Source organism: Candidatus Tumulicola sp. (assembly GCA_036490475.1).
Lineage (GTDB): Bacteria > Vulcanimicrobiota > Vulcanimicrobiia > Vulcanimicrobiales > Vulcanimicrobiaceae > Tumulicola.
In genome coordinates, this window is record DASXDT010000001.1 from 230,687 (window position 1) to 287,739 (window position 57,053).

Sequence of the window (57,053 nt, forward strand, 5' to 3'; positions counted from 1 at the left end):
GGTCTCGGCGACCTGGAAAAGCAGATGCAAAGCCAAAAGACGCAAATCGCAAGCCAGCGCGCGCAAAACGGCACGCAAGTAAAATTTGGTCATCTCACTAGCCTGCGCTTTCCGGGAGGCTTCTAATAGCGCCAAATGCTCAATAAGAATCGTTACGCCATCCTCGTCGCGGTCGTGTTGGCCGCTATGTTCATCGCGCCAGCCGCTAACGCAACGGCGGTGGCACCGAGCGCCGTCACTGCGATCGATATCGGACTTCAACCCGACGCAACGATGATTCAACACGCAAGAGCCGCGAACGCCCGCCTCTTGCAGAGCTTTCCTAAGGGGTTCACGCTGGATGCAAGCCACCTGCCGCATTTGACACTGCTGCAGCGTTACGTGTACGCGGCCCACCTCAGCGATGTCTACGCCGCCGCCGACAAGGTCTTTGCAGCCGATAATGCCGACACCATGCAGCTTACGGCGGTGAAATACGCCGGTGAAGCGTGGGGTAAAACTGGCCTGTACGCTACGGTGATCGAGGTCAAGCCCACGCCTAATCTGCTGAAACTTCAGCGCGACCTTTTGGCCGCCGTCGCACCGTACACCGCCTCGAGCGGAACATCTGCTGCATTCTATACGACACAGGCCGAACCAGATATCAACCAGCCGACGCTGGACTACGTCGCAGCGTACGTTCCGAAAGCGAGCGGCGCGAATTTCTTCCCGCATGTCACTGTCGGCGTAACGACCGCGACGTACTTCCACAAGATGGTCGCGGAGCCGTTTACCAGCTTTGCCTTCCAGGCTTCAGCTGCATCGGTGTATCAACTGGGTAACAACGGGACGGCGCGCAAAGAACTCAAGAAATGGTCATTCGCTATAGAGGGTCTACCGTAGGGGCTCCCTAGGTGGGCTCCGGCAGTCCCGCGAAGGCGCCGCCCGCTATGGATAATACAATTGAGTTCGGCGCCAACAATGCATTAACGGACGAAACTGCGACCGAAATTGGCAAGCGGCTCTACGAGCGGGATGCAAAGGCAGAGTGTCCTAGGTGCGCAGGGTCACTATCCGTCGTCGTCAATGGTCTCGTGGCACTTCCTATTTTTAGCGGGGATGATGAGGCTCCGCCACAGCGACTGAACTGCGCTTGTATCCGATGCAAGAAATGCGGGTTCGTCGCTCTGCATAGCCTCGATTCACTGAATCTCAGTCTCTAACGGGTGCATCGAGCGATATATTTGCCTACGTAAACGGCCGGTGGCATGCGGTGTACTCACAGCACACCGCCGTCAAGCCGTGACCAGTTATAGAGATCGGTCCGCGATCGTAGCGGTTGTATTGGGGGCGATCGCGACGCTGCGATAGCCGAGGACGCTCATCAGTCTGCTCTGCGGAACCATGAGCGGGCCGGGCTTCGGAGCCGTGCCGGGTGCGGGTTGCGGATAGGCCGTCGAGGCGGCGGTTGCGAATTTGATGTTGCCGTCGGTGTGCTGGACGATTTGGTGGATGTGCCCGTTGAGGACCGTTACGGCGTCGAACTTGCGCAGCGCGGCCATGACGCGCGCTCCATCTTCGGTCGTCCAACCCCACGGCGGATAGAGCGCATACAACGGAACGTGTGCGAACACCACGATGGGCGTCGACTTCTTCTGCGCGGCGAGGTCGTTTTCGACAAAAGCGAGTTGTTTTTCGCCGAGCTTCCCGTCGATTTCGAAGTTGAACACGTTCACTAATGCGAGAAAATGCGTGCCGCCTTGATCCCACGAGAACCAGCCGTCGGGAGCACCGGCGTGCGCGAAGGCGGCCATGAAGGCGACCGGCGAGCCGATGACGTCGTGTTCGCCAGGAAGCGTTATCAGCGGAGCCTTGAGCGTTCCGAGGATTTGCTTTGCGGTATCGAATTGCGTGGGCTTGGCGAGATGGGTAACGTCGCCGGTGTGGACGACGAACGCGGGCTGCACCGGCATGGCGTTGATCGCGGCGACCGTGCGCTGCAGCGTTCCGGCTACGTCAGTGTTTTCGGGGCGCGCGAAACCGATGTGGCTATCGCTGATTTGCACGAACGAGATGCCGTCGCTTTGCGCCAGCGCAGGCGTTGCATTAAAGACGCCGGTTGCCGAGAGCGTCCAGGCGATGCCGGTTCCGGTCCAGGCTACGTGTTTGAGAAAGTCGTCGCGCTTCATAGAACGGTGACCGCGCCTTTCATATACGGATGCATCTGGCAGAAGTATGTATAGGTTCCGGGTTTTGCGAACACGTGTTGCCATTTGTCGTTGGTGTCCATACCGGCGGAATCGAACGATTTGTCGGTAGCCGTAACGGTGTGCGCTTCGTCGTCGTCGTTGACGAATGTGACGCGCTCGCCGGCGTGTACGGTAAGGTTGGGCGGAACGTATGCGAAGTTCTTGATATGGACCGTCGCGGTTGCAATGTGCGGAGCCGGGCTTGCGACGCCGAGCGCACCGATCAGGAGTGCGGCGACCACGGCGAGTTGGATCGTCTTCATATGCTGGATATGCCGCCGCCGGGGCGCCTGGATGACTGGGGCGGTTTCAATCGCTCTTGCGCGGAAGCAGTCGATACCATGACGGTGCGATCGGTGACGCGCGAACCATCCGGGGTCGATGCAGTACGGGCCGCTTTCGAATACCGCATTGCGATCATTCAAGCTGTCGCCGGAGCGGGGAAAACCACCGCCGTTCGCGCCGCGCTCGGCGGCCTTCAACATGTTTGGCACGACCCGAAAACGCAGGGGATCGACGAACTGGTCGCCGCGGTCTCGTCCGGATCGCCACTCATCGTAGTAGACGACCTGCACGTGATCGCCGCCGGCGATATCGACAGGATCGCATCGTTCGTCGGCGGGTTTCCCGCAACTCGATGGATCTTCGTTTCCCGTGAATCCGTGGGACTACCGATGGCTGCCTGGGTGGCCGTAGGCCAAGCGGGCGCGCCGGTCGGACAACGCGATTTATCGTTGTCGTTACACGAGATCCGTCGAGCTGCAAAGACGCTCGGTATGCGCGTCGACGATTCGGCGATGCAGTTCGTTACCGATGCGACGGGCGGATGGCCAGTCGCGGTTCGATTCGCACTCGCCGCTCTGCAGCGATCGACGTTGGACCTTTCGCGGGCCGCAGCAACAGCGGAGCGGCTTTTATTCTCGTACTTCTCCACCGAGATACTCAGTCGGCTCGACGACGATCGACGCTACCTCGTCTCGGAGCTGGCATTGCTCGGCGCGTTCGATGAAACGATGCTCGCAGCAGCCGGCCGCGAGGATGCGCCGGCAGATCTGCGCTGGCTCAGCGACGCCCCGGTTCCATCGCATGAAGAGGCCGATCGGGTCGTGCTACATCCGGCGTTCGCGCGCTACGCCATCGCGCAGATTCCCGCATCGCAACGTCGAGCGCGCGCACTTCGCGTAGCCGCTGTTTTGCGTGTGTCGGGTTTTGCCGGGCGCGCATTCGACCTGGTGCGGCGTTACGCGCCCGACTGCGTGCTCGCCGAGCTGCACGCCGGCGGCTTAGCCTTGTTCGACGCAGGATGTGCGCGAGGCGTCGGAGATGCGCTGCGAGCGCTGCCGCAATCGGTGCGTCGAGACGATCCGATCGTCGTGTGTCTACGCGCCGAGATCGAAGCGCAAGCCGGCGCACTCGGCCGAGCCAACGCCCTATACGAGCGGGCGAATCAGATCGAGACGACGCGCGAGATTCACGCTCGCGTCTGCCGGCTTCGAGCCGTTCATTACCTCAACCAGGGCAGCACCGAGGCGCTGGCCGCAATCGTGCCGGCCTTCGACGTGGGAACGGAGGTCGACCGTGCCGATGCGCGGGGCATCTACGCAATGGCGCTGGCGTTGGCGGGCCGCCTCGACGAGGCACACCTCGAAGCGGCGCGGGCAGTACGCGCCGCGACCGACCTCGACGACGAGGCGCTGCTGGCACGCTCGTTGCAGCGTTTGTCGTACGTACAATACCAATCCGGCAATGCTGCGGCTGCAGAGGGCAACGCAACCGAAGCAGCGCGCCTTGCGCATCGAGCCGGCGCTTGGTTTCACTTCATTTGCGCACAAAGTATTTTGTATGGGACGGCCGTCGGAACGCGCGACGATCACGCCGCGGCATTATGGCACGCACAACAGATGGCGTCGGCCGCGGAACGTACCGGCGACCGGCGTCATCGTCTTTACGCACTGAGCGCGCAATATTGCCTTGAGGTGGAGCGCGGCCACGACGATCGCGCGCTGGCGATCGAATCTGAAATGCAGTTGCATTCGGGTTTTCGCGACGAACTCGACTGTTGCATCGCCATGGCTACTCGTTTGAGTTGGAATGGCGAGTTCTCGGTGGGCTACAGAGTTCTCGCCAAGCTGGACGATCGCGTGGTCGATCCGGCCGAACGCCGGCTTTGGAATGCGTCGCTTGCGATGTTCGCTGCGTTTGGCGGCGACGAAAAGAACGCGTTGCTTCGTCTGCGCGCATGCGGCCGGATTGCGGCACCCGCAGCGCGGGAAAACGCGATCGGAAACGTGCAGGCCGACTGCTTCGCAGCGATCGCGCAAATCACGTTAGGCAACACCGAAGCCGCGATGCGCAGATTGCCGCATCACGCACCCACCGCACAGACGCGCGCGCTCGTCACGTTCGTGCGCGACCTCGCCGCGCTTGGCTCGTCCCTCAACGGCGAATCGGCGTCGAGGGCGCTCAAACGATTGCGTTCGGCGCATCAAGAAGGCATTGCCGAAGCGATCGCCGTCGCACTTGCTTCACTCCATCGTGAGGACGTGCCCACGTTACTTACCGATGCGGAGACTCGCGTCTTGGTTGAATTGGCGGACGGTCGAACCGCAAAGGCCATCGCACAACAACATGCGCGTAGCATTCACACCGTTCGCAATCAGATCAAGGCCGTTACACGGAAGCTCGGCGCTTCCGGAATCATCGAGGCGGTCGCGCGCGCACGCGACAAGGGACTGCTGCACTAAGCGTAGCCCAAATTGGTCATGGCTCTGCCCGCGCTCTTCGGGCAGACTTGTTCGCATACAGTCGAGCCAATAGCTTGACATCCCCACGACACGGTATCGCCTGCGCGTGCACTCTGTTTGCATAGCAACGCAATAAGCGTTGTTGCCGCCTTCGCGAGACCGCATTCAGAAAGGCTCTCGAATTGTTCATGTCTCAATTGCGCCACGGCTTGGTCGCTGCGGCTACTCTTGCGCTGCTTGCAGGTTGCTCCGGCGCCTCGCAGCTCGCGCCATCTGCTACGGGCGCGCAGTCCGCCGGCAAACAGTCAGCTCTCCCCCAAGGGATGAAGCGGCCGTTGGGTGCTTTCGCGCTCAGTGCCGAGAAGCTCGCAATGTTGCGCAGCAGCCACATCAACGTGCCGCACGTCGTCGTGCCCAACACGTCACGCTCGAAATGGGGCCGCACGCTGTTCGTTTCCGATTATCTCGGTAACGTCGTGCAACAGTTCGAGCCGAAAAAGGGCGGCGTCGTCACGGCAACGATCACCGATGTCTCGGGACCGCAGGGCATGGCTTCAGACCGTCAGGGGAATCTGTACGTAACGAGCCAGGGCACTTCCGCCGTTAACGTCTACGCGCCGGGCAATTATACGGCGACGAAGATTCTCAACGAGGGGAACCAGCAGGCTCCGGCCTATGTGGCGGTTTGTCCGAACGGCACGGTCTACGTGTCGAATACGTACGCCGACAATGGCTACACGAACGGCAGCATCCAAATCTTCGCACCGGGTGCGACGGCACCGACGGGCTCGATCCCGGAGTCGAACATCTTCTTCTCGTTCGGCGTCGCTTGCGATAAAGCCAATAACGTGTGGTACAACTACCTCGATACCAACTTCGCAACCGCGTTTGCCGAGTACGTGCCCTCAACCGGTACCATCACCGAGTTCGGCGGTCTGGGAATCGCTTTCCCCGGCGGCATCCGCTCGTTCGGCAAGGGCATGCTCATGATCAACGATCAAAGCTCGAGCCAGTTTAATGGAACCGTCAACATCTTTGACAGCTCTAACATGGCTGCCGGTCCGGTTTCGACCATCTCCGGGTTCGCCGATCCGGTCTCGGGCTCGTTGATAGCGTCGCACACGGCAACGTGGCAAGCCGATATCTCGAATCAGCGCGTCGAGTACGCGCAAATCGGCGGAAATCAGAGGATTAAGTTCTCCATCGGCGCGGGTGAGCTGTACGGACCGGAAGATGCCGTCGTCTTCCCCTCGGGTAACAGATAACCTCAACCAGTCCTTCACCGCCGGAGTCGTCGCGCTGCTTGCACGATTCCGGCGGTGCCTCGACGCTAACTTCCGCTGATGGCGAAGATCTTGTTGTTAGCGTCCAGACCCATCTCCCACATTAATACGTGGCCGCCGGGATAGGTGACTTTATACTTGTAGACCGTTTTCGTGCCGGAGCGCTCGATTCCGACGAATTCGATCTTTTGTATTGCGCCGTAGCTCGAGAGCAGCACGGAAGTCTGTTTTAGAACGTCCGGCGTTAACGCGGCATTCGCTTCATCGGTATATTGCGAGCGATCGACCGAGCCTTTCGTGAACGACGTCAAAGCGGTGCGGAATCGCGCGGTCATGGCTTTATCTTCCGGAGTTGTCACGGTTGCCACGATCGGGAACTGCTGGGGCCACAGTGCGTTCAGAACGATTTTGTCGGCGCTCGAAGTTTTGAAATCGAATGCATTGCCGAGCACGACCCAGGCCACACCTTGCGACGGAATCATCTGGTTATTGGCCTCGAAGCCGGGGAGGCCACCGTGATGCCCGACCGACTGCATTCCGGCCCGATCGTTCATCACCGGGCCGAGGCCTTGCAGAAATCCATCGCCTTTGAAGACGGTCGTTTGCATTTGCGTGAACGTCTCGGGCGTTACGAGTTTTCCGTTCATTAGCGCGATATCGAAGCGTAGCAGGTCGGCGGCGGTCGAGACGATGTCGCCGCATGCGAAGGTCCACGACGGGTCGTACGGCGGAGCCGGCGTGCCGCTTGCCTCTAAGTAGCCTTTTGCCATCGCTACATCCGCAGGCGGATTACCGACGGTGGTTTGCGTCATGCCTGCGGGCTGCAAGATATGCTGCGCGTCGTAGCCGGCCAGCGACATGCCCGACACATGCTCGACGATCAACCCCAACGCGACGTAGCCGGTATTGCTATAGGCCCATGTGGTTCCGGGCAACGACGTCAGCGGATGACCGGCGGCCAACTCAAGGATCGCGCCCGGCGTGGTCGGCTTTGCTGCCGCGCCGCTGTTGAATGCATAGTCGCCATAGTTCCACAATCCCGATGTGTGTTGCAGAAGCTCGGTCACCGTGATCCTTGCGGCATACTTCGCATCCGGAAGATAGGTGGTTACATAGGCATTGAGATCGACGCGCTTTTCTTGAACTAATTGCATGATTGCGATTGCAGTGAATAGTTTGGTAATCGAACCGACCGCGAAGCGCGTATCGGCTGAGGCCGTCCCGAAGCCCTGGTTGTAAACGATCTGTCCGTCTTGCGCGATGGCGACTTGCATGGCCGGCGCGTGGTCGGGTTGATTGCCGGCGAGCGATGAGAGCCCTGTATTCAGACGGGCTTGAACTGCGGTTGACGATGCGACAAGTGCGGGCGCTGCGGCCGGCGGCGTTGGAGAAGCCGCGGCCTGCGAGGTGGCCGCAACGGCGGCGAGGACGATCGATGCGAACATATGCTCCCTCTACTCCGCAGACAAGCGTCCGGTTTCGAGGGCGTGCAGAAAACTTTCGTAGTCCTCCAACACTTGTTCTGCATAATTCTGCGCGAACTCGGCGATGGCAGCGTCGAAGGTTGAAGACGAGCCCAAGTAGCCCGCGATGGTATGTGCGCTTCCGGATCGGGCGTGCGCGACCCCTAACACTTGGCCGCACAGCGCAGCGTAAGACTGCAGCTCGGGAGCGCTCATCACGCTCACGTTAGCCGACCACTTCATGTCCGACAGTTGGCGGATGTAGAACTGATGGTCATCGTCGCTATCGCTCCAACCTAAGAAAATATCGCTCGCCGATTGCATCAGCAACTGCCCCGCCACGACGCGCCGCCCGTTGTTCTCGTATCGACTCGCGCCGGCATAGGGCGCGAGAATCGACGGGCGGGCCTCTTTGATCTGCAAGATCAGCGCATCCTCGTCGTTTGCCATCATCAACGCGACCGCGCAGCGCGTGCCGACGCTGCCCAGCCCGACCACTTTGATCGCGAGATCTTTCAGCTCGTAGGCACCAAAGAGCACCTGTAAGTCGTCGCGTAGCGACCGCTTATAGCGCTCGAAGACTTCGCGTGCGTCGCCGATCACCTCACCATCCGGCGGCGGGTGGAACAGCTTCGGAGGCTTGTCCGCAATTTTCGTTCCGACGCCTTTGCCTTCGGTATACTGCTCGGCGATCAGTTCGTGGCTATCGTCCGGTGCGGCGCGCGGCAGTCCGGCTCGCCGAAGTTCCCAAATGCCGGTCTGTTTCAAAAAGTCCGATGCGTCGATCCTCGAATACCAACATTGCAGCCGCGTCATCTGCGCGCACTCGAGCATCTTGTGTCGATATTCGGACACCGCACCGAGCACGGCCTTAGACGTTTGCTTCTCGGAAAATCCGTTGACGCGTGCGGCAATTTCGATGCTGGCGGCCAGGCGCTCCACGTCCCATTCCCACGGAGCCGGGGTCGTTTCGTCGAAATCGTTGATATCGAAGACCACGTTACGTTCGGGCGTTGCGTAGATTCCGAAGTTTTCCAAATGACAATCGCCGCACGACTGTACGATAATTCCGGTCGCCGGACGTCCGGTTCCCACATCGTAGGCCATCATGCTCGGAAAGCCGCGAAAGAACGTAAACGCCGATTTTTTCATGCGTGCAAAGCGGACCGGAATGAGATTCTGTAGCCGCCCTACGTTCGATTCTTCCAGAACCGCGAGCGGATCCGGCCGTCCGGGCTGCGGCGCCCATCGACCGTACGACGACCGTGGAATTTGCTTACGAAGCGCCTTGCCTGCAGCTGGTTGGGTCGCTCCTTTGCGCATACAGGCCGCTTCCCGTCGATGGAGCGCTTCTCATCCGGGGTGGTCGGCGGCGGCGTTTCCAGGCTATGAAAGGTTCGGAACCGTATTCGGAGGCCGAATGGACGGGCTGGTCGATGGATTCGTCGCGCGCGAGCCACGGGCGCTCGAGGAAGTCTATGCGCTTTGGGCACGGGTATTCGTGAGCGTCGCTCGCCACGTGACGGGCGACAACGCCCTGGCCGAAGACTGCGTGCACGATGCGCTCGTGCGCGTGTGGCGCAGCCCGAATCGCTTTTCCGGCAGCCGGGAGATGTTGAAAGCCTACCTGGTGGCGTGCGTTCGAAACGAATCGTTGGCGGCGCTACGCAGCGACACGCGTCGCGGTTTGCGCGAAGAAAAGGCGGCACGATGGGAACCGGTGACGACGATCGATCCACCGGTCGTGGATCCGGTTGAGTCGGAGCGATTGCGTTTGGCGTTGGAGCGTTTACCCGAGGAGCAGCGCACCGCGTTGACGCTGGCCTATTATGGAAATAAGACGCACGTGGAGGTAGCCGAGGCATTGAACGTTCCGCTCGGGACGATCAAGAGCCGCATCGCGATGGGTATGCGCAAACTGCAAGCGGAGTTGCGCGCCGGTTCGGAGGCGCGCGCATGACGCAGCACATCGGCGACGACGCCGAACTTTACGCGCTTGGGGCGCTCGATGCGTTTGAGTCGGCAGCGGTAGACCGCCATATTGCTGCCTGCGCCGAGTGCGCGGCGCGAGTCATCGATGCGCAAAGCGTTGCGGCGTCGCTGGCGTCGGCGCTGCCGGGAGTGACGCCGTCTGCGTCGTTGGACCGACGCATTCACGATGTGGCTTCACCTGCGACGCCGTCTCGTTCTCGCTCTTCTTCACTTTGGCAGTACGCGATTGCGGCGGTATTTGCGCTAGCGTTCTTGGGCACCGGTTTCCAAGCGTTACGGCTGCACGGCCAGTTGGCCGACGAAGACGTTGCGTTAGCGACTGTGGTGCACAGCCATTTCAATCACGTGTCGATGTCGCCCATATCGGGGTCACAGGTCGCTGCGAAAGTGTTGTACGCGCGCGACGGTTCGTGGGTGTACGTGATCGCCGACCATCCGGGCGGTGAGCTGCACGTCGTTAGCATCGGCGCTGGTGGACAGACCGATTTAGGTGCGCTGCATTCGACCGGGCAAACAGCCTCGCTGTTGATTCGGCCGACCGCGCGCATCCAATCGATCGTGTTACAACGCGATGGCGTCCCCGTCGCGGCGGCAACGTTGAAATAGGTCAGGAGCGCGGCACGAAGATCACGCCGGCTCGCGAGAAGTCGAACACGATTTTTTCGAATCGGTCGAGAAAATCCAGACCGATTACGGCTTGCCCGTCTTCCAAACCGATATAGATACAAGCCGTCGGGCGAGTGTAACTGATCGGGCCGAGCGTCACAACCTCAAGCTGCCAGCATCTCCCCCCGGTCGTTACCTCGAGCGCGCCATTTTCGTCCGCCCAGGCGTGGGGGAGCACTATCGCGTCGGCCGCCTGATTATCATTGTAGAGCTTTAAGCCGTCGTGATCTGCCATGCCATACGGAAGTAGGACGGCCGCAGGGACGCCGGTTTCGAGAACGGCGGGGACACCGACGTCTTGGATCTTGGCCGGAACGATCGCCTTTCCGCGGCCGAGATCGGCCAGCATATGGACTCCCTGCACTGCGTCGGGGTTGACGAGCGCCGGGTCTTGGATTTGCATCGTGTTCTTTACGAAATCGATCGTGACCACGGTGTGCGCGAAGATGTCGTAGCCGAGCACACCATCGGGAATGAGGTCGTCCGCATCTTGCGCCCCGAAATAGATGTGCGCGTTGCGCAAGACGCTTCCGCCTATTTCGATCGTGTCGACCGTTCCCGACTGAACGTGGTTTGGCAGCTCTTGATATATTTGCGGCGCATATCCGTCGGCTTTGAGTCCGGCGCGGTGCGCGAACTGCCCGCCGATCAACGTACCGGTCGAGCCCGACCCGAGAACGAACAGGCCTTGCACGCCGTTGATCTTGGCTTCCACGGCGATGTGCCGGTGGATGATTTTGATCGGGAACACCGTCCCCGAGATTGAGTCCCAGCTCGCGACCTGCGGCGGCGGCGACAGATCCGGATCGCTGATGATCGCGTTAACGGCAATATCGCTTAACGTGTGCGTCGTGTCGTCGAGCTCGGAATGCCACTGCGACACGATTTGCATTCCACTGACGGGAGTGTATTGGAGTATGTCGATCGTCACGCGATGACTACCGTCGGGATCGATCACGGCGCGACGGTATTGACCGGTCGTGTCGTCGACGTATAGATCGATCGTATAGCCCGGATCTTTAGCGATCCGGTAGACGCCGACGGAATGTCCATCGACCGAGGACGGGCCTTGCGGCGTCCAAGGGATCGACGCTATGGCATCGGTGAGATAGGTCTTCGGCCAGCAGGCGCTTCGCGGAATCGCCGATGACCGGAACGGTGAAGCCGTTGGCATTGGAAAACCAGAATTTTTCGCCATTGAATCCGGTCGAAGTAGAGAAACGCGAGCGCGCGTCGACGATGTCGCGGCGGTAAACAAGCCCGACCCTGCGGATGCTGCCTTTTTGAAACGGTTGATTTTTCTGGCCATAGGTGACCGTGTCGGTCACGATTGACGACCGCAGTTGACCGGCGTCGTACGTGAAGCCGGCAAACGTTTTGTGCAACGCTTCAAGGTCTGCTGCCTGCGCCGGGACGGCCGGCGCAAACGCCAAAAAGAGTGCCACAGAAAGCACGATGCTCGCTAAGCGCATGGGTCGTCCTTCGGCGCGCGGGCGAGTGCTCCCGCGGCGCTTACTTAAAGTCGCTGGCCGAAGTAGAGCGTGTGGCCTTGATCGTCTTTTATAACGAGCTCTCGAGTTCCCCAGTCGGTATCGTGCACGTCTCGCACGAGCGCAACGCCGTTGCGTTTCAGCATCGCGGCCGTCGCTGTTGCGTCGTCGGTTTCGAAGTACAGATGGAAGTGATCGCCTTCATCGACGATCTCGATCGTCGGGTCTTTGCAGTCGACGAGCTTGAGGTGAAAGAGTTGATCGCCGGCACGAATACCCGCATAGAAATCTTCGAACTGAAAGTCGAGAACCAAGCCGACTTTGTCGGTGTAGAATCGGATCGATTCTGCAAGGTTCGTGGTTCGCAACTGCGAGATGGCGCCGGTGATAGGCATCGTTCCTCCGAGCGGAGCGAGTCCGCCCTACGTGGCGAAATTCGACAGGCGACCTCGCAAGCCCGGCCGGCCGAACGCAGTCGACATCGAAGGATTGGGCGAGGTTGGACTATTGTAAGGTCGAACGAGCATAAATGCTGTTTAGTCGTAAGGATCGCACCGACAATACGCACGGCTCCTCGTTGACCAGGACCCGCGATATCGTTGAAATCGCCGCGATCGTTGCGGCCGGTATCTGGGCCTTCTACATCTTCGCATACGAAAACCGGATTAAGCCGTCGTTCGCGCAACCGGAGGTGAATATCACCGCGTCGCTTCAGCGGTTGAGCCAGCAGCACGGGCTGATCGCCGTCGGACTGCACATCGATCTGCGCAATGTGGGCACGGTAAACGCGCACTTTCTCGGTCTCGCGGTCAACGTCTTCGGTAAGCGAGTGATGTCGGCGTCGCCGGCGGTGCCGCCAACGCGCGAACCACTCAGCTACGAATATCAGGGATACTACGCGGTCGGACGAAGCGTGCCGGTGTACAGCTGGTCGTACGTAACGCACCTCGGCAACCCGCGAACCGGAGTCGACACAGAGCTCGACCCAGGAACAAGCATCGAGAACTATCGCGTGTTCTACGTTCCGAAGGGCAAGTTCGATCTGCTGACGGTGGGTATCGACGCGCCGTATACGAAGCTCGAGAGCACGCAACCGACGCATCTATCAATCGGCTCAGACGGAGCGGTGCGAGTCGTCACACCCTTGACGGCGGACACCCAGCAATACGACATCGAGCCGGTAACGTCACTGGACGTCCGCTGAGGCGATGGCGTACGCGGATTGCGCCCCCTCGTTGATCTTAGGTGGCCTGTTCTTTACCGTGTTCGGCGTATGTTTTGCATACGCAGGCTTCTATGCGCTATTTAAGCCCGACTCGAAGAAGGCTCAGGACCTTTGGGTGAATCAGTACTATCCTGAAGCCGAAGCGGATCGTTTTTCGCTCTTCATGGGATTTACCCGCGAACATGCGGGTCTTAATAACCTAGCATTAGGAAGATTCTTAGGGCCTTTAATCGGTACGCTTTTTACGCTAGCCGGTCTCTGGATGACCGTTTCATGGATTCATTGTGGGTCGCATCTCCCGTACGTACGGGCACTTTTCGGGCCGCTTGCGTGGCACGCGCTCGACGGGACATACGTGGTCTTAGTGATTTTTGGCGTCGGAATCGGTGTATGGAACGGACATAGAATGCGACCTGTATTGCGTGAAGTGTACGTTTCGCTGTTGCTCTTTTCTAGCGTCGCCGCCGCGCAGGCTGCAGCATTCCACGTCGGTCCGCAGGCGCCCAGATGGTTTGCCCTGGCGGTTCTCTCGGGAGCGTTGTTAGCAGGCGTCTTTTCGCTGAATGGCCGGCTTGCGAAGGCGAAGGAACTCTCGCCGTAAAGAGCACGTTGCAAACCTCGGCGGCCAGGGTGTTGCTCGACGGTCAACGGCTGTATCAGCTAATTGGCCAAACCAGACGCGTGCGCGATCTGACCTTTTCGATCGAGTTTCTCGACCCGGGAGTGCAGGCGTTCTCGTTCACCTTCGGATAAACGGCAGGCGTGGACGAGCAGAGAGCGGCGTTTCTTCGGGACGCGCAAGACAAAGCGGCCTTACTATTCGAGCGGGTCGAAGCCGACGGGCTGATTCGCGCCGGCGCGACCGAACGATCGGTCAGCGATGCGATTTATGCGTTGGCCGAAGAGCTGTTCGGCGTTGAGAAGCATTGGCACAAGCGCATCGTGCGCGCCGGCAAGAACACGTTAGCCCCGTACGATCTGAATCCACCGAACCGTACGATTCAAAGCGACGACATCGTGTTTCTCGATTTCGGCCCGGTGTTCGAGAAATGGGAGGCCGATTTTGGCCGCACGTTCGTGGTTGGGTCGGATCCGCGCAAGTGCAAACTGCGCGACGACGTAGCCAGCGCTTTTTTTGAGGGTAAGGCCTACTTCGAGACGCAGCCGGATATTACGGCTAGCGAGCTGTTTGCCTACGCGGTAACCCTCGCGGAGAACTATGGTTGGGAGTTCGGTGGTGAAATCGCCGGGCATCTCGTCGGCCGATTTCCACACGAGCGAATCGCCGGGGATAAGATCTCGCTGTACGTTCATCCCGACAATCATCTGCCGATTCGTTCGCTCGACAAGCAAGGACGGCAGCGCCAGTGGATTCTCGAGATTCATTTTGTCGATCGAGCCTGCGAGATCGGCGGCTTCTTCGAGCAACTCCTTACGCTGTAACGGCTCTGGCTTGTGCCCGTACTATGTATGCGTACAACAGCCACGGCTCCAGGACGAGATTGATCGCGAAGTGGGCGACGACACAGGGGAACACGACGCGACCAGCCATGACGAAGACGACCGCAAGCGCGAGCCCCAATAGCGTTGTCGACCGTACGGCTCCAATAACAGCGGCAATACCACCGCGGATACCCCAAAACGAATGTACGATTCCAAACGCTGCGCCTGAAGCCAGAATTTGCACTGTGACGTTCTGGTGATGATGCGCAAGCAGATTCATCAAGCTCTCGCGAAAGAACACTTCTTCGACGATCGACGCCGGAATCGCAATCACGAGAGCAAGTAACTTGAATGACGAGATTCTTCCGAGCAGCGAGGCGACCGTTGGAAGCCCTCGCACGCTATAGAAAATGTAACTAGCGGTAACAACAGCTGCAGCGATCCATGCGCCAACATGTACGTTGGCATAATTTCTGAAGGTCGCCGAAAGCCACGCATCGGGATAAGCAACGATGAAAGCGCCTTCGATACCGGCCAACACGCAAAGGACGATTGCTGCTCGTACCGCGGCCGGCTTATTAAGTGGCGTCATTCGAGCGGGCCATTCTGTTTTGTGAAACGCACGCCTGCCGTTTAGACAGGATGGCGGCGCTGCGCGATCGAGCAATGACGGTCGTTAGGCCGTCACACTTCGCCACGCAGAAGCTGCGCGGCGGACACTTTAAATGGGCCAGCGCACTCGGCAACCGTGCCGGTTGCGTCGGTTCGAGCTCGTTCGTCGATATATGCTTCGATTTCCCTGAGGGTTTCGTCAGGCCGGCCATCAATTAGGGAATCCGTGCGAATTCTTCCTATTCGAACTAATACATCTGCCCAAACAGCGTTTAACACATCTTCTTTGGCTCGATCCGTCCCGATCGGAGGATACGCCTTGAAGGCGATGTCGGCGGGCGTTTTTTCGATGAGCCGGGCTATTTCGCCGGCCGCTTCGAGCGCGGAAGCTTCGGCCATATTCCCAGCCCAGGCTGGACCATCCGTACGGCCTTCTGCATCCAGGAGCCACACGACCGCTTCCTCGTCATCGTCCATTACGAGTAGTCCGAGCTTACCGATCTTCAGGGTCCACCAACCAGTATCGGCGTTCGACTTGCCGTCGATGCCGGTTCTCGCCAGTTTCGCGAGCGATCGGCAGAAGCGATCGTTCCATTCTTTTAGCTGCAAATTACTAATGTGACCCGGCGTTCGTCACCTCGACGATTTGGCTCGGCTCGCCACTGAAGATCGCGGTGAACCACGGATGTCCGGCTGCGTCTACCGTGAGCGATAACGGGTTGTACGGTACCGGGAACGCCTGTTGATTGCTCTTGCCGGCGAACTCCCAGAGCGCTCCATTGTTCTGGAACGGATTACCGCCGCTCGCCCAAACGGTGTTGCTGCTCGCGCCGGTCGACGCGATGCCGCTCGGATAGGCTGAGGTGCTTAGACCTTTATGCGTTAGGCGCAGCAATTGGAAAGCGTTTCCATTGACGGTTCCCAGATAGAAAGCAGTCGTGCCTTGCTTCAGATAGTTGGTGGTGGTGAACCACGGCGCGCCGCTCGGCCCGATCGTCATCTGCGTCGCGGACTGGTTGGGGCAGCACGGCAGAAACTGTTTGACCATGTGCATCGGCAAATGCACGAGCTTGCCGGTGCTGGCGACCCGCTCGAACAATTCTGCGTGCAGCGTTTTATTGACGCCGGTAAACCACAGGTTGCCGCTCGCGTCAGCAGCGAGCGTCGGATCGGGCGTGAAATCGGCAGCTAACTTTTGCACCGTGATTTTCCCCGAGCTGGTGAGGTGGGCGAGAAGCGACGGGATACCGGAGCCGACGACCCACGGCAGTCCGTCGGAGCCGAATGCGATGGCTTTGGAGTTCGTGTCGGTGAACTTTGGTAGAGTGTATTCGGTGATCGTGCCGTTGGATGTTATTTGGCCGATGGCGACGCCGCGGAAGTCGGAGAAATACATGTTGCCGTCAGGACCGGCCGCGATCGCGTCGGGCTCCGCATTTACCGGCAATCCGGACGTGAACTCGGTAACGGTGCCATCGGACGTGATGCGTCCGATCGCGGGCGTTCCGCCGTCGGTGAACCACATCGTTTGATTGGGACCGGGAGCGATATCGATCGCGCCCGCGGTGGATGGGAATCCCGGCGTCTGTCCGGCGGTGAACACCTGGAACTGCAGCGCGCCCGCTTTCTTTATCGTTGAAGCGGGTTGATTGAGTGCTGGGTTCGGGCCACTGCTCGATCCGGCGCCGGTACCGGCGCACGCCGCGAGCAGCGTCGCGACAAACGCGCACGCCGAAAGTCTAGCGAAATTCATTGCTCCCTCTTCCTCCGAGTTGTGGTCCTTAGGATAACGATTCGGCTACGCGAGCGTGACGGCCTAATGCGGCTTGGGCGTCGGCATCATTTTCTGCGCGACTTGCTTGAGTTTGCCGCTGTGGATGGCGTACGTCTGCACGATGAGTTTCGACGGACAGCAGTTGGCGTCTTTCGCTCCGTAATACGGAAGCGTCGCGACGATTGCATTACTCTTGATTTCGACCCTGAGGTGGCCGCCCGAACCGATGTAGCCGATATACGTGTATTTAGCGGCGCCGAGTCGCGCGAAGAGTATCTGCGTGAACACGCCACCGCTTCCGTCGCTCTCTAAAGGAACCGCGATCGCTTGGTAACCGCCTGCGACGGCGCCGTAATTGGCTTCGTCGGCCGAGAGATAGCCGCCGACGGCTTGGCCTTCGGGTACGCCGAGCACGTTGATATACGGATGGTTCTGGGCGTCGAAGACCGACGTCGCCGGAACCGTGCGATCGATTTTGAGTTGCGGCGACGCTTTGACGATCGCGAGAATCTGCGCCGTGTGCGCTGCTTTTTCTACCGCTGCTGCGGCCGCGGCCTTGGTTAGCGGCGCCGGGGTTTGGGCGACTGGCGATAGGATAGCGGCAGCGGCAAGAATGGACAGCAGCGATTGCATGATGGACTTAGGCATTCACTCTTCTCGTTCACTCATTATTGGAAGGCTCAGCGCGACCGACGGATGGATCGACTTCGGTGGATATCTTATGTGCATTGAATTCTGACTTAGAATGGAAGACGACGCCCGTCCAAGTTCTGCGCCGTTCGGCCGCGTGGTTCTCGGATTCGTCCATCCCAAACTGCTTTCCACGGTCGACGCAAGGGCCCCGCCCTCTGTGGTATACTGCGGCTGCGGGAACGCGCCAGATGACCGCGCCCACTTGTGGGTGAGGAAAGTCCGGGCTTCATTGGGCAGGGTGCAGGATAACGTCCTGTCGGGGAAACTCGAAGGAAAGTGCCACAGAAACATACCGCTCGCATTCGTGCGAGCAAGGGTGAAATCGTGAGGTAAGAGCTCACGGAGCACCGCGGTGACGCGGGCTCGGGTAAACCCCACTCGAAGCAAGATCGCTCGCATCCTCGAAAGAGGCGGACGGCCCGTCCGTAGAGCTACATCGCACCGAGGCCGGCGGCGACGTCGACCCCAGATAGATGGTCATCCGGGAACGAGCAATCGTTCTTGACAGAATCCGGCTTACCGGCGCGCTCCCCGCATCTTCACGCGCTGACCTGGTCCACCACGCTTTCGAGACTGTAGAGAAATTGGACTAGACGTAGTCCACTCGTTCATACAGTGGCAATGGCAAATATCAGGGTTTGGAAATACGTCGGCAACATTTTTTCAAGGTCCTAATTTTTTGTGACCGGCGGGTTGCGAAATTGTTATTTTTACGTCCGCAATCGGTGGATTCGGGCAAATTTGCATGTTAACGAGTGGACTTAGTCTAGTCCGAATTCCCTACAGTGCGAAACGAGCCGTATCTCGCCTTTTGGAGCGCCGGGCTTCGTTCGGCGTCGTTAGGCGCCGCCGGCGGCGGCGGAGCGCCGATACGCGCTGGCAGGTTTCACCAGCGTTGCACGCTCCGCCACGACGCGATCCACAAGCGCGACAACCGTCGCGGCCAAACGATCTGCATCGTGACGAACCGTCACGGTTTCGCTGATAACAGCCGCGCCAACCGGCTCCACGCCCAACTCGGCAACCCGATCGAAATCTGGAACCACCGGAACTTGCCCTTCCAACGCATAGGCCGCCAGCAAACGCGAGGGTGCTTCGTTGTTGACCACCACAAAATCGCAGACTTGTTCGCCGGAGTTGTCTAACAGCACGCGCACGTGATCGGCAGCGGTCATGCCGTCGGTTTCGCCGGGCTGCGTCATGACGTTACACACGTACAGCTTCACGGCGTGCGACTCCGCGATCTCGGAGGCCACGCGGCGCACCAGCAGGTTCGGCAAGATCGACGTAAACAACGAACCGGGCCCTAGCACGATCGCGTCGGCTTCACGAATCGCGGCGATCACTTCATCGAGCGGATCGACGGCCGGTGGATCCAAGAACACGCGGCGAATCGGACGCGACGTCCGCGAAATCGACGACTCACCTTCGACGATCGTTCCGTCGTTGAGTTCGGCGCACAGTTTGGCCACGCCGAGGGTCGCCGGCAGCACCCGACCGACGATATTTAAAACGCGGCTCGATTCTTTAATCGCGCGATCGAAATTGCCGGTGACGCCCGACATCGCCGCCAAAAACAAATTGCCGAACGAGTGGCCGCTCAGGCCCTCGCCTTCTTTAAATCGAAAGCGAAATAAATCGGTGACGAGGGCTTCGTCGTCGGCCAGCGCCACCAAACAGTTGCGAATGTCGCCCGGAGGCAACACCCCCAACTCTTTTTGCAGCCGGCCGGACGAGCCGCCATCGTCGCTCACCGTCACCACGGCGGTTAAGTTGCTGGTGCGCCGCTTTAGGCCGCGCAGCATCGTTGACAACCCGGTGCCGCCGCCGATAGCGACGATTTTGTAACCCTGTTGCAGGCGCATGCCGGTCAGCGCGGAGCGCACGCCGTCGCGTCCGCGATTGCGCGCCACGCGCACGGTCGCGCGCAGCCACAGCCACACGCCCGAGAACGTCAATCCCAGTCCGACGATTGCGAGAATCCACGTTAAATACGCGGGCGGAAAATAGTCGTCGACGATATCGTCGAGCAGCTCGTTGATGTGGATGCCGGTGCCTTCGGCGATCAGCCAGCGGACGATCGCGTCGACCAGCAACAGCACACCCAGCAGTGCGACGAACGCCCAGCGCTTGACGCCCAGTCCGGGGAGTAGCCATTGGAATAGGCCCATCACGCGCTTGTTCATGCGTGCGCCACGTCGCGGGCTTCGAACGAGAGCTCGACGCCCAACTCGCCGCCCAAGCGTTCCATCAGTTGCCGGGCAACGTAGATCGAGCGATGGCGGCCACCGGTGCAGCCGACGCCGACGGTCAGGTGCGACTTCTGCTCTTCCACATAGCATGGCAATAAAAAGCGCAACAAGTCGACGGTCTTTTCCAAAAACGGCTCGAGCGATGTATCGGCTGCGACGAACGCGGCAACCGCCGGATCGTCGCCGGTAAGCGGCGCCAGTTCGGTCACATAATTGGGATTGCGCAAAAACCGCACGTCGAACAATAGGTCGAGATCCGTCGGGAGTCCATATTTAAATCCGAACGCGACGATCGTCACGGCCAGCCGCATCGGATGTTCGCGCGAAAACGCGGCCGCGATGCGCGTCTTAAGCGCGGAGTGCGTCAACGAGCTGGTGTCGATGATCACGTCGGAGCGCTCGCGCAGCGGCGCCACCACACGCCGGTCGGCGGCGATCGCTTCGGGCAGCGAGCCGGCCTGTGCCAACGGATGGCGCCGGCGTGTCGCGCTAAAGCGGCGAACGAGGACGTCGTCGCGCGCGTCGAGATACAAAACGCGCGCGTTATGCGTTGTTATAACGTGATCGATCGCTGCCAACGGATCGCCGAGGTTACGCCCGCCGCGCAGGTCGAGCGCGATCGCCACATCGGTGACGCCGGCGGCACCCAGCGCATCGATGGCGGCGTCCAACACCGCGGGAGGCAAATGCTCGATGCCGTAAAAGCCCAAGTCTTCGAACGACTTCATCGCTTGACTCTGACCGGCGCCTGACGGCCCGGTGACAAAGACCACTCGGGGCTGACTCATATGAAACTATTTTCGCCCGCGCGAGCCAACGCCCTTATTTCGAAGCTTGCGCCATTGGTCGAAGAGCTGTTGCATCGCCGGCGCGAGCTGGCGATCAAACTGCTCGAGTCCGATCCAGCCCTGCATCCGGCCTGGCGCCTCGACGCGCCCATCCGCCTAGCAGGCGTCCGGTCGCCCTTTCCGGCCCCGCGCTTCGGCGAGCTGAAATTAGAAATACACCGGCTGATCCATCGGATCGAATCGCTGGGGTGCGTCGTCAAAGACATCGACCTCGGATTGATCGACTTTCCGTCGTCGCGCGACGGCGAGCCGGTGTATCTGTGCTGGAAAGCAGGCGAAGAGGTAGTAGCGTACTGGCACGGCGTCGATGAAGGGTTCACTACGCGACGGCCGTTGGCGTAGGTTCGGGGCCGATTTAGCCGGCCGTGACGCCCTCGCCGGCCTCGAATGGAATAAAGTCCTCGGCCAGTCCCTGGAGACGCACTTCCCCGAATTCTGCCGTGTAGGCCCCGGCGTCAGCACCGGTGATCTTTCCGACCTCGGGCACTCCCGCGAGTTGCGGGATCTTACCCCGGATCTCGTCGGGGATGCGCACCTTGTCGCCGACGGACAGCGTGCCCTGATCGAACAGCGCGTTGAGGTTTTCGAGCAGCATCGGGAGTGGAATCCCGTAGTCTTCGCTCACCGCGCCGATGGTGTGGGTCTCGCTGATCGCGCAATTCGAGCATCCGCCCAGGTGGAACCGGGCGAAAACGCGCCGCGCCCCCGCGTGAACTTTGAAAGCCTGGTCGACGGTCATGTCGGGCGTGAAATGCAGTACGCTCATCGCACACAGTATAACGGCTCTGGCCCCGCGCTGGTTGCGACCGGGCGGGCACCGGCGAGAGAAAATTATAGTCAGATATGCTAGACTAGTCACATGAGAAAGACCATGAATTTAGGGGACGCGAAGGCTCGGTTCTCAGAAGTGATCGAGCGGGTTATTGCCGGCCAAACGACGGTCATTCTCCGCAACGGCACGCCGGTCGCGGAAATCCGCCCGCTCGGCGATGTCGACCCGAAGCAGACCGTCGCGCGCATCCGAGCGATCCGCGAACGGGTGGCTGCGCATCAGGCCGAACGTGGCGAGTCGAAAACGGCGCGTCCGAGACTTCGCGCGCTCGCTCACGAGGGCCATCGCCGCTAACGTGTTCGTTTTAGATGCGTCGGTGGCGGCGAAATGGTTTCTGTCCGATGAGGCCTCGTCGAACGCGGACGCCATTCTCAAGCGCGCGGAAACTGAATCGGCGGTTGCTCCCAGCATCTTTTCTTTCGAAATCCAGAATCTGCTGTTGTCTGCGGAGCGCGCGGGCCGCATCGCATCGGAGGCAGTCGAAGACGCTCTAGACTTACTTCGAGATTTACCGGTTCGATTGGTGACGAGCGGCGATCGGTTCATGCCGGGTGCGGAGCTTGCGTTGGCACGTGAGTTTCATCTCACCGCCTACGACGCTGCATATCTCGCTTGTGCGGAAGACCTCGATCTCGAACTCGTAACTGCCGATGCGCTATTAGACCGTGCCGCGCGAAGCTTTGGTCTTCGCACGGCTTTTGTTCCCTGACGAACTTGCGCGGGTTAGTGCGCGATGGCCACTTCGGCGGGCCCGCATAGCTCTTTCATCTCCGCGAGCGTTAACTCGATATCGGCGGACGCGATGTTTTCGTCGAAGTGGGCGATCGAGGACGTGCCGGGAATCGGCAACATTTGCGGCGAGCGCGCTAGCAACCAGATTAACGCTATTTGGGTTGGGGTGGCGTCGTGCGCCTTGGCGATGCGTTCGAGAGCCTCGTGCCCGGGCGTTCCTTCGCCGGCCAACGGAAACCACGGCAAGAACGCGAGCTCCTGACGCTCGCACTCTTCGACCTCATCTTCGGCTTCGCGATCGGCCACGTTGTAACGGTTTTGTAGCGACACGATTTTGGCGGTCTTCTGGGCTTCATGCAATTCTTTGACGGTGACTTGCGACAAGCCGATATGGCGAATCTTTCCGGCGCTTTGCAACTCGACCAGCGCGCCGAGGGACTCGGCGACCGGAACCTCCGGATCGATGCGATGCAATTGCAGCAAGTCGATGCGCTCGAGTTTCAAACGCTTTAGACTTCCTTCGACTGCGGAGCGCAAATGTTCGGGGCGACCGTTGGATTCCCAAACGCCCGGCCCGGAACGCTCGAGCCCAGCCTTGGTCGCGATAACGACGCCATCTCTGTAGGGGGCAAGCGCCTCAGCGATGATTTCTTCGCTCACCGCGGGTCCGTAGGCATCTGCCGTATCGATAAAGTTGACGCCCGACTCCACCACGTGACGCATCAGTCTGATCGCGCCGGCGCGATCCTTGGGCTCGCCCCAAATCCCCTCGCCGGTGATGCGCATCGCGCCAAAGCCGAGCCGGCGCACGGTAAGGTCGCCGCCGATCGTAATATTTCCACCTAGATTTTTCATGCTTCCAATATTCGTTTCCACTTAGGGGAGCGCATAAACTAAAACTAGACGTCGGTATTCTGTGCGAGCGAGCGAGCGGTGATTAAACGTTAGATCTTCTACTAGGGGCGCGTCGTCGTCGTAAGCGTGCGTTTCGAGCCCTAGGGTAATTGGACTAAGTCTAGTCCACTCGTTCACATAATTTTAGGGTCAAAATCCGGCTTTTTTCACAGCTCACTCGTGAACAAAATGGGAGTGACCGCGTCGCACTAGGCTGCGATCGGTGGCTCACCTCCAAAATTCGGGGACGCCGCACCGATCGGTCGCATTTCGCGCCTCTGGGCGCGTTTCCAATGTGTGAACGAGTGGACTAAGTCTAGTCCGAATTCCCTAGGGTCGCCGACGGGGTCGTTTCGCGGCGATCAACCTTTAACGGTCGAGGCCTTATAGATTTCCGCGATCGTCGAACCGAGCCGAGCATCGAAGTCGGCGTCGCTCATGTCGCGCGTCAAGCCCTCAACCAGCGCGCGCGAGAAGCTCGCGATCAGATCGTGGTTTTTTGCGAGGCGGGCACAAGCGTCGTCGCGTTCGTAGCCACCCGATAACGCTACTACGCGCAACACGTTCGCGTGCGCGATGAGGGGTGCGTATAAATCGGTCTTGTCGGGGATCGTGATCTTGATCATAAACGGCACGTCGCCGGTCCACTTGTCCGCGCCGGCCATGAGCGCGTCGAAGAGAATCTGTTCGGCTTGCGCTTTATCCGGAGCCTTGATCGACACTTCCGGCTCGAGAATCGGAACCAAGCCATGCGAAGCGACTTGACGCCCGATTTCAAACTGCTGATCGACGATTGCCTGTATGCCGCTTTTCGAGGCACGCGCGATGACCGAACGCTCTTTCGTTCCGAAAATACCGAAGCCGACCGCATCCTTCAACAATGCATCCAAACCGGGGATCGGCTTCATTACCTGCACGCCATCCGACTCGTCTTGCAAACCTTTGTCGATTTTCAAGAACGGGGCAGAACCGCGCTGCTCGCGTAGGAACGTTGGGACCGGTGTCCCATTCACGTCGCCGCGCATCGTGCGTTCGAACAAGATCGTTCCGATGATCCGGTCGCCGGTAAACGACGGCGCGGTGATGATGCGCACGCGCATCTCGTGAATTAGCGCAAACATGTCGTCGTCGTTCGAGTAGGCTGTGTCAGGTACGCCGTACGCGCGCAACGCGCCGGGCGTCGAGCCGCCACTTTGATCCAGGGCGGCGAGGAAGCCGGGGTGTTGGCCGATGTGGCCCCGCATTTCGTCTAATCGCATGGTACGGATAGAATCGGTTTCCATGTCGATTGGCCCTCCTCGCCCAAGGCGCCGCGACGGCTGGAGAATAATCGGAACGGTGTGGAATTACAGCGCCTCTATCTTAATGAGACCGAAGATTACCGCCGGAGGGCCCTCCGAGGCGAGCTTTCATTTCGCGAGCTTACGAACTACGCGAAAAATTGCAATTCCCACGCCGACCTGGAATGCTTTCGGTCCTTAATATCCGGCGCGGTCATCTCACCGGACGTCGAACCCCAGAGCGTGGTTGTGCCCGCATTTTTCGAAGGCGGATTCACCGACTTCGGCGATAGCGCGCTCAGGACGCTTGCCGGCGAGAATGGCCTGAGCATTGCAGACGGGATGATTTCGACCATGAAAACGGCGGTCTATGACTGCCACGATCCAAGCGCTTGGCGATTTATCCGAGCCGCGGCCGATCTCGAGCAAAAACACGATAACGACTGGTATCGCTCAGCTGGGGAGGATGCAAGAGCCATTCGCGACACGCTCGGCCCCAAGGAGATCGCACAGCTCGAGAGCGGCGGATTCTCCGTCGGCGCGTTCCTGCTCGAGAGACCTATCGTCGAATCGAAGCGAACGCGAACTATGTATCAGCTTAAGCAATACGTAGATGAGCACGGTGTTCGTGATTACTACCGACGCCTCTTGGACGATAGCGCAATGTGCTTTGGAGCGATGACGTGCTTGGCTAATTTCGGAAACGACGAGGATCGGGCAATCGTCGTTGATCACCTGCCAAACATATGCATCGAACCGAACGCACCGAGCGTTTTTACGGCCGAAACCATCAACGTTGCAAACGTATCCGCCCGCTGCGCCATCGCTTTACAAAACCGCGCGTTGTTGCAACGAACCGTCTCTGCTATCGAATATCCCGACGAGCGCGCCGCGCGGTTTATCGCCTGGTGTGAGCGCGCGTTCGATGAAACGAGCCGAACCGATTAGTGCGGATATTGGCTCACGAGGTGAAGCTGCCACTTGTCGAGCTCGAATCCACCGAGGTCGAAGCGCCGCAACGTCGCCGTGAACGGAACGCCTTGAATCTGACCGCGCAGGAGCATCGAATTCGGCGAAGCCATACGATACGAAGCATTTACTTTGAACTTCGGATCGAACATATCCGAGATCACCAACGATCTTTTCGAAGAGTGCGATACGGGGCCACGTAACGTTGGCCACGATGGCGCAACAGAAGACTAATAGTCGGACAGGCGCAAGTGTAATCGGCCACGCGCGCGACGAGCGGCCATAAGACAACGATCTGCGCCGTGCTCGTCCGGCCAGCAGAGCGGTCACTAAGCCGACAGGGCCAGCACCTATGCTCTGGGAAAGGCGCCGGCCGCATTGCGCTGCGGACTCGCCTGGACAGTGGCTTCACCGTAACTTGTATTACAAATTCAGCCTCGAGACAACCTCAATAGAGCGCGCACCATCGGGCCGTAGCGAGCGCCTTCTTTCTTTAATTCTCCCCTTGGATTCGCGTTCTAAGTAACCTAGCCTCTAGTAGCTAGACCGTTTGGTCTAGTTGCGATGCGCCGTTTACGGCGCTGGAGGCCCACCCATGGCTTTACTCGCGCTTCTTCTCGCAATGCTCTTCGGTGGTAGCGGATCGGGCTACCACGCGCTGCCCGGGCACTCACATCAACACGTTCAGCCGGCCGATTCGTTCGGCGAAGGAGGCGGTGGCTAAGCCCGGCAAGGCGGCCTGCGAAAAAGGAACAGCAGTCCGCCCGCGAATCGCGGGGGTTCATGCCGCACGCCAAAACGGCGCGGACCCTCGCTCGAGACGGAACGACCCGGGGTAGCGATATTGCTGCTCTCTTCGAACGAGGCGAATACGCGCAAGCCGCAACGATCTATGACAGCACTTACTCCGCGAAAACTGCGCCGCTGGAAGCGTCGCTGTATCGTGCGCGCGTTCACATGCGCATGAACGGCGAGTCTCCAAAAGCGCTCGCGCTGCTCAACCGCCTGCGCGGTTCGGCCAAGGGCGAGCAGCTGATACGCGTTCGAATGTTACTCGGCGAAGTGTATGGCACTACCGGCGACTTCGAGGCGGCCGACGAAGAACTGCACGCGGCCTTCGAAGCGGCAAAGCGTTCCGGCAAGAAAGATCTGATTGCCGACGTTGCGTATCGCTACGGTCGACGTTACGCACTGTCGTCCAACCAGCCCGAAGAGGCGCGCCAATTTCTGCAGCCGATTCGCAGCGGCGGCTCGGTCGAGAGCCGGCTGAATGCGCTGCAATTAGAGAGTTGCATTTTGAGCCGCGAAGGCCGGGCGCGCGAACAGGCGCACGTGCTGACCGAAATGTTACGCATGATCGACCCGCAGGATCCCGAGCACGCGGAACCTCGGATTCGCGGCACGCAGACGCTGGCGGCACTGGCGCGCGAGATCTACATTCCCGAAGCCGTTCCCATAGTGGAGCAGCAGCTGGGCGGGGTCCCCTGGCCAAAAGACTTCGAAGTCGCGCTGTTTCAAACGACCAAGGCGATTGGCTGGGCCAAAGCATTACAGGGCGATTACTTCAACGCGTTCCGCTATCTGCGGCGTAGCGCGCTGGCGGCACCGGACCTCGGCTGGAAGACCATGGCTTTGGTGGACCGAGCGTTTCTAGCACAGGCCCGCGAGCAAGATGTGTGGTTCCGGCAAGAATTGTCGGACGCCGAGGAAGCGGCGGACCAAGCCAACTGGGAAAGCTGTCCGGACGAAGCCGTGCTCGCGCTGCTCAACTTAGCTGAATTGTTGGCGCCGATCGACGCGGCCAAGTCGTCGGAGTATTTGGCGCGGTTCCGCGCCTCCGGTCCGATTCGCAATATGCGTTCGTTAATGCGCAGCGATCGGCGCTACCAGGCGTTGATCGATTACTCGACCGGCGTCGTCGATGCGTATCTCGGAAATCGCACCCTGGGACGATCGCGCCTGAAAGACGCGCTGGCCGTGTTCGAATCCTGCGGATTCGAGTGGCGGGCGGGTCGAACGGCGTTACGCCTGTACGATTTCACGAAGAAGCCCGATTTCTTGAAACGCGCGGCGCATTCTCTGCATCACTACGCCAGCAGTTGGCTCGGCGAAGAACTACGCAAGCGCCTGCATTCGGTGAACGAACGTGCCGACGGCCTGACGCCGATGCAGGACAAGGTGTTCCGCCTCATCTGTGAGGGGCTGTCGAACATCGAGATCGGGCACCGTCTGGAAATCTCGCCGGCAACGGTCGCGAATCACGCCAAGGCCGTGCTGAAAGTCTTCAAAGTGAGCAGCCGCCACGCACTCATTGCAGAGGCGATGCGCCGGAAAATCATTTAAACGCTTACGGAGATTGACGCGGAGTTCGCCGATGCATGGCCGGCGATCTCCAGCTCTCTCGCTCTAGACGTCCCGTTCGATGCAGTCGAATATTCGATCGCGCCATTGGAGCACGATGTCGTCGACGAGGCGACGCGCGGACTCTGGCGGATCGCCGGTTCCGCAGCCGGCCAGCTATTTTCCACCGTCGCCAAGCAGATCGGTTATACCGCAGGCTCGTCGTCGCGTTGGCGCACGAACACCGAGCAACGCGATCCATATTATTGGAAACGCGAATACGACGCGTATCGAAACGGAGCGTTCGGTCGACCTGGATCGGGGGTTCGAAGCGCAACGCTCTATGCTTCTACGGATCGCAGCGATGGGGCGCTTCTGTTTCTTGAAGACGTGCAAGGCGTTGATGGGTGGAGTTGGAGTCGCGCAGACTATATCGACGTGGCAAGAAAGCTCGCACGATATCAGGCTGCGGCGGAGACGCGCACGGCGGCGAGGGCCGCTTCGACGGAAGAACGCTTCAACGGGCTTTTGATCGAATATTTGCGGCGCCGCGAATTTTTCTTCGACGGCGCTTGGCGTTCAGAGGACTGCTCGGGGTTTCCCGAGGTGGACAGACTTCGAGCATTTGCACCCGCCGTCAACCGGCTGTGGGACGATCGCGAGCAATTGTATCGAACGTTCGGGGAAATCCCCGCGACTCGTTGCCATTTCGACTTTTGGGGGCCGAACGTTTTTGTAAGCGCGGACCCACTGGAGGATGTGGTTGCGATCGATCTGGCACATGCGGGCGTTGGGAACCTCGGGCACGACGTCGCCAATCTTATCGTGGACGACGCGGTCGACTTGCTGATTCCAACGGGCGACATCGAGCGCGTTTGGAGCGATGCGGTCGCGGCTTACATCGAAGAAGTTTTGCTCGCGATTCCGATGGACGACGGCAGGCTTGGGCGAGCGATCGAGTTATCCGGTGCGTTGAAGTACGCGTGGCTCTTCCCGGCCATGTTCGAGCTCGTGCTGGACGACGGAAAGCTCGAGGCGCTTGAGGCTAAGCGCGGCGACGTGGCAACGTTTTTACGGGGGCGTTGCGCTGCCTTGGAGTTTGTCGGCGGACTTATCGAAGGTGCCGGCTCCCATCTCTAGTCCGGTTCGCTGCGCTTGAGATTGTCGCGGTTGTCTCTCATCTCCCGATCGGGCGTTTCTTCATCGTGTTGTTCGTTTTCGTGGGCCGGAAGAATGCCGCGTTGCTTTGAGAGGAGCAGCTCTGCGTCGGGTTCGTTTTGCTGAGTCATACGATCACTGGGTTCGCGATTGCCGAGGATCGCACTCCCTCCGCGCACCCTGGCGAAATTGAACTAGACTTAGTCCACCAGTTCACAGTTTAGAAACGCGATTTGGAGCTTAAAACCCGGGGCGTCAGTAGGCTCGTCCCGATACTAGGGCTCGTGAGACACGGATCGGGCTCCAAAACGTAAAGACTTGCCTCGGAGACAGTAAAGAATCGAGCATTTTTATGTGAACGACTGGGCTAAGTCTAGTCCGAATTCCATACAGTCGCGAACGGCCCTATCGCGTCGAATCCAAACCCCGCCGCAAATCGTCGATCAAATCGCCGACGTCTTCGATTCCTACCGACAACCGCAGCAATCCATCGACGACGCCGCGCCGCACGCGCTCTTCTTGCGGGATCGCGCCGTGCGTCATGCGCGCCGGATTCGAAATCAACGATTCCACGCCGCCCAAGCTTTCGGCGAGGCTAAAAAACTCCAAGCCAGGCGCAAACGCGTGCGCCCGCTCCACTCCGCCGCGCGGCACGAACGATACCATTCCGCCGGAACCGCTCATCTGGCGTCGAGCCAAATCATGCTGCGGATGCGAGGGTAACCCTGGATAAAACACTCGTTCCACGTCGTCGCGCGATTCCAAAAACTCGGCCACGGCCTGCGCGTTCGTCGCATGCTCGCGCATCCGCACGGCCAGCGTCTTCGCGCCGCGCATCGTCAGCCACGCATCTAGCGGGCCCGGAACGCCGCCGGCAGCATTCTGATAAAACTTGATTCCCTCGGCGGCAGCGGTGTCGTTCGTAATCGCCACGCCGCCGATAACGTCGCTATGGCCGCCGATATACTTGGTCGTCGAGTGCACCACGATGTCGGCACCCAGCGAAAGGGGTCGTTGAAAATACGGCGTTGCAAACGTATTGTCCACGCACACCAACGGCCGCGCACCACCAACGGAACCGTGCGAATCACAAATCTCCGAAACGGCCGCAATATCGACCAGCTTCAAAAGCGGGTTGGTCGGCGTTTCCACCCAAAGCATACGCGTCGCCGGCCGCAAGGCCGAACGCACTGCAGCCAGATCCGTCATATCGACGAACGTGAACTCCAAACCAAACCGCGTCAGCACCTTCGAAAACAAGCGATACGTTCCGCCATACAAATCGTCGCCCACCACCACGTGATCGCCCGACGACAGCAAACTCAACACCGCCGTCGAGGCCGCCACGCCGCTCGAAAACGCGCTCGCGAACGCGCCTTCTTCCAGCGAGGCAAGCTGTGCCTCCAGCGCTACCCGCGTCGGATTAATGGAACGGCTGTAGTCGAAGCCCTTATGCACGCCGATCGCGTCTTGCGTATACGTAGACGTCTGATATATGGGAACGATCGTCGCACCGGTGGTCGGGTCGGCCCCTTGGCCGACGTGAATCGCCCGAGTCGCGAACTTCACGGGCGAATCGGCACTTCGGAGCTGGTCGATAAGAAACTGATGATGTCTTGACGAGTCAACACGCCGATCGGTTCGCCTTCATCGGTCACGACGATCGCTGGATTCGCCAACGTTAACATTTTATACGCCAATTCGATTTCGTCGGACTGTTCGAGCATGGGGTACGCGCGCCCCATTACTTCGCTCACAGGCTGATGGATGATGTCGGCGTGGTCGAACACCGCGCGCATGACGCCGATATCGTTCACGCTGCCGACATTCTCGGTGCCGCGCATTACCGGAATCTGCGAAATCTCGTATTTGCGCAACAAGTCCAACGCCGTCCGCACCGCATCGTCCTCTTGTACGGTAATCATCGGAGGCAGCGGCGTCTTTGCGCGCAGCACGTCGCCGACGGTCGCGCGCCGTTTCGAATCCGCCAGGAATCCATTCGCGATCATCCACTCATCGTTGAAGATCTTCGACATGTAGCCGCGACCGGAATCTGGAAACACCACGACGACGATCGCTTCGGGCGGCAGCGTCTTGGCAAGCCGCACCGCTGCAACAGCCGCAGTGCCGGAAGAACCGCCGACCAGCAAGCCCTCTTCTCGCGCGATCCGGCGCGCCAGCAAAAACGAGTCACGATCCGAAACGCGGATTACTTCATCGATCACACGCAAATCGACGGTCTCGGGCAAATAGTTCATCCCGATGCCTTCAACGGCAAACGACCGTGGCGTATCCCCCGAATAAATCGAGCCTTCCGGATCGGCGCCGACGACATGCACGCTCGGATTTTTCTCTTTTAAATAGCGCGCCGAACCGGAGATCGTGCCGCCCGTTCCGATGCCGGCCACCAGATGCGTAATCTTGCCGCCGGTCTGTTCCCAAATCTCCGGACCGGTGGAGCGGTAGTGCGCTTCCGGATTGGAGTGATTGTGAAACTGGTTGGGTTGAAACGCGCCCGGAATCTCTGACGCGAGCCGATTGGCAACGCCGTAATACGATTCGGGTGAATCGTTCGGGACGTTAGTCGGCGTCACGACCACGTCGGCGCCGTAGGCGCGCAACAGGTCGACCTTCTCGCGCGACATTTTGTCGGGCATCACCAAGATGCAGCGATAGCCGCGAATGGCGGCCGCCATGGCTAAGCCGGTGCCGGTGTTGCCGCTGGTCGCCTCGACGATCGTGCCGCCCGGACGCAGGTGTCCCGCCGCCTCGGCCTCGTTGAGCATGAACACGGCCGGACGATCTTTCACACTTCCGCCGGGATTCACGTACTCGACTTTTGCGAGCACCAGGCAGCTCGCGCCATCGGTGATCTTATTGAGCTTTATGAGAGGGGTGTGGCCGACCGCTTCGAGCGCATTTTCGCAGTAAACGAGCTCGGTCGCATGCTCGGGCCGAGCGGTGGTTGACATAGGACCCGCGGCTTCCGCGCGGCGAACACGTTTACCTATGAAATCCGGCCTTCGCACCATCCTCGCGGCGTGCGCGCTACTCGTCGCTTTCACCGCGTGCGCCGACGACAAGTTGCCGCCGGCCGCGGGCAATTCCATCGTGCAAGGCACGGTCGTCGATGCGAGTGGTAAGCCCGTCGCCGGCGCGGTCGTCACAATCGATACGGTGCTCACCGCAACGACCGATGCGTCGGGCAAGTTCACGATCACCGCCGTACCAAGCGGCCTCACCGACTACACGGTGCAAGCCAGCGGATATACCGTCGTGAACTCGAGCGCCAATATCGAACCCAGCAAACCGTTCGAACTCGACATCACGCTGTCACCCGCACCGCCCACTCCGCAACATTGATTGTAAAGGTCTGGAGAATCGCGCTCTCGGCGCTGGTTGTCTCTGGCCTTCCGGTAAGCACGAGCGCAGCTTGCGCGAGCACAGCTAATCCCGCCTACTCGGATATTTCTGCCGTCTATTTTCGCTCGGGGGGACTCACGGAACCGGGAGTCCTTCAACCGGACCGGCCGGTCGTCGCTGGAGCGTGTCCGGTCTCGGTTGCCCTCTACGTTACGCCGAGTTTCGACGATATGGGCGGTGGGCCACTCTGTTATAAAGACGCGTCCGGCAAAGTTCAACACTGCTGCGGAGCGACAATTTCGCGTACGGACGATCCGGCGCCGTCGATATTCGACCGGTTCGTAGCGGCGCTGCAGAAAGACGGGTTCTACGATCTTTCCGAAGCCGATCGGGCGAGTCCATCGCCGGACGGCGCCTTCTTTAGTCTAGCGGTTATGCGCTGCGGCGCTCAACCACATCGTAAAAGTTTCAGTATTGCGTTCGTCGGGCCGCCCAATGCGGGACCGAATACGGCGATCCTCGCGTTAGCGCTTCCATACGGCTCGTTGCCGACGTCGCTTTATAGCGCAAAAATGCTAACGCTGTTCGAAGATGTTACACGGGCCGTTTATCAGTCGACGTGGAGCTTAACGGAGGTCTATTAAAGCGCTGCAGATCTGTCCACCGTTCGGCGCAACTCCGCCGCAAAACGTGGTCACATCGCCACGCATTTCCTGAAGTCGCCTCGAGTTTGCGATCTGGGATCGGACTAAGCCTAGCCTACTCGATCACATAAAAATGCTCGACTCCTAACCGTTCGTAAAGGCAAGTCTTTACGCTTCGGCTCCTGATCCGTGACTCACCCGGCTTCACTCTTTGACCAAGGGTCAAAGCGGGCGCTACGGCCCTTTTGCAATAGTACCGCGCACGATGTTTCCAGTCCGAATCGTGAACTGCGGTAGCGCGAACGAAATTGTATTATTTCGAAGAGTGCCCTTGAGGGCTACAATTGGAGGTTGAACGCCCGGCAGATCCAGAGTATATAGCTTGGTTGTATCGAGCACGAAAGGCGCCCAGAGCGTCAATTGGGCGCCGAGCAAAGAAGACATAGTAAGGGGCTTCTTCGTCTCGTACGCACGGGCTGAGAGGTCGAAATCATAGTGGCCTTCTCGGTCGACTAGATCGGTCCGACGCTGCGATGCGGGATCTCCGAAGTCGAAGCGGCTTCCGTCTGCACCGAGCGGCGGATCGAGGCGAAGGCGGTAATTGCCGCTCCAATCTTCAGCACGAATTCCGTCGCAAAATACTTCTCTCAGTGCCGACGGTCGTACCGTCCTCCAGCGCCCCCGTAACAACATGTACGTCGATTTATCGATATATCCGTCGTCGAAAACTGCTTTTGCCGACGGCGGCGACTGGACGGAATCAAAACATTTGCCGAGGTCTTGCGGCGGAGCGGTCAGATTGGTCCAGAAACCCCCCGGGCCCCCAACGGTCTCTCCCGTCCACCACCAACGTCCCTCGCGTTTGGCAAGCGTAGCAAATCCGCGGAACGGCCTAGCCACCCAAGATGCCATCGCGTGACGGCCGTCCGTGACGACCCACTCAATAACGAGTGGCCGGACGTATTGCACTTCAGCACTCATCAATATCGACAGATCGCGTCTGATCGCTGCCACATCGGCGGAGCTTCCGACATCACTGGTGCCGGAGCCGGCCGCACGGACCGGCGCAGAAGTCGAAAGGAGCACGAGCATCAGAGTAACGGCAGCGGTGCGATACATCTCCGGGGCTCGACTACGGACCAAACGCTACAGCGTGTACGTATGGCGTGTGTTTGATATAAAAAGCCGGCTGCTCAGGAATTTTTGGAGTATATATACTGACCTGAAGCTTCGCTCCGACATACACGTCTCCCGAAGGGGCTACATGCATACTTTCAGTTCTGCCAAGACCCCGCGTATAGTCACGAAGTTCGCGCCCCGCCGGACTGAACACGGCGATCGTCCCGCCAAGGACGTACAAGTTGCCGCGCGCGTCGAAGCCGAGGCGATACGAACTTTTCTTTATCGTTTCTGAAGGGGAGTTGCTGCCGGGCGGATACATGAGCACATTTTTTCTATTGGCGACGAACAGATTGCCGGCGTCATCGAAGGCCAATGCCTCCGCGTCAATGATCCCCGTGGTGATCGTTCGGGTCGGGCTTTGCGCACCGGGAGCGTAAACGGCGACGTTCGCTCCATTCGCAACGTAGAGATTCTGGTCCGCGCCTATTGCAATTGCCACGGGGTATGTGAGCCCGTCTGAGATGGCGTATCGCTCGTTGCCCTCTTTGCTATTGTAAACGGTAATCGTATTGTCAAAACTATTAAGGACGTACAGACCGTTCGAGTTGTCCAGCGCGAGCGCGACTGGCCAGTTGAGGCCGGTCGATATCGTCAGCTTTGGAGTGCCGGCATTTTCAGCATAAACCGTCAGGGTATCGTTTCCGAAATTTAACACGTATAGGTCGTTCGATGCGTCGAAAGCTAAGTCAAAAGGCTCGTCTATGCCCTGCGAAATTGTTCGGCTTAGCTTCTTCGACCCGATATCATACACAGATAACTCCCCACCATTACCGGCCCCGATGTACGCGTGCGTTGCCTTGTGCGAGCGCTGCACATATTGCGCAATCGCGGTCTGTGGAGGCGTGGTGGCGGATGATCCGCATCCCGCAACCAGAAGCGCCGCCGTTAACAACGAGGCGCGAACCACCTTGGAAATCATCGAATTGCTTCCTCTGCGGGCTATGGCCTTAGCGGTCGGACGACGACCGGGCGATGGTCGTCGTCCGTTAGGGTTGCTCTTCCGGATATCGCGTCGCGCTAACGTTGTGCAAAATGCGTTTTGCTTCGTCGACCGACGAATCGCCGAGACGTGCGGTTTCGGCCAGCACGATGCCGCGTTTGCCGTCCGCCCATACGACCGCGAACTCTTTCTTTGAAGTAAAGCCGCTGCCGGTCGTGATCTCAACGAACGTCGCGGGCATTCCGTTGAGCAGCGACATCGGGGTCCGATTGCGGATGAGCACACCGTCGCCACCGCCGCTGTGCGTCTGGCTTTCGAACTGCGCTTCCCATTGATTGGGCGCGCCCTCGAACGACTCCATCGAGAGCGTGATCGTACGCGCGTCTTCCTTGCCGGGATGGAGCACCCACATCGCAACCGGTTGCAGGTCTTGTCCGAGCGAATCTACGCTCGGATATCCGCGTCCGGCTAAGTAGGCGTCGTCGGGCGCCGTGAAGTTCATCCCGGGATCGGTATAGTTAAGCGGATTTGGCGTCGGGGTCGGCGGCGGCGGAATCTGTGCGCGCGACGTCATCGGCGGCAACAGTGCCACGGCCAATGCCACGACAAAAAGGGCGATAAACTTCTTCATTGGGTATTTACCGTTGCCGGATCGTCGTCGAATTCCTCGTGGCGAACGTCGAGGCCAAGCGCCCGTATGCGTTTGGTAACGACCCGAGCGCCCAGCTCTGAGCCCTCCGTTTCAAGCTGAACCGAGAGCAGTTTGAACGTCGGCAAGGAGAAGGGGTAACTGCCGCGTGACGACGTCCCAAACTATCCCAGAGTCCGGTCGATCGTAAGCGTGGCGAAGCCAATTCCCCATCCCGCGAATATCGCTCCAGGGCTGTTCGGGCGCTAGTTCAGCTGCGCGGCCGCCAAGGCGCGTCGCAGCCTCCGAAACTCGCTGCAAGCATCGTTCAACAGCGTCGCGAGTCCGCTCATCTTGCTCAAACTGCTCCTGACTGAGCCCGGCTAGGTAGGTAGCGATTCTTTCACAGTTGTCGACGATATCCAGAAGATGCGCGGACTCGTCAGAAGACAATCACGCGATCTCTCTGAACATTTGCGCGAAGCCGTGGGTTTTCGGCTGGCTCGGATAAAAGCTGAACGGGACGGCCCAGCAACGTCTTCAGTCTCTCTTCCAAGGCAAAGAAACGTAGCCCGAGATGCGCTTCGGGGTCGATCTCGATGCTGATGTCAATGTCACTATCCGGCGCAGCATCGCCGCGCGCTACCGAGCCAACGATAGATAATTTGCAGACGCCCTCGGCGCGAAGCTCGCGCTCCTCGGCTCGCAGAACGCCAACAACTTTACCTAACAATGCATGGGTGTTCGACTGTTGCTGTTTCATTCGGTGTCCATAACGGCCGCTAGGGCCGGTAGCGAAACGGCGTAACGATAACCAACGTTGCGGTGGTCGTCATCGAATTCCTCGTGGCGAACGTCGAGGCCCAGCGCCCGTATGCGTTCGCTAACGACCCGAGCGCCGATATCGAGTCCATACTCGTCGCGGCGTCCGCAGTCGATAAAGCGCAACCGCAGGCGTTCGAGCTCGGCGCGGCGTTTTGGCGCTTTTTCGGCTGGGTCGAACGCCAGCCATCGCTCGAACACGGCGTGATCGAGCTGGCCGGTTTTGCGATCGAATGGCAGGTCGAGGTCGAACGCTTTGGCGCTGCGGGGCGAATAAGCGGCAGCGTAACCGAGCATTTCGATCGTCGTGTAATCACTCGTCGGGCGTTTATTTTTGCCTTCGAATGCTTCGACGAACGTTTCGATGTCGCCGCCGTGCGCTTCGAGCGTGCGCTGCACGGTGGGAAACGCGATCGGATGCGCGTACGGGAAATACGCATCGCCGCTGTGCGATGCGAACGCGCAGAACACGCCCGGATAGTCCATCGTCAGGTGCAAGGCGCCGAACCCCCCGGATGATTTTCCGAGCACCGCGCGGCCGCCTTCGCGTGCGATCGTGTTGTAGTTGGCATCGAGGTGGCCGACAACGTCGCGCACGGTGTAGGTCGCGTAATTACCGTTGTGAATCGAGTCGACGTATTGCGAGCCGCCGAGGCGCGTGAAACCGTCGACCACGGCGACGATCGCCGGCGGCATTTTGCCTTCTGCGATCAGTCGGTCGGCCCATTGAAAAACGTTGGTCTCCCACGGCCGCGCAGAGAGGAGCGCGGCGGCGTCGCCGGTGTAACCGTGCAACACATACAGCACGGGATAGCGCTTCTTCGCGCTCCCGTCGTATCCGGGCGGCAGATAGATCGCGACCGGACGCTCCGATGGATCGCCGAGGGGATTGTTGGCGAGCGCTTCGCTGGCCACAAAGTCGATTCGAACGTCGCCTCGCACGCGAAGTAGTCGTGCCCACGGAGTTTGTTGCGCCATGCGCGAGCTTTCGCCGCCAGGTCCCACTTCTACCTTACCGAAGCCCCGGCGGATGCAGCGCGCCATCGGCCTGCGCGGAGCCGTCGCGATCAACGTCATCACGATGATCGGCATCGGTCCGCTCGTGACGATTCCACTCGTCATTGCGGCGCTGGGTGGCCCGCTAGCGCTCGTGGGATGGATCGCCGGTGCGGTGGTCGCGTTATGCGACGGTCTGGTGTGGGCGGAGCTGTCGTCGCGCTATCCGGGCTCGGGCGGCACGTACGTCTACTTGCGCGAAATATTCGGCGAGAAGCGGTTGGGGCGGGCGCTCGCTTTTTTGTTCAACTGGCAGTTTTTGCTGTATGCGCCGTGTTTGCTGGCCAGCGGTTACATCGGCTTCGCCAACTACGCGGCGTATCTGTATCCGCCAGCCGCAAGCAACGTCGCGTTGCATGACGGCATCGCGGTTGGGGCCGGGGTTATCACCATTCTGGCGCTGTACCGGCGCACGTCGCGCGTGGCAGCGCTGGCGACGGTATTGGCGGGCGCGGCGGTGCTGACGCTGGTATTGGTGATTGCCGCCGCGTTCGCGCATCCGGCGGCGCACGCGGCGTTTGCGGCGCACGCAGCGCATATGGCACCGACGGTGCACTTCAATCTCGGTTTGTTAGCGGGTTTCGGGAGCGCGTTGTTCGTGACGCTCTACGACTATGTGGGGTACGCGGATGCGGCGCTGTTGGGCGACGAAGTGCGGCAGCCGAATCGCACGATCCCGATGGCGATTTTGTTGTCCATCGTCATCGTCGCGGCGTTGTACGTGTTGTTGCAGATCGGCGTACTGGGCGCGATTCCGTGGCAGTCGCTGTTAGGCAAGGACGGGCAGCCGACGGCGCAGTCGCAATATATTGGGTCGCTGGTCGTCGAGCATTCGTGGGGACGACCGGCGGCGCTGGTCGTGACGGTGCTGGTGCTGGTGACGGCGTTCGCGTCGCTGTACGGCAATTTGTTAGGCTTTTCGCGAATCGCGTTTGCGGCGGCGCGCGATGGAGCGTTCTTGGCGCCATTCGCGCGGTTGCATCCGCGCTTAGATATTCCGCACGTGGCGCTGTTGGCAGTCGGCGGCTTGTCGTTGGCGGCGTGCTTTTTAACCTTAGATCAAGTGATCGCGGTGTTGACGGCGGGAATCGTTTTGATTCAAGGCATCGCGCAGATTGCGGCACTGTTCGTGTTGCGGGCGCGGCGCGAGAGGGCGCCGTTTCGCATGCCGCTCTACCCGTTGCCGGCGTTCGTGGCGCTGGTCGGATGGGGATTGGCGTTCGTGTATACCGGCACGCAGGCGATCCTGTTGGGCGTCGGCTGGTTAGTAGCGGGCGCGCTGGTGTTTTTGTGGCTGGCGCGCGTGCGGCGCTGGTGGCCGTTCGTTGCGGCAGCGTGTTTTGCGCTCTTCTTCTGTGGCGCGCCGTTTCGCGCGGAGGCGGCCGACGCGGGCTGGCAATCGTGGAATACGTCGGCGATCCGGCACGCGAACGGTTATCCGGTGTTCACGGTCGATGGGCGGCCATTTTTTGTGTATGGCGCAGCGTTTTTCTACGCGCGCATCCCTCGGCGACAATGGCACGGTGCGATGGCCGACTATCGGCAAATGGGAATCAACACGCTGGATCTGTACGTGCCGTGGAATTGGCACCAGCCAGATGGCGCTTCTCCGCCGGACTTTACGGGAGCGACAGATCCGCAGCGCGACTTGCGCACCGTTCTCATGTTAGCGCATCAATTCGGATTCAAGATCGTGCTGCGTCCGGGGCCGGTGATTCGCAACGAGTGGCGCAACGGCGGTTATCCCGATTGGTTGTTGTTGCGTCCGGAGTATAATATGCCGGCGCACGACGTGTACGAAGGCCGGTATCCGGCCACGGCAACGTTGCAAAACGCACATGCCGATTCGGCGGGAGCAGAATGGTTGGCGAATGCGACCCATTTGCGAGCGTCGGCGCAATGGCTACACGACGTTCTAACGGTTGCCGCGCCGTACTCGCACGATATCATCGCCATCGCGTTGGACGACGACCAGGGTGCGTACCTCGATAACGACACGTGGCCGGCGCCGCATTGGCACGCCTACGTCGGCTGGTTGCGTTCGACGGTGCAATCGGTGGCGGGGACGCACGTTCCATTGTTCATCAACACGTACGAATCGAAAGTCACAGCCCAGGCGCCGGCATGGGCGTGGGGCGACTGGTATCAAAGCGACGCCTATTCGATCGGCGTGCACGATCTCGCGCAATTAGATTTCGCGACCGGATTGCTGCAGACGCAAGCAGACGTTCCGCATCTCTACGCGGAGTTCCAAGCCGGGTGGTTGCAAGGCGCGGATGAGGGTCAGCCGCGTCCGAGCGATCCGAGCAATACCGGTCTCGCATTGCACGAGTTGCTACGCGACGGCGTGACGGGCGTCGTCAATTTTCCAGTGCAAGACACCGTCAATCCACCGGGCTGGGAAGCGCCGTGGGCGAATTGGTCGTACGCGTGGGACGCTGCATTGACCTCGGACTACCACAGTTCCGCGCGCTATGTACCAACCGCATCATTTGGGAATCTTATCAGGAGATTCGGCCCGATGTTGGCCGCGACGCACCGCGCTGCGGATGCGGCGATCGTCTGGCCGCCCTCGATGTTCGCACCGTCCGTTTTGAGCAACCGCGATTTTCGCGCGTTCGCCGATGCGACGATTGCGGCACAGCGTGACTGTTCCGAACGGCGGCTGACCTGCGACGTCGTCGATCTGTCGGTTTCTGACGCGCGGTCGCTTTCAAATTACGGTGCGGTAGCGTTGCCGATCGTGTTGGAGCAGCGACTGCGCGAGGCGATGACCTCGCAATCGCGAGCGACGATGTGGGCGTTGTTGCAGGACGGACAACTGCGGGAGACGCTCGCCACGCTGCGCCCGCGATTGAATTTGCCGGACGCGACGCTGCTGCTCGGTGATAGCGGCCGATATGGATTTATCGATGCAATCAACCCGTCGACTACGGAGCGTACCCTTGGGCCGTTGACCGTCAAGCTCGCCGATCGCAGCTATGTCGTTCCGCAGTTCCGCGTCTCGGGACGCGCGTCTCGGCTCGTCCCGATCGGGCTTGCGTATACGAAGCCCCCTATGACTTGGACCGACCGCTCCCCCTACGAGCAGCGTCCGCAATTTGCTTCGACCGGCGTCACGAGCATCGAATACAATGACGCGTTCGCCTCACTGGCGCCGGCGGCCGGAGCGCGGATCGCGCAGTTGATCTTCGGCCATAGCGATAACGCTGCGAGCAGCATCGGCCTGCTGCGCGACGCGGTGGTGCCGGAGCCGGCGTTGTCGGCCCGCGATTACATCGCTGCGTACACGCATCCGTTGCCCGCTGGCACGTTCAACCGTAAGTACGGGTGCGCTTCCGAGGGCATCGCGTCCATTACGTGTTCGTACGACGCGCCAGATCTACCAGTGGGTGGCGGGCACTTCGAGCGCATGCTGCACTTCGACACGGCAACGCACGAGCTCGTCATCGAGGAGCGCTTCGCGGCGCGCGAGGCGGGGTCGAGCGCGACGCTCGAGAGCATTTCCGGCTTCGCGATGAATACGGGGGACAGGTTGGTCGCGCCGGCGGGTGCGTCCGGTGCGGGCGTGATCCACGGCGGGCGCCTCGTGGCGCTGCGGTGGCAGGCCGGGGATGTTCGATCGGCGACGGTGCGCGCCACGCGAGGAGCGGCATTGATTACGTTAGTTTTTAAACACTCGCCGGTCGAGTTGCGTATCGGTTCGTATTCTGTTGCATCGCCGGCTGCGGCGGAGCAATTGCTTTCGGGGAGTTCGTCATGATTGCGTTGTCGATGCACCCGCTTGCCGAGGTCGAGCCGTCGATGATTATCGAAATGCACGGCTTGCCGCACGTCGTAGGGTTGCTGAACACGCCGACGGTCGACGAGGTCGTTCGGCGTTCGAAACACGAGTCGAGTCGAGATTTCGTCGCGTTCGGTTCGGACGGCCACCCCGTGGGTTTGCTGCTGATGGATCGCATCCATCCATGGTTGTATGAGCTTTCGCGCATCATATCGGTGCGCCAAGGTGAGGGTATCGGTTCGTCGATGATGCGGTGGGCGTTGCGACATATCTTCGATGAGAATGGCGCGCACCGCGCCTTTCTTGAGGTCCACGAATCGAACCGTACAGCGCGGCGACTGTACGACTCGTTCGGCTTCCTACAAGAGGGGACGTACCGGGACGGCTTTCAAAACCCAACGGACGGGGGTTTCGAGAATCTGTGTCCGTACGGCTTACTCGACGCCGACTACCGAGCCTGGATCGAACGGCGCGGGCCATTGGTATAATGCGTCGGGCTCGCGCTCTTCGTTGTCAGCGCCACCGGTCTGTTTGACGAGCGTGAAACCCATCGCTCTGTAGAATGCAGCGGCTGCTTCGTTTCGCTGGAAGACCCAGAGCTGCAGTCGGGGGTGCGCGGCTTGCGCTTTACCCATGAGCGCACGCCCGATGCCGCGACGCGCATATTCGGGAAGAATGTACAGATGGTCGACCCAGTCGGTTCGAAACGCGCAGAAGGCAACGATCCGATCCCGATCTTTAACGACGTACACGGTGCTTTTCGCGACGGCCGAGCCGAAATACTCGAGATCTTCTTCGTTCGTATGCAAGGTCGGTAAGTACGGAAGCGCGATGGCCCAGGTTCCGCGAAACACGTCGATTATGTGTTGTGTATCATCGAGGGTCGCGCGTTCAATCTTCATAGCCACGTCTCCGCCGGTCGATAGCCCCCGGACATCCTCGCAACCACCCAGATGACACGGGTCGCCGGCACATTTAAAAGCCCAAATAGGGCCGCGAACTTAAACGATTGATAGCCGCAACTTGCCAGGTTACCCACGATACCAACGTAGAGCAATACTACATACTCGAAACATCCGAACCGATCACAAACTTCGCCAGTTACCCCGGTACGATGAAAGTACGAGGCCGTATCCGTGAAGAGCGACCGTTCGAAGGCGCAACCACCGTTTCGCGCGAAACGCGCCCCCAAGGGGAAGTGGCGGAACGGCAGACGCAGCCGCCTCAAAAGCGGCCGAGGCAACTCATGTGGGTTCGAATCCCACCTTCCCTAAATAAATCGCTTGTTTCCTCGTCATCGTTTCGGTGCCGACCGCCTTGCTCGGGGTGCAGCTTACATTTCGCCAGCGCAAGCATCCTGGCGACGGACATGCCGGCCGATACCATTCCCCAGCCCGAATGTCGATCATATCGCACGCCGCTGCGAATGCCTTGGCCGGCCGCAACAAACAATCGGTTGTAGAGAGCGCGACTACAGTTGTCCGCTTGAAAGCGCCGCTTCCGACTCTCATTCGATTTCATGGCCTAGAATTCTCGCGCCCATGCTATCTGCAACGTTCGAAAGATCTTTTTCAAGGTCATCCAGCCACGGCCCGTCACTCAATGCATCCGCTTGCGGTGTCACCGTGATTGTCAGAATCGAGCCCTCAGCGCTAGTCGTAATCTCACAGCCTTTTGCGAGATCGCTTAGCCTCTTTGTAACAACTTCGATGTCACGCCTTTCGTCGATTTGAAATTCCCATGACACTTTAGTGAAACCCTTCCAGCCCGTGCGCCGCGCCTGTGAAATCGCTTTAATAAACCACTCGGTGGAATCGAGCAGGTCATCACTTGGCTTCCAGTTGGTCGACAGACGCGTCACGATTTGTTCGGCCGGTACTAGTTCGAGAATAGGCAGATCGCGCTGTTGGTTATCGAGTTGGTGAACGGGAACGACTCCGCTAGGTTCCAAGATGTGCCAACCGGTCCCATAACGTTCTCGAAACGTGGGTATGGAGAACTGGCTAAGTGGGAGGCCTTTTATTTTCTTGAAACGGCTATCTTTGAGCAGAATGCTGGCGGCCGAGGTGCAGAAGTATTCGATTGGTAGCTTCGATAGGCTCTGCGCTGTTGAGTCGCAGACAACGTTGGCTCTCAAAACGCCAAACACATCGTACGGAACGCCCTTCTTGTATTTGCCGACGAATCGCAAAAAGCGGTTTCCCGCGGGGGATTCGACTTCAACGAAATCCCCTGCACGCAGCCTGGAATCGTTCAATGAATACTTCCCCCTTCAGTGCTTTCACGATCACTCGTCGATTGTTTTGAAAGCGCTTTCTTAAAGAAAAACCGTTTATGACCCGGTGGGCATTCGTCAAGCGTGCCGAACAATGTGTAACCCAGCTTTTCGTAAAAGCCCCTAGCTTGGAAGTCGAACGTATCGAGGTGCACTAGGGTACAGCCCAGTTTTCTCGCTTTTTCCTCAAGGTGATTCATGAGCCGTTCCCCGAGGCCGCGATGTCGGTGCGGCTCCGCGACCCAGACGACGTCGACATATAAGATGCCCCAGCAGTACAGCGTGCCTCCGGCACCCGCAATTAGGGCGCCATCTTCCTTTACGCCATACTGAAGACGATGGAACGGCTCTTCTTGCGTGAACGGTACAGCTTGTGCGTTCCAGCGTACGAGCTCGGCGTCCACTTTCTGCGCCTGTTTCTTTGAAAGCCTAACGAACTTCACGACGTCAGTCGTCGTCGTCCACCGGGTTCGAGACGTGAGATTGACGGGAAATGCACCGATCGTCGCTGCTCGACGGAATGTTCACGAATCGTCGAGGCTGCTGCGTAAAGTCGAACATATCGACCATCGACGTGGCCCGGTCGTCGGTGGTGTGCATCGAGGGCAAGCCGAAGTTCTGCTCGACAAACTTGAGGATGCTTGCAAACTCGTACTGCGTATGTGAGATCTGGCCCTTCGGAACGTACGGTGAGATAACCAACATGGGGACGCGGAAGCCGAGACCACCCATATCGTCGAAGAACGGCGGTGGTTCGTGGTCGAAGTAGCCGCCGAAGTCGTCCCAAGTAACGATTACTGCCGTCGAGTCCCAATAATTGCTTTTTCCTACCGCATTGACGATCGAAGAAACCCACGACGGACCACAGTCGATCGTGTTGCTTTTTGTTGAGTTCCACGGATGGTCGGAATTATCGGAGTTCGGAATAACCCATGAGACCGCCGGCAACTGGTTGTTCGCGATGTCGTTAAGCGCGTTCGTTTCGGGCCACGAAACGTTGGTTCCCCACTCATTGGGATCGTTGTAAACATCTGATATCGCTGCAAATGCATCCCATTCAGCGCCGACGGATCCGCCGATGTATTTCGGCGTGTAGTACTTCCACGAGAGGCCGGCGGAGTCGAGAAGGTCACGCATCGTTTTCGTCTGGAACGATATGCAGGGAGCTGGACCGGGATCCTTTCCCCTCGCCGAGTGGTAGACTCCATGCGTCGTGAGCCAGGCAGTGGTCTCGCTGGTCGCCCTACAACCCCAGTCGGTAAACGAGCTCGGAAAATCGATGAGGCTCCACGAGGGTTTGAGTTGTGACGTTCCAGCTACCAGATCGAGGTGAGCGGTAAAGCTGCCGCTGCCTTGCGTCGTGAACATGTGGTCGCTCAAACCGTACTGCTGCGCCATCTTCCAGTACGGCTTAATATCGGAGGGATCAATGTACATGTACGGATACGTTCCCACTGCGTGTCCGTTTATTTGCTCCAGGTTAAATCCATCCATGTCGCAATGCGTTTTCGGACGCTTATTCGTGCCGTCACACGATACGTCGTAGGCTATCGAATCGTGATTGATGTCCTGGTTCCCGGCGAGCGAACGCTTCACCAGATTGATTTTCGTTTTCTTGTATGTATTTCCGACCGGCTTCAGGTAGTAGCCGTAGGTCGCACCGTCGGCGCCGGGATACGTTGCAAAAAGATTGTCGAACGTGCGGTTCTCTTGCACGACGATGATAACGTGTTTGATGTATTGCCCGCTCGTTGCGTTCATCGAAACCTGCGAACCGGTATGTGGGGCGTACGACGAACTACTGCCGCTTTCCGAGCAAGCCGTGAGCATCGCGACGATACCGGCGATTGCCAGCGTCCGGAAACAAAACATGTGCCATCAACTCCGCAGCATGAGGTAACTCGCGCTTACTCGGTTCCTTCTCTAAGCCCTGCGATGCGCCTGAGTTCAGCGCTAGTTTCTGGCCGGGTAACGACTATTTATGAACCACAGTCATCGTCTCGCCGTCCGATCGACAGCGCTCACGCGCTAGGTCTCTGCCTCGGCGGTGAGTCGGACCAACTCACGCGCATAGAACTCGATTGCAGCTTGCGGCAGCAGCCCTTTCTCGCTGAGCACGATGCCGTTGATGGCGGTTTCGGACTCTTGCAGACTTTGGTGTAGGCCCTTCGCAGCGTTGCGCTGAGCCGTGCCCTTGATTCGTTTCCAGATTTTTTCGGTGAGTGTAATTCGTCAATACCCGTAACATGCAGCTGTAGGGCGTAAGTTTGCCGAGGGCCGTTTTGATACGGCCCCAAGCGAAGATCGAAGTTAGTTTTTTTGCGGTCGGGCTATTCGCAATACCGTATGGCAAGAGGCCGGTTAGCCCGCTACCGTACGTGTACTCAAACTTTCCCCCGGGATACGTGAAGACGTTTACGGCGCTGAAAAACGCAAAGGTGCAGTACAACTGACCCTGGTTCGGGCCGAGGGCGCACATGCTCGGATCCGACTCTTGACCGTTTTCTAAGACAAGACGACTCGTCGGCGAGCTTTCCGTGTACGGCGGTGCATAGATATCGACGGACGAAAAGTTACCGTTGGTCCCGATAAGATTTTGATGGCGATCGAACTGAAGGCTCCCCGGGAATCCAAGAGAGATGTTCTTGAACAGTTTTGCAGGCATCTTTCCGCCGCGGAACTCTGCGACGTAGGTACCGCTGCTGCCAGGATCGCGATACGAAACCCAAACATTGTTGCCTTTGTCGACCGCGAGGCCTTGCGGCGTCGAGATGTCGGCATCGGTGAGCGTGCTGGTAACGTTGCTTCCGGTGTATTGTAAGATGTTTCCCGGACCACCGCTGTTCGCGACCGCGTCCGACACGTAGACGTGGCCTTTCGTATCGAATGCCACATTGTTTGGAAGCGTATCCCCGGATATCGTAAGCACCGTTTTCACCGCGCCACAATTGGGAGCGTATTCCGTGACGGTCTTCGGATTGGCGCCCTGGTCGGGCACCCAGAGGTTCCCGGACTGGTCAACGCCGATGCCGCCGTTAACACTTGTGAATGGACCGACCGAGCAAACAGGTGGTTGGTTCGAGCGATTCCCACGTTTGAAACCGTACACCGTCGAGCTGCCGATCGGCGCGAGGTAGGTCATGCCGGTTCCGGCATCCGACTCAACCGAAACGCCTTGGGGTTGCAGCGCGGTGGGCGAAATGGGGCTGCCGTACTGCGAATTTCCCGAGCAGCCGGCGAGGAGGAATGCTGTTAGCGAGGTGCTCAAGGCGAGCCTCGCCAGATCGTTGCGACGCATGAAATGCTCTCTTCCGAGTCGACAAATTGAAATTGTTGAGGAACGTCGAACGGAGTTGGTCGCGGCAAGCGCTACCAGGTTCACGGCAAATCAAACGTAGGACGCGGCTCCATCTTATCATAATAGTGGGAAACTCGTCTGTACGGAGGATCCCTGTGAGGGTCGCGTCGGCCTCATTCGGTTATGCGGGCGAGAAACGATGGCCGCAGGTAGCGAGCACCCCATGTTGAACCGCGCGTGCGCGGATGTACCGGTCGTTCGGCTCTATCAGCCGGACAGCCGCTCTTTGGGGAACGGAGTGTTTGTGACGCTCCACGACGTCCTTTGCACCGGCTAGCCAGGTCGAAAGGAAAGAAACTCCATGCAACGTCCCGTCTTTACTACCGCAATAGCTGTTGCCGCCGTCGCCATACTCTTCGGTTGCTCGGGCGGCGCGTCACAGAGCCCGAACTCAACGCTTCCGAGCCTGGGTGCAACGCGACCCCAGACGGTCGAGGGCTCTCAGGTAATGCCCGATACTGCCGTCGAGTTCGCGTACGAGGCAAACGAAGGTTCGACAACCGTTTCGGCTTACAAGATCGAGAGCAACGGCACGCTGACGTCGGTGAAGGGTTCGCCCTTTACGGCAGGATCCGCCCCATCGGGCGTAGCGATCGATCCTACCGGCAAGTTTGCTCACGCGTCGAATGCCGCTTCGGCTAATGTTTCTGCATTTACGATCGACGCAGCCAGCGGTGCGCTAAAAGCGATTCAGGGTTCACCGTTTGGTGCAGGCACCTCACCCTCGGGCGTGGCCGACACCGGCAAATTTGCCTACGTGGCAAACGTCGGGGTCAGCAGCAGCAGCAGCGTCTCGGCGTATACGATTGCGAGTAGCGGTGCGTTAAAGGCGGTGAAAGGATCGCCGTTTGCGGCCGGCAGCAGCGCTCAATATATCGCAACCGATCCATCGAGCAAGTTCGTGTACGTACCGAACGCTGGTTCGAATAATATTTCGGCGTATAAGATCGCGAGTAGCGGCGCGCTCACGCCCGTCAAGGGGTCGCCGTTCGGCGCGGGGAGCGAAGCATTCGGCGTAGCCGTCGATCCGTCCGGAAAGTTTGCGTACGTTAGCAACTATGGTTCGGGCAACGTTTCCGCCTACACGGTGAACGCATCCAGTGGCGCGCTGACGCCGATTAAGGGATCTCCGTTCGCGGCCGGTACTGGGCCCTGCAGCGTGATCGTCGATCCTAACGGCAAGTTCTTGTACGTACCGAATCTGAGTTCCGGTGATGTCTCTGCGTATCTTATCAAAAGCAACGGTGCGCTTACGCCGGTAAAGGGTTCGCCGTTCGCGGCGGGTGCCGGAGCCTGCTACGGAGCGGTCGATCCCGCGAGTAAGTTTGCGTACGTCGCCAACAGTGGCGCCGACACCATTTCGGGGTACACGATCGGCACCAACGGCGCGCTGTCGCCGCTTAAGGGATCTCCGTTTCCCGCCGGCCCGACTCCGGCAGTCATTGCTATGTGCCGCGTAACGTCCGGGAAATGCGTTCCGCCATCGTTATAATCTGATATCGCCGTGGTGATGCTCGAGGACGCGCTCAATCGGTACTTCGGGTATCAAACGTTTCTACCGCTGCAGCGCGAGATTGCGGAAGCCACTCTGGCGGGCCGCGACGCGCTAGCATTACTCCCCACGGGTGGCGGAAAATCGCTCTGCTACCAGTTGCCGGCGATATTGGACGACGGGCTGACGCTCGTCGTGTCGCCGCTGATTGCGTTGATGAAAGACCAAGTAGACGCGCTCGAAGCCAATGGGATCCCCGCGACGTTTCTAAATAGCTCTATCGACTCGACGACCGCTGCCCAACGGCTCGACGCGCTCGATCGCGGTGAATACCGCCTCCTGTATGTCGCGCCGGAACGCCTCGTTCTCCCCGGCTTTCTGGCCGGTCTGAAGCGATGGAACCTGCGCCGCATCGCCGTCGATGAAGCCCACTGCGTCAGCGAATGGGGCCACGATTTCCGGCCGGAATACCGCCGGATCGCATCGGTTCGAGCGCTCCATCCGACAGTTCCGATCCTCGCGCTCACAGCGACGGCAACGCAGCGCGTTCGCGACGACATCGAGCGTTTTCTCGAGTTGCGCGAACCGCAGCGTTTTGTCGGCAGCTTCAACCGGCCCAATCTTCGATACTCCGTATTGCCAAAGCACGGTGTCGTCGGGCAGTTGGTTCCGTGGGTGCAAGAGCGGTCGAAAGAGAGCGGCATCGTTTACGCGCAGAGCCGCGATACGGTGGAGCGGCTCGCTCGCGAACTGCAGGCGGGTGGCGTGCCCGCATTGCCGTATCACGCCGGCCTCACGCCGCGGGAGCGGTCGCGCAATCAAGAGCTTTTCATACGCGACGAAGTTCGCGTGATCTGTGCGACCATCGCTTTTGGGATGGGCATTAACAAGCCGAACGTACGGTATGTCGTCCACTTCGACGTTCCGAAAAATCTGGAGGGTTACTACCAAGAAACGGGGCGCGCCGGCCGCGACGGACTGCCGAGCGAGTGCGTCTTATTCTTGAGCGGCGGCGACGCGTCCAAACAGCGCTTCTTCATCCGGCAAATCGAAAACGACGAGGAACGGGCTCAGGCGGAACGTCTGCTGCGACAGATGCTCGATTTCGCCGCAACGCCGCTTTGCCGACGAGCGCATCTCCTTCGCTACTTCGGCGAGGAGCAGGTTGCCGAACGTTGCGGCAACTGCGACAACTGCTTGCAGCCGGTCGAGCAGATCGACGGTACGTTGCTCGCGGCGAAAATGCTATCGTGCATCTATCGGGTTCGCGAGCATCGAGGATTCTCAACCGGAGCGCAGCACGTGATCGACGTGTTGCGAGGCGAACGAACGGAAAAGGTACTCTCTTGGGGTCACGAGCGCTTATCGACGTTTGGGATCGGTAAGGATTACGGCAAAGAGCAGTGGACGGCAGTGCTTTCGGAGCTCATGCGAACCGGATGCGTTGAGGAGGGCGAGCATCGCACGGTCGTATTGACGAATGAGGGACGGCAAGCGCTTAAAGAGCGGCGTACCTTTCTCTTCGCGATGCCGCGAGCGATCGAACGCAAGAAGGGTCGACGCCGGAAGGCCGCTGCCACGAATGACGTCGCAGTGGGTGACGAAGGCTTGTTCGACCGCCTGCGCGCGCTGCGCAAGAAATTGGCCGACGAGCAGGGCGTTCCGCCGTACGTGGTATTCTCCGATGCCACGCTGCGCGACATGGTCGCCGTCCAACCGTCAACGCTTGCGGCATTTCGCCAGATCGGCGGTGTCGGGGACGTAAAGCTGACGCGATATGCAGACGTCTTTTTGCAGGCAATTCGGTCGCAAACGGATTAATCAATCAACATCCGCCGCGACGCTGGCGGTGAGGTCGAAATGAAAAGCTACATCACGGGGTTGGCCGTCGCAATCGCATTAGCCGGGTGCGCGAACGCGCAATCGACGGCCACCGGCGGCCGTCTGCCCTACACGCCGGCCAACTATTCTCACGCCGATTCCGGCGATCCCGTTCTCTACGCCGTCAGCACGTTTGGCACCGGCGGTGCTGAGATGTACGATTTTAAAACTGGAACACGCATCGGCTCGCTTCCGGGAGAATACGGAAATGCGACAACCGTTTGTATCGGCGCCAAGCACGATGTCTGGGAAGCTGAAGGCGGTTACAGCAAGGGCTCGATGGTCGAATATGCGCCGGGCGCCCAAAAGGCGCGTGCGATGATCGTTACTAAGTATGGACCGCCGTACGCGTGTTCGGTCAACCGTAACACGGGTGATTTGGCGGTCCCCATCAGAGCACGGATCGCAATCTTTCCACGGGCGCCACGATTCGCGCCGATTTACTATACGCCGGTCGACCACGCGAGATATACTTCGTGCGTCTACGATGGAAGCGGAAACCTGTTTGTTGTTGGGCACACGAGGCGTCGCGGCGGCGTATTTCTTGTCGAACTACCGCGGGGCACCACAACGTTTCGGACGATTACGCTGGACCGCAAGCTCAGGAAAGCCGGTGGCATCGCCTGGGACGGCACGAATCTCGCGATCGGTGACGGCGCCACCTCGACCATCTATCGCTTCTCCGTTAGCGGTTCGCAGGCTAAGACGATCGGAAAGACCGTCCTCGAGGGCGGGCTGGATGTATATTATCCGTTTAGCATCTATAATGGCACGGTGACGGCGGCTCTCGCACAGACTACCTCCGCCGCCGGCTTCGCTTTTTGGAAATATCCTGAAGGTGGCACTCCGTTCAAGACGTTTTCGCAGGGCTATTATGAGTCATTTGCCGTAGCAAAATAGCCGCTGGCACATCACGTTGTCGATGTGCTCTGAGGCGAAGTACGTAAAACACATACCCATAAACGTCGCTGCATTTTCTAAAAAGCGCGATCTCTTCACGTTGTGCGAGCATAGCGTCTTTGCGGAAGCAGGGACAACACGTGCTTAGTAGCTTCGTCGTCACCCGGTCCTTCGCGTGGCAGACCCGAGTGCAGTTCCCAAAATAACGACATTCGAAGACATCTTTCAGCAGACGCTTAGAAGAAGCGGTTGTAGTGTAAAAACGCATCGTCCCGAACGTAGCCATCGGACTCATATAGGCCCTGCGCTTTCGTGTTATCGACGGCCGTGCTAAGCGTGAGGCCGGCACTCCCCGTCTCTCGCGCATGTTCCTCCGCGCGTTGCATCAACGCCCGCCCCAGCCCACTACGCCGCGCCTCCGGCCGAACGAATAAGTCATTCAGAAGCCACAATCGTAACATCCGATCGGACACGAACAGGGGATACAAGTGCACGAAGCCGAGCGGATCCGCGACCCTGCCTAAAGCGATGAACAGAATCGACTCGCGCGCGATCCAGCGCTCGCGAAGAAAGCGATACGACGCATCCTCGTCGGAAGGCTGACCATAGAACACTCGATAATCGTCGAAAAGAGGCGCGATCGATCGAATGTCTGCGTCTCGTTCGGCCCGGACGATTTGAAACGGTTGACTGAAGCTCATGTTATTCCTTTAGGAGTATAATGCACTAAACGCCCCTCACCTTCGAAAAGCCGACGACGCAGACGCACTAACTGCACTGGCTCTCCGCTCCAAGCGGGTCTGGGGCTATGACGAGGCCTTCATGCAACTCGTTGCTCCAGGCACAGCGTTGGAGAGGAGCGCTCCATCCTCGGCGGCGGACGCATGCTGCCGATTATGGCGCTCAATATTGAACGTTAGCGTATCGTTAAATGCGTCGGCGCGTTCCGAAACAATAACTTATCCGCGGTGGTAGAGGTGCTGAAATGAGGTCGCGGCTCCACGCGTTTCTACTGGCGTTGGCCTTCCTTTGGGGTGTGTTGGCTCCCCCGGCCGCGCTTGCCGCCGCGGAGCCATCGCTCACCGTGCCGGTGCTCGACGCTACGCCCTCGATGAACGGCTCGATAGACGCAACGTGGCAGAAGGCCGCGCAGTTCACCCTCGACACCGATTTCACGAATCGCCGGCCCGCGGCGGAGCCCACCAAAGTGTATGTCGGACAAGAGAATGGGAACCTCGATATCGCCTTCGACGTGCAACAGAAAGAGGGCCAGATCGCCTCGCAGGAGACGAACTCGTCAAGCGTTCTGGGCGACGATTACGTCGGCGCGTATTTTTATCCGCAGGGGGCTGCGGGCATCTCGTATTCGTTCATCGCCAATCCGCACGGCGCTCGCTTTCAGACGTCCAGCGAGAACACGGCCTACACGCCGCAGTGGGCCGCCGTCGGCCATGGAACGCCAACCGGCTACGTCGTGACGATGCGCATCCCGCTTGGCATTATGCGCAACGGGGGTTCGACGTCGTGGCGTGCGCAGTTTCTCCGCGAGAACGTCTCGACCAACAGTTTGGATGTCTGGAGCTTCGACGCTCGATCTTCTTCTGCGGGCGATCCGATCTTCGCTGGCACGATCAACAATGTGGGAGCCGGCGCTCTGAGTTCCACGCCGTCGTCACGACCCAAGGCCCGTGTTCAAACCTACGCGCTGAGCGAGTCGACCTCGAAGGCGAATGGCGGCAGCACCTCGCGCATCGGCGCGGATTTCGCGATTCCGATCGCGCCGACGGTCTCGTTCGTCGGTACTTTGCACCCCGATTATTCGAACGTGGAAGTCGATCAGCAGACGATCGCACCGAGCGCCTATGCTAGGCAATACGCGGAGGTCCGGCCGTTCTTTACGCAAGCGGCATCGTATTTCAACGGGCACACCGCCTGCCTGAATTGCCCGCAAACGCTGTACACTCCGGCGATTCCGACGTTCGGCCAGGGGTACGCGGTCGAAGGGACGCACGGGTATGCGAATTTCGCCGCGTTCGATGCGATCGGCGACCAGAGAAACGACGCGGCTCAATCGTTCAACTATAACTTTGAAAATACGAACGAGAGTTTTGGTATCGACGCCCAGCACGTCGGCGTGACCGCCGACGGGTTCAGCGATGCGACGACAACCCTGAATCTCGGTTATAACGACTTGCGAGGGCATCTGTTTGCCTATGCAAATCTGGGGCAGGACCGGGGTTCGTTTGTGACCGATCCATCGCTCGGAAACTACTTGGAGACCGGTGCCGGCTACGCCGATGCAACCACGACGATCGGTGCGAGCCTGCAGCAGATCGGCGCGCAGTTCGACCCGATCGACGGGTTCGTTTCGCAAACAGACATTCAGGGGTACGAGACGGTCGGCCAGAAGACGGTGAACTTCGCACCGAAGACCGTGCTGCACGATATTTCGGCCCTCATCTTTTACGCCCGCTATAACAACCATTTCGGCCAACTGGCGCAGACCGACGCGACCGGACAGGTTAACTTCGATCTTCGCGACTTATTTTCGGTGCATCTGTATCTCGGCTCGAACGGCATCCGTACGTTGAGCGATGAGTTTCTGCCGTTTCAGACTAACGGTGCGATGGTCGGCTATCGCATGAACACGTCGACGCCTAGCTATGTCTCGTATAGCGGCGGCAACTATTATCACGGGAATCTGCAGTCGTGGACCTATTATGCAACGGTCCCGCTGGCTCGCAAGGTGCATGTGGCGCTGGAAACCGACGAGAATCAGTACGGAACCGTTTGGGCGGGAGAATCGACGACGCGACAGTGGCTGGAGCGCGTTGGTGTCGATTGGCAGTTCAACCGGCAGGCGTCGTTCGATTTGGGTGTCCGGCGGATCATCGGCGCAAATATACCGAACGCGTTTCAGCCTTTAGTGTATGACGATCCGCAGATTTGCAACATCAATCCGTATAACCCCGGCTGTCTTGTCGATGCCGGCAACGTGACGGCTGCGTTCCACTTCTTAACGGCCAAGAACGAGTTTTACGTGGTGTACGGCAATGCCGATAATCTTTCGACGGAACCGTCGCTGTTCTTAAAGTGGATTCGGTATATCGGGGCCGAGAAAGGGACGTAGCGTCGGATTCAAAGCGGGCCGATCAATCCGGGGATTGGCCGGCCCGCTCGCGGGTTTAGTAGTCTTCGGCGTCGAGAACGGAAGCCGGTGCGTTCCCGGATTGGAACGGCGGCGCTGTTATCGGAACGAAAACGCTCGGCGGCTTCTTGAAGTTAAACGCGTCCATCAAATCGTCCGAACGCATGTCGGTGCCGTGCAGCGCACCCTTCTTGATACCGAAGGTCTTCTCGGCAAACGCCAGGATGCTCGCGAACTCGTGTTGCCGATGCGAGACGTAGCCTTTCTTGGCGTAGGGCGAAACGATGACCAGCGGGACGCGGAAACCGAGTTCGTAGCTATTGTAGATTTTCGGCGGTACGTGATCGTACCAGCCACCCCAGTCGTCCCATGTGATAAAGATTGCGGTGCTGTCCCAATACTGGCTTTGACCGACGGCATTGACGACGGCGGCGACCCACGACGGACCGGCGGCACTCTTGCTGCCCGGGTGGTCCGAATGCAAGTCGTCGGCGGGCATGACCCACGAGACTCCCGGTAGATTGCCGGTCGAGATGTCGGTGAGAATCGATGCCGGCGGCGTAACGACGTTGGCGTAGTCCGGGCCGTAGCGGATGTGTTTGATCGAATCAAAGGCGTGCCACCAACCCGGTCCGAGGTTGCGCTGATAGTACTTCCACGTGACGCCTTGCTCGTCCAAGAAATCGGTCAGCGAAGGCCGGTCGAAGCACGGGTACAGCGACGGACCGTTCAGCGCGTTGTGGAGATTGATGGTATCGACCAGCATTTCTTCCGGGGCGTCGCAACCGGCCGGGCCGTCCTTGCCAGTCTTGGGATAGTATGGTCCGCCCGCGATTTCGTCGACCGTTTGCGGCAATGCGCGCGCGGTCGCGCTGACGATGTATTGGTGCGATGGATAGCTGCTGGATTGATCGGTCTCGAACATGTGATCTGCGAACGCATATTGCGTCGCCATGTCCCAATATGGCTGCGCCTCGCTGGCCGGGACGTAGGAATACGGGCGCCATGCGAGTTTCACCGGTTCGACAAGATTAAATCCGTCTTGTTTACCGTTGTCCCATTCGGTTAAGAAAATCTGGTGGCCGTGCCCGATGTCCCATGGAGCGGCCAGAGACTGTGGCTGCAACTGCACCGTCTGGCCCAGCGAATTGGGGCCGCTCTGTGCGATCGTCGCGCCCTCTGCGATCAACTTCGACGACTGGAACAGATTGTCGGGCGTGCGATTCTCTTGAAAGATAATGACGACGTGCTGGATCGGGGAGGTTCCCGTGAACGCGAGTTTCATATGGGAGGTCGCGGCGTTCGAACTCGCCGGCAACGATGCGGTTTGCGGGGCGGAGCACGCAGCGAGCGCCGCGATCGTTACGAGCGGAATAAATCGCGTATGTTTCATCGATTGCTCTCTATTTCTGCCGGCTACTGCGTGTCGACGGGAGTGTAGTCGGGCGGCTGTCGCAGGAAGTAGTTCTTGTCGAGGCTCGAGGGTACCGCGACGAATGCACGGGGTTTGCTCTTGAAGTGAAAGAGCGTCGTAAGGCTGTGAGCGCGCACGTCGTTGGAGTGAAGGCTGCCGAGTTTGAACGTTTCCTCGACATACTTCACGACGCTCGCGAACTCGTACTGTGTGCTCACGACTTGGCCCTTGCCTACGTAGGGCGAGATGATCAAGAACGGTACGCGGAAACCAAGGCCGCCCTGATTATCGATGAACGTCGGCGGAACGTGGTCGTAGAAGCCGCCCCAATCGTCCCATATGACGAGGATCGTCGTGTTGTTCCAATATTGGCTCTGTCCGACAGCGTTAACGACCGACGCGATCCACTCCGGCCCATGATACGTGGCTTTGTTACCTTCCGGGTGGTCGGAATTAACATGGGTTGGGACGATCCAATTCATCTGTGCGAGCGTTCCGTTGCTGAGATCGTTGAAGATGTTGGTCTCCGGCACAGAGATGTTCGTGGCCCATTCCGGTCCTTCGCGAACCGCCTGGATGGCGTCGAAGGCGTCCCAGATGTTGCCGGTGTCACCGCCGCCTTGATGGGGCGGCGAGTAGTACCGCCAGCTGACACCCTTCGCGTCGAGCAGATCGCGCAACGTTCCCGTTGGGTAGGTGAGGCATGGGAACGGTCCCTGACCGGATTCGAGCTTCAACTTGGTGGTGAGGAGATCGGTGACCGTTGCTGGGGGTTTCTTTCGAGAATCGCAGCCCCAGTGGTTGTTATCGGACGGTACGTTGACGATGCTGTGCGTGGGGTCGATCTTGGTCCAGCCCGCGATAAAATCTTGATGTGCGGTGAAGCTGCCGCTGCCTTGGGTTTGGAACATGTGATCGCCGATTGCATAGTTTTGCGCGATGAACCAATACGGTTTGATCTCGTCGGGATTGGCGTACTGGTACGGGTAGTCTGCCGGCGTCACCGGAAACGAGTTGATGTAGGTGTGGTTGAACCCGTCCATCTGACAAACGCTACCCTGGAGATCGCAGTCGATCTGATACTGCGGGCGCATGTGATTCATGTCACGCGCGGCAAGATGCGCTTCTTTGAGTGCGATGACTTTGCCGTTGCTCTCCTTGCCGGTGGTCGTGCCATCGACGCCGGGGAACGTTGCAAAGAAATCGTCGAAGGTTCTATTCTCTTGGATCATGACGATGATGTGCTGG

At 59.3% G+C, this 57,053-nt stretch carries 57 protein-coding genes, 1 tRNA gene and 1 other RNA gene (1 of these 59 cut by a window edge); 26 read left to right on the forward strand and 33 right to left on the reverse strand.

Annotation, left to right across the window (positions count from 1 at the left end):
* On the forward strand, positions 1-126 hold the 3' portion of the coding sequence (locus VGF98_01235; GenBank protein ID HEY1680250.1) for a hypothetical protein. Its footprint begins 591 nt before the window's first position; 126 of the gene's 717 nt are visible here — the last part of the coding sequence; its start codon lies beyond the left edge, outside the window; the stop codon is at positions 124-126.
* Positions 127-135: 9 nt separating this feature from the next.
* Positions 136-882, forward strand: a complete 747-nt coding sequence (locus VGF98_01240; protein ID HEY1680251.1) for a 2'-5' RNA ligase family protein — start codon at positions 136-138, stop codon at positions 880-882.
* Between the two features lie 407 nt (positions 883-1,289).
* Here VGF98_01240 and VGF98_01245 read toward each other — a convergent pair whose 3' ends face one another.
* The gene (locus VGF98_01245) at positions 1,290-2,168 is read right to left on the reverse strand and encodes a metallophosphoesterase (GenBank protein ID HEY1680252.1); all 879 of its coding nucleotides are present in this window, start codon (positions 2,166-2,168) and stop codon (positions 1,290-1,292) included.
* Positions 2,165-2,491, reverse strand: a complete 327-nt coding sequence (locus VGF98_01250) for a cupredoxin family copper-binding protein (GenBank protein HEY1680253.1) — start codon at positions 2,489-2,491, stop codon at positions 2,165-2,167. The genes VGF98_01245 and VGF98_01250 overlap by 4 nt, the downstream gene beginning before the upstream one ends.
* Before the next feature lie 78 nt (positions 2,492-2,569).
* Between VGF98_01250 and VGF98_01255 the strand changes: the two genes are divergently transcribed.
* Together VGF98_01255 and VGF98_01260 are read left to right on the forward strand one after the other, a co-directional pair.
* Positions 2,570-4,972: a LuxR C-terminal-related transcriptional regulator gene (locus VGF98_01255; protein HEY1680254.1), complete on the forward strand. Its 2,403-nt coding sequence runs from the start codon at positions 2,570-2,572 to the stop codon at positions 4,970-4,972.
* A gap of 188 nt (positions 4,973-5,160) precedes the next feature.
* Entirely contained in the window at positions 5,161-6,237 is a 1,077-nt protein-coding gene (locus tag VGF98_01260) for a hypothetical protein (protein HEY1680255.1), read from the forward strand.
* A gap of 65 nt (positions 6,238-6,302) precedes the next feature.
* Here the strand turns inward: VGF98_01260 and VGF98_01265 are convergent, their stop codons facing one another.
* Both VGF98_01265 and VGF98_01270 read right to left on the reverse strand, forming a co-directional pair.
* Positions 6,303-7,700: a serine hydrolase domain-containing protein gene (locus tag VGF98_01265; protein ID HEY1680256.1), complete on the reverse strand. Its 1,398-nt coding sequence runs from the start codon at positions 7,698-7,700 to the stop codon at positions 6,303-6,305.
* 9 nt (positions 7,701-7,709) lie between these two features.
* Positions 7,710-9,041: a DUF2252 domain-containing protein gene (locus VGF98_01270; GenBank protein HEY1680257.1), complete on the reverse strand. Its 1,332-nt coding sequence runs from the start codon at positions 9,039-9,041 to the stop codon at positions 7,710-7,712.
* Positions 9,042-9,138: 97 nt separating this feature from the next.
* Between VGF98_01270 and VGF98_01275 the strand changes: the two genes are divergently transcribed.
* Together VGF98_01275 and VGF98_01280 are read left to right on the forward strand one after the other, a co-directional pair.
* A complete protein-coding gene (locus VGF98_01275; GenBank protein ID HEY1680258.1) occupies positions 9,139-9,678 on the forward strand; it encodes an RNA polymerase sigma factor in 540 nt (179 codons plus the stop codon).
* Positions 9,675-10,316 (forward strand): hypothetical protein, encoded by a 642-nt coding sequence (locus tag VGF98_01280; protein HEY1680259.1) that lies wholly within the window; start codon positions 9,675-9,677, stop codon positions 10,314-10,316. The genes VGF98_01275 and VGF98_01280 overlap by 4 nt, the downstream gene beginning before the upstream one ends.
* 1 nt (position 10,317) lies before the next feature.
* Here VGF98_01280 and VGF98_01285 read toward each other — a convergent pair whose 3' ends face one another.
* The 3 genes from VGF98_01285 to VGF98_01295 all read right to left on the reverse strand — a co-directional run bounded on the left by VGF98_01285 (position 10,318) and on the right by VGF98_01295 (position 12,261).
* Entirely contained in the window at positions 10,318-11,268 is a 951-nt protein-coding gene (locus tag VGF98_01285) for a retropepsin-like aspartic protease (GenBank protein HEY1680260.1), read from the reverse strand.
* Between the two features lie 127 nt (positions 11,269-11,395).
* Positions 11,396-11,848, reverse strand: a complete 453-nt coding sequence (locus VGF98_01290) for a hypothetical protein (protein HEY1680261.1) — start codon at positions 11,846-11,848, stop codon at positions 11,396-11,398.
* A gap of 44 nt (positions 11,849-11,892) precedes the next feature.
* The gene (locus VGF98_01295; GenBank protein ID HEY1680262.1) at positions 11,893-12,261 is read right to left on the reverse strand and encodes a VOC family protein; all 369 of its coding nucleotides are present in this window, start codon (positions 12,259-12,261) and stop codon (positions 11,893-11,895) included.
* 134 nt (positions 12,262-12,395) lie between these two features.
* Here VGF98_01295 and VGF98_01300 point away from each other — a divergent pair, with 134 nt between their 5' ends.
* Genes VGF98_01300 through VGF98_01315 form a run of 4 tightly spaced genes read left to right on the forward strand, consistent with a single transcriptional unit; the run spans position 12,396 to position 14,534 of the window.
* A complete protein-coding gene (locus VGF98_01300) occupies positions 12,396-13,070 on the forward strand; it encodes a hypothetical protein (GenBank protein HEY1680263.1) in 675 nt (224 codons plus the stop codon).
* A 4-nt stretch (positions 13,071-13,074) separates the two neighbouring features.
* On the forward strand, positions 13,075-13,692 hold the full coding sequence (locus VGF98_01305) for a hypothetical protein (protein HEY1680264.1): 618 nt from the start codon (positions 13,075-13,077) through the stop codon (positions 13,690-13,692).
* A gap of 8 nt (positions 13,693-13,700) precedes the next feature.
* On the forward strand, positions 13,701-13,844 hold the full coding sequence (locus tag VGF98_01310; protein ID HEY1680265.1) for a hypothetical protein: 144 nt from the start codon (positions 13,701-13,703) through the stop codon (positions 13,842-13,844).
* A 9-nt stretch (positions 13,845-13,853) separates the two neighbouring features.
* Positions 13,854-14,534, forward strand: a complete 681-nt coding sequence (locus tag VGF98_01315) for a M24 family metallopeptidase (protein ID HEY1680266.1) — start codon at positions 13,854-13,856, stop codon at positions 14,532-14,534.
* Here the strand turns inward: VGF98_01315 and VGF98_01320 are convergent.
* From VGF98_01320 to VGF98_01335, 4 genes are all read right to left on the reverse strand, one after another.
* Entirely contained in the window at positions 14,524-15,126 is a 603-nt protein-coding gene (locus VGF98_01320; GenBank protein ID HEY1680267.1) for a CPBP family intramembrane glutamic endopeptidase, read from the reverse strand. The two genes, VGF98_01315 and VGF98_01320, sit on opposite strands and share 11 nt — an antisense overlap.
* A 92-nt stretch (positions 15,127-15,218) precedes the next feature.
* On the reverse strand, positions 15,219-15,755 hold the full coding sequence (locus VGF98_01325; GenBank protein ID HEY1680268.1) for a hypothetical protein: 537 nt from the start codon (positions 15,753-15,755) through the stop codon (positions 15,219-15,221).
* A 4-nt stretch (positions 15,756-15,759) separates the two neighbouring features.
* Positions 15,760-16,899, reverse strand: coding sequence for a hypothetical protein (locus VGF98_01330; protein ID HEY1680269.1), 1,140 nt, complete (start codon positions 16,897-16,899; stop codon positions 15,760-15,762).
* A 63-nt stretch (positions 16,900-16,962) separates the two neighbouring features.
* Entirely contained in the window at positions 16,963-17,568 is a 606-nt protein-coding gene (locus tag VGF98_01335; GenBank protein ID HEY1680270.1) for a hypothetical protein, read from the reverse strand.
* Between the two features lie 221 nt (positions 17,569-17,789).
* Between VGF98_01335 and rnpB the strand changes: the two genes are divergently transcribed.
* Positions 17,790-18,148, forward strand: an RNA gene (gene rnpB, locus VGF98_01340) — RNase P RNA component class A.
* 304 nt (positions 18,149-18,452) lie between these two features.
* Here the strand turns inward: rnpB and VGF98_01345 are convergent.
* On the reverse strand, positions 18,453-19,799 hold the full coding sequence (locus VGF98_01345; protein ID HEY1680271.1) for a gluconeogenesis factor YvcK family protein: 1,347 nt from the start codon (positions 19,797-19,799) through the stop codon (positions 18,453-18,455).
* Positions 19,796-20,653 carry an RNase adapter RapZ gene (rapZ, locus tag VGF98_01350; GenBank protein ID HEY1680272.1) on the reverse strand — a complete coding sequence of 286 codons (858 nt, stop codon included), beginning with the start codon at positions 20,651-20,653 and terminating at the stop codon, positions 19,796-19,798. Before rapZ ends, VGF98_01345 begins: the two co-directional genes overlap by 4 nt.
* Here rapZ and VGF98_01355 point away from each other — a divergent pair, their 5' ends adjacent.
* The gene (locus VGF98_01355; protein ID HEY1680273.1) at positions 20,654-21,055 is read left to right on the forward strand and encodes a DUF2203 domain-containing protein; all 402 of its coding nucleotides are present in this window, start codon (positions 20,654-20,656) and stop codon (positions 21,053-21,055) included. It abuts the gene before it with no gap.
* A 13-nt stretch (positions 21,056-21,068) separates the two neighbouring features.
* Here VGF98_01355 and VGF98_01360 read toward each other — a convergent pair whose 3' ends face one another.
* The gene (locus tag VGF98_01360; protein ID HEY1680274.1) at positions 21,069-21,479 is read right to left on the reverse strand and encodes a hypothetical protein; all 411 of its coding nucleotides are present in this window, start codon (positions 21,477-21,479) and stop codon (positions 21,069-21,071) included.
* Positions 21,480-21,584: 105 nt separating this feature from the next.
* On the opposite strand from VGF98_01360, the gene VGF98_01365 reads away from it, so the two are divergent.
* Positions 21,585-21,839: a type II toxin-antitoxin system prevent-host-death family antitoxin gene (locus VGF98_01365; protein HEY1680275.1), complete on the forward strand. Its 255-nt coding sequence runs from the start codon at positions 21,585-21,587 to the stop codon at positions 21,837-21,839.
* 1 nt (position 21,840) lies between these two features.
* Entirely contained in the window at positions 21,841-22,254 is a 414-nt protein-coding gene (locus tag VGF98_01370; GenBank protein ID HEY1680276.1) for a type II toxin-antitoxin system VapC family toxin, read from the forward strand.
* 14 nt (positions 22,255-22,268) lie between these two features.
* Here the strand turns inward: VGF98_01370 and VGF98_01375 are convergent, their stop codons facing one another.
* Complete coding sequence (locus VGF98_01375; GenBank protein ID HEY1680277.1) at positions 22,269-23,132, reverse strand: aldo/keto reductase; 864 nt, start codon at positions 23,130-23,132, stop codon at positions 22,269-22,271.
* A gap of 401 nt (positions 23,133-23,533) precedes the next feature.
* The gene (locus tag VGF98_01380; GenBank protein ID HEY1680278.1) at positions 23,534-24,454 is read right to left on the reverse strand and encodes a fructose bisphosphate aldolase; all 921 of its coding nucleotides are present in this window, start codon (positions 24,452-24,454) and stop codon (positions 23,534-23,536) included.
* 57 nt (positions 24,455-24,511) lie between these two features.
* Between VGF98_01380 and VGF98_01385 the strand changes: the two genes are divergently transcribed.
* The gene (locus VGF98_01385; protein HEY1680279.1) at positions 24,512-25,399 is read left to right on the forward strand and encodes a hypothetical protein; all 888 of its coding nucleotides are present in this window, start codon (positions 24,512-24,514) and stop codon (positions 25,397-25,399) included.
* On the opposite strand, the gene VGF98_01390 is transcribed toward VGF98_01385, so the two are convergent.
* Positions 25,396-25,587, reverse strand: a complete 192-nt coding sequence (locus tag VGF98_01390) for a hypothetical protein (protein ID HEY1680280.1) — start codon at positions 25,585-25,587, stop codon at positions 25,396-25,398. The two genes, VGF98_01385 and VGF98_01390, sit on opposite strands and share 4 nt — an antisense overlap.
* 616 nt (positions 25,588-26,203) lie before the next feature.
* On the opposite strand from VGF98_01390, the gene VGF98_01395 reads away from it, so the two are divergent.
* Complete coding sequence (locus tag VGF98_01395) at positions 26,204-27,763, forward strand: LuxR C-terminal-related transcriptional regulator (GenBank protein ID HEY1680281.1); 1,560 nt, start codon at positions 26,204-26,206, stop codon at positions 27,761-27,763.
* Between the two features lie 105 nt (positions 27,764-27,868).
* The gene (locus tag VGF98_01400) at positions 27,869-28,900 is read left to right on the forward strand and encodes a phosphotransferase (GenBank protein HEY1680282.1); all 1,032 of its coding nucleotides are present in this window, start codon (positions 27,869-27,871) and stop codon (positions 28,898-28,900) included.
* Here the strand turns inward: VGF98_01400 and VGF98_01405 are convergent.
* The 3 genes from VGF98_01405 to VGF98_01415 all read right to left on the reverse strand — a co-directional run bounded on the left by VGF98_01405 (position 28,897) and on the right by VGF98_01415 (position 31,890).
* On the reverse strand, positions 28,897-29,049 hold the full coding sequence (locus VGF98_01405; protein ID HEY1680283.1) for a hypothetical protein: 153 nt from the start codon (positions 29,047-29,049) through the stop codon (positions 28,897-28,899). The genes VGF98_01400 and VGF98_01405 overlap by 4 nt on opposite strands.
* 274 nt (positions 29,050-29,323) lie before the next feature.
* Positions 29,324-30,487: a cystathionine gamma-synthase gene (locus VGF98_01410; GenBank protein HEY1680284.1), complete on the reverse strand. Its 1,164-nt coding sequence runs from the start codon at positions 30,485-30,487 to the stop codon at positions 29,324-29,326.
* On the reverse strand, positions 30,484-31,890 hold the full coding sequence (locus VGF98_01415) for a cystathionine beta-synthase (protein HEY1680285.1): 1,407 nt from the start codon (positions 31,888-31,890) through the stop codon (positions 30,484-30,486). The genes VGF98_01410 and VGF98_01415 overlap by 4 nt, the downstream gene beginning before the upstream one ends.
* Before the next feature lie 37 nt (positions 31,891-31,927).
* On the opposite strand from VGF98_01415, the gene VGF98_01420 reads away from it, so the two are divergent.
* On the forward strand, positions 31,928-32,281 hold the full coding sequence (locus VGF98_01420) for a carboxypeptidase-like regulatory domain-containing protein (GenBank protein ID HEY1680286.1): 354 nt from the start codon (positions 31,928-31,930) through the stop codon (positions 32,279-32,281).
* Positions 32,278-32,925 carry a hypothetical protein gene (locus VGF98_01425; protein HEY1680287.1) on the forward strand — a complete coding sequence of 216 codons (648 nt, stop codon included), beginning with the start codon at positions 32,278-32,280 and terminating at the stop codon, positions 32,923-32,925. The genes VGF98_01420 and VGF98_01425 overlap by 4 nt, the downstream gene beginning before the upstream one ends.
* Positions 32,926-33,159: 234 nt before the next feature.
* Here VGF98_01425 and VGF98_01430 read toward each other — a convergent pair whose 3' ends face one another.
* From VGF98_01430 to VGF98_01450, 5 genes are all read right to left on the reverse strand, one after another.
* On the reverse strand, positions 33,160-33,939 hold the full coding sequence (locus VGF98_01430; GenBank protein HEY1680288.1) for a hypothetical protein: 780 nt from the start codon (positions 33,937-33,939) through the stop codon (positions 33,160-33,162).
* 118 nt (positions 33,940-34,057) lie between these two features.
* Entirely contained in the window at positions 34,058-35,026 is a 969-nt protein-coding gene (locus VGF98_01435) for a hypothetical protein (GenBank protein ID HEY1680289.1), read from the reverse strand.
* A 67-nt stretch (positions 35,027-35,093) separates the two neighbouring features.
* Positions 35,094-35,678, reverse strand: coding sequence for a hypothetical protein (locus VGF98_01440; GenBank protein HEY1680290.1), 585 nt, complete (start codon positions 35,676-35,678; stop codon positions 35,094-35,096).
* Positions 35,679-36,117: 439 nt separating this feature from the next.
* Positions 36,118-36,438, reverse strand: coding sequence for a nucleotidyltransferase domain-containing protein (locus tag VGF98_01445; protein ID HEY1680291.1), 321 nt, complete (start codon positions 36,436-36,438; stop codon positions 36,118-36,120).
* Positions 36,435-37,475: an alpha/beta hydrolase-fold protein gene (locus VGF98_01450; GenBank protein ID HEY1680292.1), complete on the reverse strand. Its 1,041-nt coding sequence runs from the start codon at positions 37,473-37,475 to the stop codon at positions 36,435-36,437. The genes VGF98_01445 and VGF98_01450 overlap by 4 nt, the downstream gene beginning before the upstream one ends.
* A 52-nt stretch (positions 37,476-37,527) precedes the next feature.
* Here VGF98_01450 and VGF98_01455 point away from each other — a divergent pair, with 52 nt between their 5' ends.
* Together VGF98_01455 and VGF98_01460 are read left to right on the forward strand one after the other, a co-directional pair.
* Positions 37,528-41,316, forward strand: coding sequence for an amino acid permease (locus tag VGF98_01455; protein ID HEY1680293.1), 3,789 nt, complete (start codon positions 37,528-37,530; stop codon positions 41,314-41,316).
* Positions 41,313-41,825: a GNAT family N-acetyltransferase gene (locus tag VGF98_01460; GenBank protein ID HEY1680294.1), complete on the forward strand. Its 513-nt coding sequence runs from the start codon at positions 41,313-41,315 to the stop codon at positions 41,823-41,825. The genes VGF98_01455 and VGF98_01460 overlap by 4 nt, the downstream gene beginning before the upstream one ends.
* On the opposite strand, the gene VGF98_01465 is transcribed toward VGF98_01460, so the two are convergent.
* A complete protein-coding gene (locus tag VGF98_01465; GenBank protein ID HEY1680295.1) occupies positions 41,772-42,239 on the reverse strand; it encodes a GNAT family N-acetyltransferase in 468 nt (155 codons plus the stop codon). The two genes, VGF98_01460 and VGF98_01465, sit on opposite strands and share 54 nt — an antisense overlap.
* A gap of 290 nt (positions 42,240-42,529) precedes the next feature.
* Here VGF98_01465 and VGF98_01470 point away from each other — a divergent pair.
* A tRNA-Leu gene (locus VGF98_01470) sits at positions 42,530-42,610 on the forward strand.
* A gap of 234 nt (positions 42,611-42,844) precedes the next feature.
* On the opposite strand, the gene VGF98_01475 is transcribed toward VGF98_01470, so the two are convergent.
* From VGF98_01475 to VGF98_01490, 4 genes are all read right to left on the reverse strand, one after another.
* The gene (locus tag VGF98_01475; protein HEY1680296.1) at positions 42,845-43,594 is read right to left on the reverse strand and encodes a hypothetical protein; all 750 of its coding nucleotides are present in this window, start codon (positions 43,592-43,594) and stop codon (positions 42,845-42,847) included.
* Positions 43,591-44,055, reverse strand: coding sequence for a GNAT family N-acetyltransferase (locus VGF98_01480; protein HEY1680297.1), 465 nt, complete (start codon positions 44,053-44,055; stop codon positions 43,591-43,593). Before VGF98_01480 ends, VGF98_01475 begins: the two co-directional genes overlap by 4 nt.
* 4 nt (positions 44,056-44,059) lie before the next feature.
* The gene (locus VGF98_01485) at positions 44,060-45,484 is read right to left on the reverse strand and encodes an alkaline phosphatase family protein (protein HEY1680298.1); all 1,425 of its coding nucleotides are present in this window, start codon (positions 45,482-45,484) and stop codon (positions 44,060-44,062) included.
* Positions 45,485-45,674: 190 nt separating this feature from the next.
* Positions 45,675-46,910 (reverse strand): hypothetical protein, encoded by a 1,236-nt coding sequence (locus tag VGF98_01490; GenBank protein HEY1680299.1) that lies wholly within the window; start codon positions 46,908-46,910, stop codon positions 45,675-45,677.
* A gap of 361 nt (positions 46,911-47,271) precedes the next feature.
* Between VGF98_01490 and VGF98_01495 the strand changes: the two genes are divergently transcribed.
* From VGF98_01495 to VGF98_01505, 3 genes are read left to right on the forward strand one after another with little or no spacing between them, the layout of a single operon-like run.
* Complete coding sequence (locus tag VGF98_01495; GenBank protein ID HEY1680300.1) at positions 47,272-48,462, forward strand: beta-propeller fold lactonase family protein; 1,191 nt, start codon at positions 47,272-47,274, stop codon at positions 48,460-48,462.
* Positions 48,463-48,480: 18 nt separating this feature from the next.
* Entirely contained in the window at positions 48,481-50,283 is a 1,803-nt protein-coding gene (recQ, locus tag VGF98_01500) for a DNA helicase RecQ (GenBank protein ID HEY1680301.1), read from the forward strand.
* Positions 50,284-50,322: 39 nt separating this feature from the next.
* Complete coding sequence (locus VGF98_01505) at positions 50,323-51,243, forward strand: hypothetical protein (GenBank protein HEY1680302.1); 921 nt, start codon at positions 50,323-50,325, stop codon at positions 51,241-51,243.
* 236 nt (positions 51,244-51,479) lie between these two features.
* On the opposite strand, the gene VGF98_01510 is transcribed toward VGF98_01505, so the two are convergent.
* Positions 51,480-51,944 carry a GNAT family N-acetyltransferase gene (locus VGF98_01510; protein HEY1680303.1) on the reverse strand — a complete coding sequence of 155 codons (465 nt, stop codon included), beginning with the start codon at positions 51,942-51,944 and terminating at the stop codon, positions 51,480-51,482.
* A gap of 284 nt (positions 51,945-52,228) precedes the next feature.
* Between VGF98_01510 and VGF98_01515 the strand changes: the two genes are divergently transcribed.
* Entirely contained in the window at positions 52,229-54,373 is a 2,145-nt protein-coding gene (locus VGF98_01515; GenBank protein ID HEY1680304.1) for a hypothetical protein, read from the forward strand.
* Positions 54,374-54,428: 55 nt separating this feature from the next.
* On the opposite strand, the gene VGF98_01520 is transcribed toward VGF98_01515, so the two are convergent.
* Entirely contained in the window at positions 54,429-55,784 is a 1,356-nt protein-coding gene (locus VGF98_01520) for an alkaline phosphatase family protein (protein ID HEY1680305.1), read from the reverse strand.
* A gap of 23 nt (positions 55,785-55,807) precedes the next feature.
* The coding region (locus VGF98_01525) for an alkaline phosphatase family protein (GenBank protein ID HEY1680306.1) at positions 55,808-57,053 on the reverse strand (1,246 nt) is incomplete at its 5' end.

Coding starts and splice junctions, on each gene's coding strand:
- VGF98_01240 (HEY1680251.1), top strand. CDS start 136: ATGCTCAATAAGAATCGTTACGCCATCCTCGTCGCGGTCGTGTTGGCC.
- VGF98_01245 (HEY1680252.1), bottom strand. CDS start 2,168: ATGAAGCGCGACGACTTTCTCAAACACGTAGCCTGGACCGGAACCGGC.
- VGF98_01250 (HEY1680253.1), bottom strand. CDS start 2,491: ATGAAGACGATCCAACTCGCCGTGGTCGCCGCACTCCTGATCGGTGCG.
- VGF98_01255 (HEY1680254.1), top strand. CDS start 2,570: ATGACGGTGCGATCGGTGACGCGCGAACCATCCGGGGTCGATGCAGTA.
- VGF98_01260 (HEY1680255.1), top strand. CDS start 5,161: ATGTCTCAATTGCGCCACGGCTTGGTCGCTGCGGCTACTCTTGCGCTG.
- VGF98_01265 (HEY1680256.1), bottom strand. CDS start 7,700: ATGTTCGCATCGATCGTCCTCGCCGCCGTTGCGGCCACCTCGCAGGCC.
- VGF98_01270 (HEY1680257.1), bottom strand. CDS start 9,041: ATGCGCAAAGGAGCGACCCAACCAGCTGCAGGCAAGGCGCTTCGTAAG.
- VGF98_01275 (HEY1680258.1), top strand. CDS start 9,139: ATGGACGGGCTGGTCGATGGATTCGTCGCGCGCGAGCCACGGGCGCTC.
- VGF98_01280 (HEY1680259.1), top strand. CDS start 9,675: ATGACGCAGCACATCGGCGACGACGCCGAACTTTACGCGCTTGGGGCG.
- VGF98_01285 (HEY1680260.1), bottom strand. CDS start 11,268: ATGCAAATCGTGTCGCAGTGGCATTCCGAGCTCGACGACACGACGCAC.
- VGF98_01290 (HEY1680261.1), bottom strand. CDS start 11,848: ATGCGCTTAGCGAGCATCGTGCTTTCTGTGGCACTCTTTTTGGCGTTT.
- VGF98_01295 (HEY1680262.1), bottom strand. CDS start 12,261: ATGCCTATCACCGGCGCCATCTCGCAGTTGCGAACCACGAACCTTGCA.
- VGF98_01300 (HEY1680263.1), top strand. CDS start 12,396: ATGCTGTTTAGTCGTAAGGATCGCACCGACAATACGCACGGCTCCTCG.
- VGF98_01305 (HEY1680264.1), top strand. CDS start 13,075: ATGGCGTACGCGGATTGCGCCCCCTCGTTGATCTTAGGTGGCCTGTTC.
- VGF98_01320 (HEY1680267.1), bottom strand. CDS start 15,126: ATGACGCCACTTAATAAGCCGGCCGCGGTACGAGCAGCAATCGTCCTT.
- VGF98_01330 (HEY1680269.1), bottom strand. CDS start 16,899: ATGAATTTCGCTAGACTTTCGGCGTGCGCGTTTGTCGCGACGCTGCTC.
- VGF98_01335 (HEY1680270.1), bottom strand. CDS start 17,568: ATGCCTAAGTCCATCATGCAATCGCTGCTGTCCATTCTTGCCGCTGCC.
- VGF98_01345 (HEY1680271.1), bottom strand. CDS start 19,799: ATGAACAAGCGCGTGATGGGCCTATTCCAATGGCTACTCCCCGGACTG.
- rapZ (HEY1680272.1), bottom strand. CDS start 20,653: ATGAGTCAGCCCCGAGTGGTCTTTGTCACCGGGCCGTCAGGCGCCGGT.
- VGF98_01355 (HEY1680273.1), top strand. CDS start 20,654: ATGAAACTATTTTCGCCCGCGCGAGCCAACGCCCTTATTTCGAAGCTT.
- VGF98_01360 (HEY1680274.1), bottom strand. CDS start 21,479: ATGAGCGTACTGCATTTCACGCCCGACATGACCGTCGACCAGGCTTTC.
- VGF98_01365 (HEY1680275.1), top strand. CDS start 21,585: ATGAATTTAGGGGACGCGAAGGCTCGGTTCTCAGAAGTGATCGAGCGG.
- VGF98_01375 (HEY1680277.1), bottom strand. CDS start 23,132: ATGAAAAATCTAGGTGGAAATATTACGATCGGCGGCGACCTTACCGTG.
- VGF98_01380 (HEY1680278.1), bottom strand. CDS start 24,454: ATGGAAACCGATTCTATCCGTACCATGCGATTAGACGAAATGCGGGGC.
- VGF98_01395 (HEY1680281.1), top strand. CDS start 26,204: ATGCCGCACGCCAAAACGGCGCGGACCCTCGCTCGAGACGGAACGACC.
- VGF98_01405 (HEY1680283.1), bottom strand. CDS start 29,049: ATGACTCAGCAAAACGAACCCGACGCAGAGCTGCTCCTCTCAAAGCAA.
- VGF98_01415 (HEY1680285.1), bottom strand. CDS start 31,890: ATGTCAACCACCGCTCGGCCCGAGCATGCGACCGAGCTCGTTTACTGC.
- VGF98_01420 (HEY1680286.1), top strand. CDS start 31,928: ATGAAATCCGGCCTTCGCACCATCCTCGCGGCGTGCGCGCTACTCGTC.
- VGF98_01435 (HEY1680289.1), bottom strand. CDS start 35,026: ATGATTTCCAAGGTGGTTCGCGCCTCGTTGTTAACGGCGGCGCTTCTG.
- VGF98_01440 (HEY1680290.1), bottom strand. CDS start 35,678: ATGAAGAAGTTTATCGCCCTTTTTGTCGTGGCATTGGCCGTGGCACTG.
- VGF98_01445 (HEY1680291.1), bottom strand. CDS start 36,438: ATGAAACAGCAACAGTCGAACACCCATGCATTGTTAGGTAAAGTTGTT.
- VGF98_01450 (HEY1680292.1), bottom strand. CDS start 37,475: ATGGCGCAACAAACTCCGTGGGCACGACTACTTCGCGTGCGAGGCGAC.
- VGF98_01455 (HEY1680293.1), top strand. CDS start 37,528: ATGCAGCGCGCCATCGGCCTGCGCGGAGCCGTCGCGATCAACGTCATC.
- VGF98_01460 (HEY1680294.1), top strand. CDS start 41,313: ATGATTGCGTTGTCGATGCACCCGCTTGCCGAGGTCGAGCCGTCGATG.
- VGF98_01465 (HEY1680295.1), bottom strand. CDS start 42,239: ATGAAGATTGAACGCGCGACCCTCGATGATACACAACACATAATCGAC.
- VGF98_01485 (HEY1680298.1), bottom strand. CDS start 45,484: ATGTTTTGTTTCCGGACGCTGGCAATCGCCGGTATCGTCGCGATGCTC.
- VGF98_01490 (HEY1680299.1), bottom strand. CDS start 46,910: ATGCGTCGCAACGATCTGGCGAGGCTCGCCTTGAGCACCTCGCTAACA.
- VGF98_01495 (HEY1680300.1), top strand. CDS start 47,272: ATGCAACGTCCCGTCTTTACTACCGCAATAGCTGTTGCCGCCGTCGCC.
- recQ (HEY1680301.1), top strand. CDS start 48,481: ATGCTCGAGGACGCGCTCAATCGGTACTTCGGGTATCAAACGTTTCTA.
- VGF98_01505 (HEY1680302.1), top strand. CDS start 50,323: ATGAAAAGCTACATCACGGGGTTGGCCGTCGCAATCGCATTAGCCGGG.
- VGF98_01510 (HEY1680303.1), bottom strand. CDS start 51,944: ATGAGCTTCAGTCAACCGTTTCAAATCGTCCGGGCCGAACGAGACGCA.
- VGF98_01515 (HEY1680304.1), top strand. CDS start 52,229: ATGAGGTCGCGGCTCCACGCGTTTCTACTGGCGTTGGCCTTCCTTTGG.
- VGF98_01520 (HEY1680305.1), bottom strand. CDS start 55,784: ATGAAACATACGCGATTTATTCCGCTCGTAACGATCGCGGCGCTCGCT.